At 69.5% G+C, this 55,435-nt stretch carries 55 protein-coding genes and 1 tRNA gene (1 of these 56 cut by a window edge); 33 read left to right on the plus strand and 23 right to left on the minus strand.

Annotated features, from left to right (window positions below; genetic code table 11):
* Window positions 1–144: 144 nt before the first annotated feature.
* Window positions 145–582 carry a GNAT family N-acetyltransferase gene (locus tag ACFWIW_RS31760; protein ID WP_378371852.1) on the plus strand — a complete coding sequence of 146 codons (438 nt, stop codon included), beginning with the start codon at window positions 145–147 and terminating at the stop codon, window positions 580–582.
* A 43-nt stretch (window positions 583–625) separates the two neighbouring features.
* Here the strand turns inward: ACFWIW_RS31760 and eda are convergent, their stop codons facing one another.
* Together eda and edd are read right to left on the minus strand one after the other, a co-directional pair.
* On the minus strand, window positions 626–1,246 hold the full coding sequence (gene eda / locus ACFWIW_RS31765; protein WP_016332712.1) for a bifunctional 4-hydroxy-2-oxoglutarate aldolase/2-dehydro-3-deoxy-phosphogluconate aldolase: 621 nt from the start codon (window positions 1,244–1,246) through the stop codon (window positions 626–628).
* Window positions 1,243–3,132: a phosphogluconate dehydratase gene (gene edd / locus ACFWIW_RS31770; RefSeq protein WP_378371853.1), complete on the minus strand. Its 1,890-nt coding sequence runs from the start codon at window positions 3,130–3,132 to the stop codon at window positions 1,243–1,245. The genes eda and edd overlap by 4 nt, the downstream gene beginning before the upstream one ends.
* A gap of 264 nt (window positions 3,133–3,396) precedes the next feature.
* Here edd and ACFWIW_RS31775 point away from each other — a divergent pair, with 264 nt between their 5' ends.
* From ACFWIW_RS31775 to ACFWIW_RS31795, 5 genes are all read left to right on the plus strand, one after another.
* Window positions 3,397–3,684 (plus strand): hypothetical protein, encoded by a 288-nt coding sequence (locus tag ACFWIW_RS31775; RefSeq protein ID WP_016332714.1) that lies wholly within the window; start codon window positions 3,397–3,399, stop codon window positions 3,682–3,684.
* A complete protein-coding gene (locus ACFWIW_RS31780; RefSeq protein ID WP_378371854.1) occupies window positions 3,681–4,511 on the plus strand; it encodes a hypothetical protein in 831 nt (276 codons plus the stop codon). The genes ACFWIW_RS31775 and ACFWIW_RS31780 overlap by 4 nt, the downstream gene beginning before the upstream one ends.
* A gap of 51 nt (window positions 4,512–4,562) precedes the next feature.
* Entirely contained in the window at window positions 4,563–6,479 is a 1,917-nt protein-coding gene (locus tag ACFWIW_RS31785; RefSeq protein ID WP_378371855.1) for a fumarate reductase/succinate dehydrogenase flavoprotein subunit, read from the plus strand.
* Window positions 6,476–7,228, plus strand: coding sequence for a succinate dehydrogenase/fumarate reductase iron-sulfur subunit (locus ACFWIW_RS31790; protein ID WP_005164720.1), 753 nt, complete (start codon window positions 6,476–6,478; stop codon window positions 7,226–7,228). Before ACFWIW_RS31785 ends, ACFWIW_RS31790 begins: the two co-directional genes overlap by 4 nt.
* Window positions 7,229–7,542: 314 nt before the next feature.
* Window positions 7,543–7,614 (plus strand) — tRNA-Glu (locus ACFWIW_RS31795).
* Between the two features lie 147 nt (window positions 7,615–7,761).
* Here the strand turns inward: ACFWIW_RS31795 and ACFWIW_RS31800 are convergent.
* From ACFWIW_RS31800 to ACFWIW_RS31820, 5 genes are all read right to left on the minus strand, one after another.
* A complete protein-coding gene (locus ACFWIW_RS31800; RefSeq protein ID WP_378371856.1) occupies window positions 7,762–8,205 on the minus strand; it encodes a class I SAM-dependent methyltransferase in 444 nt (147 codons plus the stop codon).
* A gap of 121 nt (window positions 8,206–8,326) precedes the next feature.
* Window positions 8,327–9,232 carry an amino acid ABC transporter permease gene (locus ACFWIW_RS31805; RefSeq protein WP_378371857.1) on the minus strand — a complete coding sequence of 302 codons (906 nt, stop codon included), beginning with the start codon at window positions 9,230–9,232 and terminating at the stop codon, window positions 8,327–8,329.
* Window positions 9,229–9,924, minus strand: coding sequence for an amino acid ABC transporter permease (locus ACFWIW_RS31810; RefSeq protein ID WP_378371858.1), 696 nt, complete (start codon window positions 9,922–9,924; stop codon window positions 9,229–9,231). Before ACFWIW_RS31810 ends, ACFWIW_RS31805 begins: the two co-directional genes overlap by 4 nt.
* 84 nt (window positions 9,925–10,008) lie before the next feature.
* Entirely contained in the window at window positions 10,009–10,866 is an 858-nt protein-coding gene (locus ACFWIW_RS31815) for a glutamate ABC transporter substrate-binding protein (protein ID WP_378371859.1), read from the minus strand.
* A 55-nt stretch (window positions 10,867–10,921) separates the two neighbouring features.
* On the minus strand, window positions 10,922–11,650 hold the full coding sequence (locus tag ACFWIW_RS31820; protein ID WP_173426348.1) for an amino acid ABC transporter ATP-binding protein: 729 nt from the start codon (window positions 11,648–11,650) through the stop codon (window positions 10,922–10,924).
* A gap of 382 nt (window positions 11,651–12,032) precedes the next feature.
* On the opposite strand from ACFWIW_RS31820, the gene ACFWIW_RS31825 reads away from it, so the two are divergent.
* A complete protein-coding gene (locus ACFWIW_RS31825) occupies window positions 12,033–12,722 on the plus strand; it encodes a response regulator transcription factor (RefSeq protein WP_240597994.1) in 690 nt (229 codons plus the stop codon).
* A 4-nt stretch (window positions 12,723–12,726) separates the two neighbouring features.
* Window positions 12,727–14,127, plus strand: coding sequence for a sensor histidine kinase (locus ACFWIW_RS31830; protein WP_378371860.1), 1,401 nt, complete (start codon window positions 12,727–12,729; stop codon window positions 14,125–14,127).
* Here ACFWIW_RS31830 and ACFWIW_RS31835 read toward each other — a convergent pair.
* On the minus strand, window positions 14,113–15,024 hold the full coding sequence (locus ACFWIW_RS31835) for a TAXI family TRAP transporter solute-binding subunit (protein ID WP_378371861.1): 912 nt from the start codon (window positions 15,022–15,024) through the stop codon (window positions 14,113–14,115). The genes ACFWIW_RS31830 and ACFWIW_RS31835 overlap by 15 nt on opposite strands.
* 16 nt (window positions 15,025–15,040) lie before the next feature.
* Between ACFWIW_RS31835 and miaB the strand changes: the two genes are divergently transcribed.
* Complete coding sequence (gene miaB / locus ACFWIW_RS31840) at window positions 15,041–16,555, plus strand: tRNA (N6-isopentenyl adenosine(37)-C2)-methylthiotransferase MiaB (protein WP_378371900.1); 1,515 nt, start codon at window positions 15,041–15,043, stop codon at window positions 16,553–16,555.
* Window positions 16,552–17,013, plus strand: a complete 462-nt coding sequence (locus tag ACFWIW_RS31845; RefSeq protein WP_378371862.1) for a hypothetical protein — start codon at window positions 16,552–16,554, stop codon at window positions 17,011–17,013. Before miaB ends, ACFWIW_RS31845 begins: the two co-directional genes overlap by 4 nt.
* Here the strand turns inward: ACFWIW_RS31845 and ACFWIW_RS31850 are convergent.
* Together ACFWIW_RS31850 and ACFWIW_RS31855 are read right to left on the minus strand one after the other, a co-directional pair.
* Window positions 17,010–17,462 carry a hypothetical protein gene (locus ACFWIW_RS31850; RefSeq protein ID WP_378371863.1) on the minus strand — a complete coding sequence of 151 codons (453 nt, stop codon included), beginning with the start codon at window positions 17,460–17,462 and terminating at the stop codon, window positions 17,010–17,012. The genes ACFWIW_RS31845 and ACFWIW_RS31850 overlap by 4 nt on opposite strands.
* Before the next feature lie 144 nt (window positions 17,463–17,606).
* Window positions 17,607–18,920 carry a DUF349 domain-containing protein gene (locus ACFWIW_RS31855; protein WP_378371864.1) on the minus strand — a complete coding sequence of 438 codons (1,314 nt, stop codon included), beginning with the start codon at window positions 18,918–18,920 and terminating at the stop codon, window positions 17,607–17,609.
* 235 nt (window positions 18,921–19,155) lie between these two features.
* Between ACFWIW_RS31855 and ACFWIW_RS31860 the strand changes: the two genes are divergently transcribed.
* From ACFWIW_RS31860 to dapF, 3 genes are read left to right on the plus strand one after another with little or no spacing between them, the layout of a single operon-like run.
* A complete protein-coding gene (locus tag ACFWIW_RS31860; protein WP_378371865.1) occupies window positions 19,156–19,845 on the plus strand; it encodes a class III extradiol dioxygenase subunit B-like domain-containing protein in 690 nt (229 codons plus the stop codon).
* Window positions 19,842–20,744 (plus strand): tRNA (adenosine(37)-N6)-dimethylallyltransferase MiaA, encoded by a 903-nt coding sequence (gene miaA, locus ACFWIW_RS31865; protein WP_378371866.1) that lies wholly within the window; start codon window positions 19,842–19,844, stop codon window positions 20,742–20,744. The genes ACFWIW_RS31860 and miaA overlap by 4 nt, the downstream gene beginning before the upstream one ends.
* A gap of 10 nt (window positions 20,745–20,754) precedes the next feature.
* Window positions 20,755–21,579, plus strand: coding sequence for a diaminopimelate epimerase (gene dapF, locus ACFWIW_RS31870; protein ID WP_378371867.1), 825 nt, complete (start codon window positions 20,755–20,757; stop codon window positions 21,577–21,579).
* Here the strand turns inward: dapF and ACFWIW_RS31875 are convergent.
* A complete protein-coding gene (locus tag ACFWIW_RS31875) occupies window positions 21,576–22,820 on the minus strand; it encodes an MFS transporter (protein ID WP_378371868.1) in 1,245 nt (414 codons plus the stop codon). The two genes, dapF and ACFWIW_RS31875, sit on opposite strands and share 4 nt — an antisense overlap.
* A 61-nt stretch (window positions 22,821–22,881) precedes the next feature.
* On the opposite strand from ACFWIW_RS31875, the gene ACFWIW_RS31880 reads away from it, so the two are divergent.
* The 3 genes from ACFWIW_RS31880 (at window position 22,882) to ACFWIW_RS31890 (ending at window position 26,021) form a co-directional block, all read left to right on the plus strand.
* A complete protein-coding gene (locus ACFWIW_RS31880) occupies window positions 22,882–23,379 on the plus strand; it encodes a transcriptional regulator (protein WP_240597985.1) in 498 nt (165 codons plus the stop codon).
* Window positions 23,380–23,422: 43 nt separating this feature from the next.
* Window positions 23,423–24,859 carry a GTPase HflX gene (hflX, locus tag ACFWIW_RS31885; protein ID WP_378371869.1) on the plus strand — a complete coding sequence of 479 codons (1,437 nt, stop codon included), beginning with the start codon at window positions 23,423–23,425 and terminating at the stop codon, window positions 24,857–24,859.
* 148 nt (window positions 24,860–25,007) lie between these two features.
* Entirely contained in the window at window positions 25,008–26,021 is a 1,014-nt protein-coding gene (locus tag ACFWIW_RS31890; protein WP_378371870.1) for a hypothetical protein, read from the plus strand.
* A 76-nt stretch (window positions 26,022–26,097) separates the two neighbouring features.
* Here ACFWIW_RS31890 and lexA read toward each other — a convergent pair whose 3' ends face one another.
* Window positions 26,098–26,814: a transcriptional repressor LexA gene (lexA, locus tag ACFWIW_RS31895; protein ID WP_037343289.1), complete on the minus strand. Its 717-nt coding sequence runs from the start codon at window positions 26,812–26,814 to the stop codon at window positions 26,098–26,100.
* A gap of 317 nt (window positions 26,815–27,131) precedes the next feature.
* Between lexA and ACFWIW_RS31900 the strand changes: the two genes are divergently transcribed.
* From ACFWIW_RS31900 to ACFWIW_RS31915, 4 genes are all read left to right on the plus strand, one after another.
* A complete protein-coding gene (locus ACFWIW_RS31900; protein WP_378371871.1) occupies window positions 27,132–27,626 on the plus strand; it encodes a LysM peptidoglycan-binding domain-containing protein in 495 nt (164 codons plus the stop codon).
* 300 nt (window positions 27,627–27,926) lie between these two features.
* The gene (gene nrdR, locus ACFWIW_RS31905) at window positions 27,927–28,415 is read left to right on the plus strand and encodes a transcriptional regulator NrdR (protein WP_240597980.1); all 489 of its coding nucleotides are present in this window, start codon (window positions 27,927–27,929) and stop codon (window positions 28,413–28,415) included.
* 34 nt (window positions 28,416–28,449) lie between these two features.
* Window positions 28,450–31,266, plus strand: a complete 2,817-nt coding sequence (locus ACFWIW_RS31910; protein ID WP_378371872.1) for a vitamin B12-dependent ribonucleotide reductase — start codon at window positions 28,450–28,452, stop codon at window positions 31,264–31,266.
* An 80-nt stretch (window positions 31,267–31,346) separates the two neighbouring features.
* A complete protein-coding gene (locus ACFWIW_RS31915; protein ID WP_378371873.1) occupies window positions 31,347–31,997 on the plus strand; it encodes a hypothetical protein in 651 nt (216 codons plus the stop codon).
* On the opposite strand, the gene ACFWIW_RS31920 is transcribed toward ACFWIW_RS31915, so the two are convergent.
* From ACFWIW_RS31920 to ACFWIW_RS31930, 3 genes are read right to left on the minus strand one after another with little or no spacing between them, the layout of a single operon-like run.
* Entirely contained in the window at window positions 31,985–32,341 is a 357-nt protein-coding gene (locus tag ACFWIW_RS31920) for a DoxX family protein (RefSeq protein ID WP_378371874.1), read from the minus strand. The genes ACFWIW_RS31915 and ACFWIW_RS31920 overlap by 13 nt on opposite strands.
* A gap of 39 nt (window positions 32,342–32,380) precedes the next feature.
* The gene (locus tag ACFWIW_RS31925; protein WP_378371875.1) at window positions 32,381–33,430 is read right to left on the minus strand and encodes a DUF2293 domain-containing protein; all 1,050 of its coding nucleotides are present in this window, start codon (window positions 33,428–33,430) and stop codon (window positions 32,381–32,383) included.
* A gap of 18 nt (window positions 33,431–33,448) precedes the next feature.
* A complete protein-coding gene (locus ACFWIW_RS31930; RefSeq protein WP_378371876.1) occupies window positions 33,449–34,048 on the minus strand; it encodes a CGNR zinc finger domain-containing protein in 600 nt (199 codons plus the stop codon).
* Window positions 34,049–34,103: 55 nt separating this feature from the next.
* Between ACFWIW_RS31930 and ACFWIW_RS31935 the strand changes: the two genes are divergently transcribed.
* Window positions 34,104–34,502: an SRPBCC domain-containing protein gene (locus ACFWIW_RS31935; RefSeq protein WP_378371877.1), complete on the plus strand. Its 399-nt coding sequence runs from the start codon at window positions 34,104–34,106 to the stop codon at window positions 34,500–34,502.
* Here ACFWIW_RS31935 and ACFWIW_RS31940 read toward each other — a convergent pair whose 3' ends face one another.
* Window positions 34,503–35,087: a TetR/AcrR family transcriptional regulator gene (locus ACFWIW_RS31940; protein ID WP_378371878.1), complete on the minus strand. Its 585-nt coding sequence runs from the start codon at window positions 35,085–35,087 to the stop codon at window positions 34,503–34,505.
* Window positions 35,088–35,181: 94 nt separating this feature from the next.
* On the opposite strand from ACFWIW_RS31940, the gene ACFWIW_RS31945 reads away from it, so the two are divergent.
* Window positions 35,182–35,829, plus strand: coding sequence for an FMN-dependent NADH-azoreductase (locus ACFWIW_RS31945; RefSeq protein ID WP_378371879.1), 648 nt, complete (start codon window positions 35,182–35,184; stop codon window positions 35,827–35,829).
* Window positions 35,829–36,143: a DMT family transporter gene (locus ACFWIW_RS31950; protein WP_378371880.1), complete on the plus strand. Its 315-nt coding sequence runs from the start codon at window positions 35,829–35,831 to the stop codon at window positions 36,141–36,143. The genes ACFWIW_RS31945 and ACFWIW_RS31950 overlap by 1 nt, the downstream gene beginning before the upstream one ends.
* Before the next feature lie 49 nt (window positions 36,144–36,192).
* Here the strand turns inward: ACFWIW_RS31950 and ACFWIW_RS31955 are convergent, their stop codons facing one another.
* Window positions 36,193–38,199, minus strand: coding sequence for a prolyl oligopeptidase family protein (locus ACFWIW_RS31955; RefSeq protein WP_378371881.1), 2,007 nt, complete (start codon window positions 38,197–38,199; stop codon window positions 36,193–36,195).
* An 85-nt stretch (window positions 38,200–38,284) separates the two neighbouring features.
* On the opposite strand from ACFWIW_RS31955, the gene ACFWIW_RS31960 reads away from it, so the two are divergent.
* The 3 genes from ACFWIW_RS31960 to ACFWIW_RS31970 are packed head-to-tail and all read left to right on the plus strand — an operon-like array spanning window position 38,285 to window position 40,163.
* Window positions 38,285–39,205 carry a neutral zinc metallopeptidase gene (locus ACFWIW_RS31960; protein ID WP_378371882.1) on the plus strand — a complete coding sequence of 307 codons (921 nt, stop codon included), beginning with the start codon at window positions 38,285–38,287 and terminating at the stop codon, window positions 39,203–39,205.
* Complete coding sequence (locus ACFWIW_RS31965) at window positions 39,202–39,684, plus strand: hypothetical protein (protein WP_378371883.1); 483 nt, start codon at window positions 39,202–39,204, stop codon at window positions 39,682–39,684. The genes ACFWIW_RS31960 and ACFWIW_RS31965 overlap by 4 nt, the downstream gene beginning before the upstream one ends.
* Window positions 39,685–39,731: 47 nt before the next feature.
* Window positions 39,732–40,163 carry a CBS domain-containing protein gene (locus ACFWIW_RS31970; protein WP_037304170.1) on the plus strand — a complete coding sequence of 144 codons (432 nt, stop codon included), beginning with the start codon at window positions 39,732–39,734 and terminating at the stop codon, window positions 40,161–40,163.
* Between the two features lie 60 nt (window positions 40,164–40,223).
* Here the strand turns inward: ACFWIW_RS31970 and ACFWIW_RS31975 are convergent, their stop codons facing one another.
* Entirely contained in the window at window positions 40,224–41,789 is a 1,566-nt protein-coding gene (locus ACFWIW_RS31975) for a DUF4139 domain-containing protein (RefSeq protein ID WP_378371884.1), read from the minus strand.
* Between the two features lie 82 nt (window positions 41,790–41,871).
* Here ACFWIW_RS31975 and ACFWIW_RS31980 point away from each other — a divergent pair, with 82 nt between their 5' ends.
* The 3 genes from ACFWIW_RS31980 to ACFWIW_RS31990 all read left to right on the plus strand — a co-directional run bounded on the left by ACFWIW_RS31980 (window position 41,872) and on the right by ACFWIW_RS31990 (window position 45,980).
* A complete protein-coding gene (locus ACFWIW_RS31980; RefSeq protein ID WP_378371885.1) occupies window positions 41,872–43,683 on the plus strand; it encodes a Xaa-Pro dipeptidyl-peptidase in 1,812 nt (603 codons plus the stop codon).
* 228 nt (window positions 43,684–43,911) lie between these two features.
* Window positions 43,912–44,766, plus strand: coding sequence for a M23 family metallopeptidase (locus tag ACFWIW_RS31985; protein ID WP_378371886.1), 855 nt, complete (start codon window positions 43,912–43,914; stop codon window positions 44,764–44,766).
* A gap of 149 nt (window positions 44,767–44,915) precedes the next feature.
* Entirely contained in the window at window positions 44,916–45,980 is a 1,065-nt protein-coding gene (locus tag ACFWIW_RS31990) for a DUF4192 domain-containing protein (RefSeq protein ID WP_378371887.1), read from the plus strand.
* Here the strand turns inward: ACFWIW_RS31990 and galE are convergent.
* The 3 genes from galE to ACFWIW_RS32005 all read right to left on the minus strand — a co-directional run bounded on the left by galE (window position 45,955) and on the right by ACFWIW_RS32005 (window position 49,064).
* A complete protein-coding gene (galE, locus tag ACFWIW_RS31995; RefSeq protein WP_378371901.1) occupies window positions 45,955–46,908 on the minus strand; it encodes a UDP-glucose 4-epimerase GalE in 954 nt (317 codons plus the stop codon). The two genes, ACFWIW_RS31990 and galE, sit on opposite strands and share 26 nt — an antisense overlap.
* A 258-nt stretch (window positions 46,909–47,166) precedes the next feature.
* Window positions 47,167–48,348, minus strand: a complete 1,182-nt coding sequence (gene galK, locus ACFWIW_RS32000; protein ID WP_378371888.1) for a galactokinase — start codon at window positions 48,346–48,348, stop codon at window positions 47,167–47,169.
* Window positions 48,345–49,064 carry a metal-dependent transcriptional regulator gene (locus ACFWIW_RS32005; protein WP_016332755.1) on the minus strand — a complete coding sequence of 240 codons (720 nt, stop codon included), beginning with the start codon at window positions 49,062–49,064 and terminating at the stop codon, window positions 48,345–48,347. The genes galK and ACFWIW_RS32005 overlap by 4 nt, the downstream gene beginning before the upstream one ends.
* Window positions 49,065–49,172: 108 nt before the next feature.
* On the opposite strand from ACFWIW_RS32005, the gene ACFWIW_RS32010 reads away from it, so the two are divergent.
* The 3 genes from ACFWIW_RS32010 to ACFWIW_RS32020 all read left to right on the plus strand — a co-directional run bounded on the left by ACFWIW_RS32010 (window position 49,173) and on the right by ACFWIW_RS32020 (window position 54,121).
* On the plus strand, window positions 49,173–50,021 hold the full coding sequence (locus ACFWIW_RS32010; protein WP_378371889.1) for a sulfurtransferase: 849 nt from the start codon (window positions 49,173–49,175) through the stop codon (window positions 50,019–50,021).
* A 56-nt stretch (window positions 50,022–50,077) separates the two neighbouring features.
* Complete coding sequence (locus ACFWIW_RS32015) at window positions 50,078–51,250, plus strand: acetoin utilization protein AcuC (RefSeq protein WP_378371890.1); 1,173 nt, start codon at window positions 50,078–50,080, stop codon at window positions 51,248–51,250.
* Window positions 51,251–51,427: 177 nt separating this feature from the next.
* Window positions 51,428–54,121 (plus strand): GNAT family N-acetyltransferase, encoded by a 2,694-nt coding sequence (locus tag ACFWIW_RS32020; protein ID WP_378371891.1) that lies wholly within the window; start codon window positions 51,428–51,430, stop codon window positions 54,119–54,121.
* On the opposite strand, the gene ACFWIW_RS32025 is transcribed toward ACFWIW_RS32020, so the two are convergent.
* On the minus strand, window positions 54,114–54,551 hold the full coding sequence (locus ACFWIW_RS32025) for an SgcJ/EcaC family oxidoreductase (RefSeq protein ID WP_378371892.1): 438 nt from the start codon (window positions 54,549–54,551) through the stop codon (window positions 54,114–54,116). The genes ACFWIW_RS32020 and ACFWIW_RS32025 overlap by 8 nt on opposite strands.
* A 65-nt stretch (window positions 54,552–54,616) precedes the next feature.
* Between ACFWIW_RS32025 and ACFWIW_RS32030 the strand changes: the two genes are divergently transcribed.
* Window positions 54,617–55,219 carry a TetR/AcrR family transcriptional regulator gene (locus ACFWIW_RS32030; protein WP_378371893.1) on the plus strand — a complete coding sequence of 201 codons (603 nt, stop codon included), beginning with the start codon at window positions 54,617–54,619 and terminating at the stop codon, window positions 55,217–55,219.
* Here the strand turns inward: ACFWIW_RS32030 and ACFWIW_RS32035 are convergent.
* Window positions 55,171–55,435: the 3' portion of an alpha/beta hydrolase family protein gene (locus tag ACFWIW_RS32035; RefSeq protein ID WP_378371894.1), read on the minus strand. 833 nt of this gene lie beyond the right edge of the window; only the last 265 of its 1,098 coding nucleotides appear in the window; its start codon lies beyond the right edge, outside the window; its stop codon occupies window positions 55,171–55,173. The two genes, ACFWIW_RS32030 and ACFWIW_RS32035, sit on opposite strands and share 49 nt — an antisense overlap.

Genomic DNA, 55,435 nt, shown 5'->3' on the forward strand with positions numbered 1-55,435 from the left:
ACCTTCAATGTTGCGAAAGTGGCTTTCGCAACGTCCTCCCCGGCAAGCCGCGCGCAGCGAGTGGCAGCCTGCTTTACCGCGTGAGTGGCCACTCGCGGGACACCGGCGAAACCCTAGGCTCGGGTGATCACCGGGAGGACGGACATGATCACCATCGAGCCCTTGAAGCCCGAAGACCGCGAAGCCTGGGAACACCTGTTCCGCGCGTACATCGCCTTCTACGAACGTGTTGCGCCCCAAGAGGTCTATGACCGAGCTTGGCGCGAGTTCCAGGCGGGGGAGCGGATGCACGCGCTCGGTGCCCACGTGGACGGCGAGCTCGTCGGGATCACGCATTTCCTGGTGCATCCCAGCACTTCCGCGCTCACCGACGTCTGTTATCTGCAGGATCTGTTCACCGCGCCGGAAGCCCGCGGCAAAGGGGTCGCGCGGGCGCTGATCGAGGCCGTCGCGGACTGGGCGCGCGACCGCGATTGCGGCAGGGTCTACTGGCACACCAAGGAATCCAACGCGACCGCGCGCCGCCTGTACGACCGGGTCGCGGTCAACCGGGGCTTCATCCAGTACCAGTTGCCCCTGTGAAAACAGTGAGGGCCGCCCGTCACCCGAGTGGCCCTCACCAAGTTCAGAGTTTCGAAGCCTCCGCCGCGAACGCCTCGATCTTCCCGAAGTCCTTGGCGGCCAAGGCATCCTTCGGCGTCAGCCACGAACCGCCGATGCAGCCCACATTGGACAGTGCGAGATAGTCCGGTGCGGTCTTCACGGTGATGCCGCCGGTCGGGCAGAACTTCAGCCCGGGCAGCGGCCCGCCGATCGACTTGAGGTACGCGACGCCGCCGCTGGCCTCGGCGGGGAAGAACTTCAGCGCGGTCAGCCCGCGTTCGGCCAGCCGCATCGCCTCCGAAACCGTGCTCGCGCCCGGCAGGAACGGCAGACCGGTGTCGAACGCGGCGTCCAGCACGGCGTCCGTGCAGCCCGGGGTCACCAGGAACTTCGCGCCGGCGTCGGCCGCCTGCTTGGCGTGTTCGGGCGCGGTGACGGTCCCGGCGCCGATGACGATCTCCGGGACCTCCGCGGCGATCCGCTCGATGGAGGCGAGTGCCGCCGGGGTGCGCAGGGTCAGCTCGATCACGCCGATCCCGCCCGCGAGCAGGGCCCGCGCGGTGGGCACGGCGTCGGCGGCGTCGTCGAGCACGACGACGGGCATCACGGGGGACAGGCCGAGCAGGTCGGCGCCGGTGGTCACTGGGTTACCTCCACAGGGGTCAACGTGTGCGCCGGAGCGCCGAAGTGTTCCGGCGTGAGCGGTCCGAACACGCTCGCGCCCTGATCGGCGGGGCCGACCGCGCGGCGCAGCGCCGCGAACAGCTCCCGGCCGGTGCCGGTCCAGGATGCCTCCGAAGGTGGGGAGTCCACCAGTTCACGACGGGCGAGTTCTTCGTCACCCACGAGGACGTCGAGCGTCCCGGCCTTGGCGTCGAGGCGGACGACGTCGCCGTCGGCGATCCGCGCGATCGGGCCGCCCACGGCGGCTTCCGGGGTCACCTGGATCGCCGCCGGGATCTTGCCGGACGCGCCCGACATGCGGCCGTCGGTGAGCAACGCCACCTGGTACCCGCGGTCCATCAGCACCCCGAGCGCCGGGGTGAGCCCGTGCAGCTCCGGCATGCCGTTGGCCTGGGGACCCTGCTGCCGGATGACGACGACGACGTCGCGGTCCAGCTCGCCGGCCTCGAAAGCGTCCTTGAAGGACTTCTGGTCGGTGAACACCCGCGCCGGCGCCTGCACGATCCGGTGCTCCGGCGCCACCGCCGACACCTTGATCACCGCGCGGCCGAGGTTGCCCGCGACCATCCGCAGCCCGCCGTCGGCGGCGAACGGCCGCCACACCGGCCGCAGGACGTCCTCGTCGAGGCTGCGCGTCGGCACGTCGCGCCAGACCAGTTCGCCCTCGGAAAGGATCGGCTCCTGCCGGTAGCGGTGCAGGCCCGGTCCGGCGACGGTCTGGACGTCCTCGTGCAGCAGGCCCGCGTCGAGCAGCGTACCGACCAGGAACTGGATGCCCCCGGCGGCGTGGAAGTGGTTGATGTCGGCGCTGCCGTTCGGGTACACGCGGGCCAGCAGGGGGATGACCGACGACAGATCGGAGAAGTCGTCCCAGGTCAGCTGGATGCCCGCGGCGGCGGCGATCGCGACGAGGTGCATCGTGTGGTTGGTCGAGCCGCCCGTGGCGAGCAGCGCGATGACACCGTTGACGACGGCCTTCTCGTCGAGCACGCGCGAGATCGGCGTGTACTCCTCGCCGCGCGAGAGCTTCACGACGCGGCGTCCGGCCTCTTCGGTGAGTGCCTTCCGCAGCGGCGAGTTCGGCTGCACGAAGCTGGCGCCCGGCAGGTGCAGGCCCATCACCTCGACGACCATCTGGTTCGAGTTGGCGGTGCCGTAGAAGGTGCACGTGCCCGCCGAGTGGTACGAAGCCGCTTCGGCGTCCAGCAGGTCTTCGCGGGTCGCCTTGCCCTCGGCGTAGAGCTGGCGCACGCGCGCCTTCTCCTTGTTCGGCAGGCCCGAGTTCATCGGCCCGGCGGGCACCAGGATCGCCGGGAGATGCCCGAAGGACAGCGCCCCGATCAGCAGACCGGGCACGATCTTGTCGCAGACGCCGAGCAGCAGCGCCGCGTCGAACATGTCGTGGGACAGCGCGATCGCGGTCGACATCGCGATCACCTCGCGGCTGAACAGCGACAGCTCCATGCCCGGGCGGCCCTGGGTGACGCCGTCGCACATCGCGGGCACACCGCCGGCGAACTGGGCGACGCCGCCCGCCTGGCGGACCGAGCCCTTCAGCATCGCCGGGTACTCCTGCATCGGCTGGTGGGCCGACAGCATGTCGTTGTAGGACGAGACGATCGCGACGCCCGGCGCCCGCGCGGCGCGCAGTGCCGCCTTGTCGACACCTTCCATCGCGGCGAAGCCGTGGGCGAGGTTGCTGCAGTCGAGGCCGCGCCGCACCGGCCCTTCTTCGTGGGCGGCGGCGACGCGCTCGAGGTACGCGGCGCGGGTTTCGGCGCTGCGGGCGGCGATGCGTTCGGTGACTTCGGCGATGATGGGGTGGACGTTCGGGGCGGTGCTCATTGTCCGGCTCCGGATCACTGGTCGTGGTGGTCCGCGGGACGGCAACGCTGACGTCGCTGGGTCGTGACAGTGGCCACAGTAACCCAGGGGAAAGCCCGAATCAAAATCGATACAGAAGATCGACTCGCGTGACCTCCGTCACGCCCCTAGGTTCTACTGTGCTACTTGTCACATTGCACAACGCGCGGCAGAGTCGGGATGGCGAGGAATCGCTTGCCCTCGAAGGCTCAAGCGGCCAACCGAACCGACCATCGGGAGGTACCGATGTCCACCACAGAGATCGCCGAGCTTCGGCGAGCCATCGGTCAGCTGAGGCAGTGCGTCGGCGCGCTGCGCTCCCGATACGGCGACGCCTCGGCGGTACGGCGCCTGGCGAACGACGTCGAGCGTCTCGACATCGACGCGACCGACCTCGACACGACCCCGAACGCGGTGCCCGCGCAGGCGAAGGCCGCCGACCGGGTCCAAGTTCCCGATACGCCCTACGACCCGGCGCTGTGGCAAGGCGCCGATGACGAAGGCGTCGGCGGCTACAAGCGCGACCAGCGGTGAGCGCCCCCGCCGGCAACGAGGCCGGACGGGGAACGGGGGTCCGCGCGCCGTCGCGGGCCCTCATCGTCGAGAAAACGCTGCGCACCGACCGATGGTGGCTGTCCCCGCTGCTGACCGTCCTCGGCCTCTCCGCCTTCATCATCTACGCGACGATCAGGTCCTTCGTGCGCACCGCGTACTGGGTGCCCGAGTACCACTACCTGACGCCGTTCTATTCGCCCTGTGTCTCGGAATCCTGCGTCGAAGGCTCCCGGCATTTCGGGGCCTGGTTCGGCGAACTGCCGGGTTTCATCCCGCTCGGCTTCCTGGTCCTGCCGTTCCTGCTGGGCTTCCGGCTGACCTGCTACTACTACCGCAAGGCCTACTACCGGGCCGTCTGGTTCTCGCCGCCCGCCTGCGCGGTCGCCGAACCGCACGCGAAGTACACCGGGGAGACCCGGCTGCCGCTGATCATCCAGAACGCCCACCGCTACTTCTTCTACGTGGCCGTGGTCGTCTCGCTGGTCAACACCTACGACGCGATCACCGCGTTCCACGGCAAGACCGGCGGGTTCGGTTTCGGGCTCGGCAACATCGTGCTGCTCGGCAACGTGATCCTGTTGTGGGCGTACACGTTGTCGTGCCACTCGTGCCGTCACGTGACCGGCGGCAGGCTCAAGCACTTCTCGAAACATCCGGTCCGCTACTGGATCTGGACGCAGGTGACGAAACTCAACACCCGCCACATGGCGCTGGCGTGGACGACGCTCGGCACGCTCGTGCTGACCGACCTCTACGTGATGCTCGTGGCGAGCGGTGCGATTTCGGATCTGCGGTTCATCAACTAGCGGTGCGGGAATCTCCCGTCCCCGGCGACAAGCTTTGAGGTGGCTCTTTTCATGACCGAGGTCGAACGGCTCAGCTACGACGTGGTGGTGATCGGTGCCGGCGGTGCCGGCCTCCGCGCGGTCATCGAAGCGCGTGAACGCGGTTTCAGCGTCGCGGTGGTGTGCAAATCGCTTTTCGGCAAGGCGCATACGGTGATGGCCGAAGGCGGCTGCGCGGCGTCGATGGGCAACGCGAACTCGAACGACAACTGGCAGGTGCACTTCCGCGACACCATGCGTGGCGGGAAGTTCCTCAACAACTGGCGCATGGCCGAACTCCACGCCAAGGAGGCGCCGGACCGGGTCTGGGAACTGGAGACCTACGGCGCGCTGTTCGACCGCACCGCCGACGGCCGGATCAGCCAGCGCAACTTCGGCGGGCACACGTACCCGCGGCTCGCGCACGTCGGCGACCGGACCGGGCTCGAACTGATCCGCACGATGCAGCAGAAAATCGTTTCGCTGCAACAAGAGGACTTCAAGGAGACCGGTGACTACGAGGCGAGGATCAAGGTCTTCGCCGAATGCACGATCACCGAGCTGCTGACCGAGGACGGCCGGATCTCCGGCGCGTTCGGGTATTGGCGCGAGAGCGGCCGGTTCATCCTGTTCGAGGCGCCGGCGGTGGTGCTGGCGACCGGCGGCATCGGGAAATCCTTCAAGGTCACCTCGAATTCGTGGGAGTACACCGGTGACGGGCACGCGCTGGCGCTGCGGGCCGGGGCGACGCTCATCAACATGGAATTCGTCCAGTTCCACCCGACGGGCATGGTCTGGCCGCCGAGTGTGAAGGGGATCCTGGTCACCGAAGGCGTTCGCGGTGACGGCGGGGTCCTCAAGAACACCGAGGACAAGCGGTTCATGTTCTCCTACGTCCCCGACGTGTTCAAGGGGCAGTACGCGGACAGCGAAGAGGAAGCCGACCGCTGGTACACCGACCAGGAGAAGAACCGCCGCACGCCGGATCTGCTGCCGCGTGACGAGGTCGCGCGCGCGATCAACTCCGAGGTCAAGGCGGGCCGGGGATCGCCGCACGGCGGGGTCTTCCTCGACATCGCCAGCAGGCTGCCCGCGGAGGAGATCCGCAAGCGGCTGCCGTCGATGTACCACCAGTTCAAGGAACTCGCCGACGTCGACATCACGAAGGAACCGATGGAGGTCGGGCCCACCTGTCACTACGTGATGGGCGGGATCGAGGTCGACCCGGACACCGCGTCGTCGAGCGTGCCGGGGCTGTTCGCCGCCGGCGAGTGCTCGGGCGGGATGCACGGCTCGAACCGGCTCGGTGGCAACTCCCTTTCGGATCTGCTCGTCTTCGGCCGTCGCGCGGGCCTCGGTGCCGCGTCCTACGTCGCGGAGCTGAAGGACCGTCCGAAGGTCAGTCAGTCCGATGTGGACGCCGCCGCGGCGATGGCGCTCGCGCCGTTCGACCCGCCGGGTGACGGCGTCGAGGAGAACCCGTACAGCCTGCACACCGAGCTGCAGCAGTCGATGAACGACCTCGTCGGCATCATCCGCAAGGCGGAGGAGATCGAGCGGGCGCTGGAGAAGCTCGGCGAACTGCGCGAGCGGATCAAGCGGGTCACCGTCGAGGGGCACCGGCAGTTCAACCCCGGCTGGCATCTCGCCGTCGACCTGCGGAACATGCTGATGGTCAGCGAATGCGTCGCCAGGGCCGCGCTCACCAGGACCGAGAGTCGGGGCGGGCACACGCGGGACGACCATCCGGGCATGGACGCCCAGTGGCGCAACAAACTCCTGGTCTGCTCGGCCACGCCGGGCGACAACCCGGTGGTGCCGGACATCGGCGTCGAGGTCAAGGCGCAGACACCGTTGCGGCAGGATCTGCTGGAGCTGTTCGAACTGTCCGAGCTGGGGAAGTACTACACCGACGAAGAACTGGCTTCGCACCCCGGGAGTCCGGCATGAGCTACAAGGCGAGTTTCCGGGTCTGGCGCGGCGACGCCGATTCGGGTGAGCTGCAGGACTACAGTGTCGAGGTCAACGAGGGCGAGGTCGTCCTCGACATCATCCACCGGTTGCAGGCCACCCAGGCCTCGGATCTGGCGGTGCGGTGGAACTGCAAGGCGGGCAAATGCGGTTCGTGCTCGGCGGAGATCAACGGCAAACCGCGGCTGCTGTGCATGACGCGGATGTCGACCTTCACCGAGGACGAGGTCATCACCGTGACGCCGATGCGGACGTTCCCGGTGATCCGCGACCTGGTGACCGACGTGTCGTTCAACTACACCAAGGCCCGCGAGATCCCGTCGTTCACGCCGCCCCCGGAGCTGAAGCCGGGGGAGTACCGGATGCAGCAGGTGGACGTCGAGCGCTCGCAGGAGTTCCGCAAGTGCATCGAGTGCTTCCTGTGCCAGAACACCTGCCACGTGGTGCGTGACCACGAGGAGAACAAGGAGGCCTTCGCCGGCCCGCGGTACCTGATGCGGATCGCCGAACTCGAAATGCATCCCCTCGACGTCGCCGACCGGCGTGACGAGGCGCAGGAGGAGCACGGCCTCGGGTACTGCAACATCACCAAGTGCTGCTCGGACGTGTGCCCGGAGGGTATCCACATCACCGACAACGCGCTGATCCCGATGAAGGAACGCGTCGCCGACCGGAAGTACGACCCCATCGTGTGGCTGGGGAACAAGCTTTTCCGGCGGGACAAGTAGCGCGGGCCTCGTGAGTGGCAAGGACGGTTCTAACCGTCCTTGCCACTCACGAGCTAAATCGGTTGCCGCCGCTCTCTTGTTTGCCGCACACTTACCGCACACCGACCGAGGAGGACGCATGACGCGACGTTGTTACGCCATGGCCCTTGGTATGGAAGAGAAACACGGCTCCCGGCCGATGTCTTAACGAGACGTCGCATACGTGGAGCCGCCCTTCGGGAAACCGAACCGGGCGGCTTTTTCTTTCGGTGACCCTGATTTCTGGAACGAAGCAGTCCGGTGCGCGGCGCGTGCCGGACTGTGTTCCAGGCCAAGGCGCGTTGGTCCAGCGGAAGGGATACCGGGTTTTCACCCCGGTGACGTGGGTTCGACTCCCACACGCGCTACGCCCCGGCACGGCGGGGAAACCTGTTCCGTCGTACCGGTGCGGTGGTGTGGGGTCCGTGTGTCCCATACCGCCAGACGCGCACGGTCCGGCGACCGGCCGGGATTCATAGCCCCGGCCAGCCTGGCTCGACACCAGGGTGCGCGACTCAGCCCGTCTTGCGGGCGCTGTGCACGTCGCCGCTCTCGTGGCGGCGCAGGACGAGGTCCTGGAAACCGTTGTCCCGCAGGCCTTCTTCCAGGTTGAGCCCGTTCGTGGCGACGACCACCAGCAGCCCGCCCGTCACCAGGCTCGCGGCGACGCGACCGAGATGGGCGGGGGAGTCCAGGAAGGCCAGGACGACGTCGAAGGCCCCCATCACCGGCAGCCGGGCGAGCTGGTGGACTTCGTAGGAGATCCCGACGGGGTCGCGTTCCTCTTCGCGTTGGGCGGCCGCGATCAACGTCTGGTCCGCGTCGACACCGACGACGCGGCGCGCACCCTCTTCCCGGAGCAGGCGCGGATAGCGGCCATCGCCGCACCCGACGACCAGGACCGCCCTGCCCGCCAGGTCCGGCAGCGCTTCGAGCAGCGTCGCGGCCTGGTCCGCCATACGGCCGACGCTAGCCGAGCGACCGCTGTCCCGACAGGACCAAGAGGCCTATCCCGAAGTACATGAAGGCCCCCTTCCTGTACCTAGGCGCAAGGAAGGGGGCCTTCATGTACTTACGGAGCTACAGTGCGCCACCGCTCGCGTCGTCGCGCTGCATGACCACGCTCGACGGTGCGGAGTGCACCGGCTTGGCCCCCTTCGGAGCCTTCTTCCGCCGCGCCAGCTTGTTCTCCAGCCACGACGCGAACCAGCTCAGGAGCAGGTTCAGCACGATGAAGATGATCGCGACGACGATCAGTGTCGGGATCGTGTTGCCGTAAAGCCCGGTGAGCGGTCCGGTGCTGCGGATCAGCTCGTTGAAGCCGATGGTCAGCTGACCGGCCAGCGCCGTGTCCTTGAGGATGACGACCAGCTGGCTCACCAGCGCGGGCAGCATCAGGGTGACCGCCTGCGGCAGCAGGACGGTCATCATGATCTGGGTCTTGCGCATGCCCAGCGCGGACGCGGCCTCACCTTGGCCCTTGGGCAGGGAGAGGATGCCCGCGCGGAACACCTCGGCCATGACCGAACCGTTGTAGAGCACCAGGCCCGTCACCGCGGCGAACAGCGGGCGGATCTCGGCGTCGATGTCGGTGTAGAACGCGTAGAACGCCGCGGCGAAGACCATCAGCAGCAGCACCGGGATCGCCCGGAAGAACTCGACGACCGCGCCGACCGGGACCCGGATCCACTTGTGGTCCGACAGCCGGCCGATGCCCAGCAGCGCGCCGATCGGCAGCGCGATCACGATCGACAGCGCCGCGGCCTTCAGGGTGTTGAGCAGACCGGGCACGATGAACTCGCTCCAGGTCGAGCCCTTGAGGAAGGGATCCCACAGGGCCCCCGCCCATTGGTTCTTCTCGTCGAAGCCCGCGTAGATGTAGTAGATGGCCAGCGCCAGGACGAGGACGAAAAGAACGCTGTAGAGCCAGTTCCGCGCCCGGGCCTTCGGGCCGGGAATGTCATAGAGGACGGTCTGCGCGCTCATCGCTTGACCTCGACCTTCTTGGCGACCCAGCCCAGCAGCAGGCCGAGGGGGAGGACCAGGATGACGAACCCGACGGCGAAGACCAGGAAGACCAGGAGCAGCGAGTCGGATTCGTTCTCGATCATGTCCGACATCAGCAGCGACGCTTCGGCCACACCGATGATCGAGGCGACCGTGGTGTTCTTCAACAGCGCGATCATGACGTTCGCCAGTGGCGCGATCACCGACCGGAACGCCTGCGGCAGCACGATCAACGTCAGCACCTGGACGAAGCCGAGCCCCAGCGCGCGGGCCGCTTCAGCCTGGCCGACCGGGACGGTGTTGATACCCGACCGCAGCGATTCACAGACGAATGTCGCGGTGTAGGCGACGAAGCCGAGGATCGCGAGCCGGAAGGCGTTGTCCTCCAACGACGTCGTCGACTCCGACGAGGCCAGGTTGAGTCCCAGGGTGGAGGACAATCCCAGCGACGTGAAGACGATGATCACCGTCAGCGGGGTGTTCCGGAAGATGTTGACGTAGGCGGTGCCGAACGCCCGCATGATCGGAACCGGGCTCACCCGCATCCCCACCAGGATGGTTCCCCAGATCAGGGACCCGATCGCGGAGAAGAAGGTGAGCTTGATCGTCATCCAGAAGGCGCCGAGCAAGTCGTAATTGGGATTGTCGAGGAAATCGAACAAGGTGCTCAACCCAGCCTCGGTATGGGAACGGTGCGCCGCGGTACACGGCGCACCGTTCGATTCCTTCAGTTCAGCGGCTCAGCGAGCCGGGGGTCAGGAGATGGCCGGGGGCTCGGGGATCTTGTAGCCCGACGGGCCGACGTTCTTCTCCAGAGCGGCCTTCCACGAGCCGTCCTGCTGCATCTTCTTGATCGCGTTGTTGATCGCGGTGATGCTCTCGTTGTCGTCCTTCTTCAAGCCGACGCCGTACTTCTCGTCGGTGAAGCCCTTGCCGACCAGCTTCAGCTTGCCGGGCTGCTGCGCGGCGTAGCCGCCGAGGATGACGTCGTCGGTGGTCATCGCGTCGACGGTCTTGTTCAGCAGCGAGGTGACGCAGTCGGTGTACTTGCCGCGCTCTTCGAGCTGAACTTCCTTGGCGTACTTCTCCTTGACGTTCTGCGCCGGGGTCGAACCCTTGACCGAGCAGAGCTTCTTGTTACCGGTCAGCGACTCCGGGCCGGTGATGTCGGTGGAGTCGGCGCGCACCAGGAGGTCCTGGTGGGCGATGAAGTACGGGCCCGCGAAGGAGACCTCGTTCTTGCGCTTGTCGGTGATCGAGTAGGTGGCGACGATGAAGTCGACCTCACCCTTCTTGATCAGGTCTTCGCGCTGCGCGGACTGCGCTTCCTTCCAGGTGATCCCCGACTCTTCGACGCCGAGCTCCTTGGCGATGTACTTCGCCACGTCGACGTCGAAGCCGGCGTAGGTGCCGTCCGCCTGCTTCTGGCCGAGGCCGGGCTGGTCGAACTTGATGCCGATGACGAGCTTCTTGTCGTTCTTGGCCTTCGCCACGACGTTCTTGGCGCCGCTGGAGCCGCTGCCGGCGTCCGACCCGCCGCCGCCACAGGCGGAGAGGGCGAGCCCGGCCGCCACGACGGCCGCGCTCATTCGCAGAACTCGGTTCAACCGCATTGTTCTCAGTTTCCTTCCGAATCTTGTCCAGCCATACCGGCCGGCGGGGAAGACCTCAGTGGGTCAGGATCTTGCCGAGGAAGTCCTTGGCGCGATCCGTCTTCGGCTTGGTGAAGAACTCGTCCGGGGTGGAGTCCTCGACGATCTCGCCGTCGGACATGAACACCACCCGGTTCGCCGCGCGCCGCGCGAAGCCCATCTCGTGGGTGACGACGAGCATCGTCATCCCGTCCTTGGCGAGCGTGGTCATCACGTCGAGGACCTCCTGGACCATCTCCGGGTCCAGCGCCGAGGTCGGCTCGTCGAACAGCATCACCTTGGGGCGCATGGCCAGCGCGCGGGCGATCGCCACACGCTGCTGCTGCCCGCCGGAAAGCTGGGCGGGGTACTTGTCGGCCTGGTTGGCGATGCCGACACGTTCGAGCAGGTCCATCGCGGTCTTGCGGGCTTCGGCCGAGTTGACCTTGCGGACCTTCATCGGCGCGAGCATGACGTTCTCGACGATCGTCTTGTGCGCGAACAGGTTGAACGACTGGAACACCATGCCGACGTCGGCGCGCAGCGCGGCCAGCGCCTTTCCTTCGGCGGGCAGCGGAACACCGTCCACCGCGATCTCGCCGGAGTTGATGGGTTCCAGCCGGTTGATCGCCCGGCACAGCGTCGACTTGCCAGACCCGGACGGCCCGAGCACGACCACGACCTGCCCACGCGGCACCTCGAGGTTGATCTCCTTGAGCACGTGCAGGTCGCCGAAGTACTTGTTCACGGCGGCCGCCTTGATCATCGGCGCCGCCACCTCCGCGGTCATCTGGCCTCCAGGAGCGTTCGTTTGCAGGGGACTGCGGGGTCAGGCACCACGCGATGGCGGAAACCTACTCCCGTCGGACCGCTTGTAAAGGCGGCTTGACCAATACTTAGGGTTTCAAGTCCGTATCGTTCTCAAGCCACCGGACGGCCCGATCCGCCGCCGTCCGGCGCTGATCAGCCTAGACAAGGCAGGGGTATCCCGTAACCGGGGTCACAACAGATCTGTGACGCATCGTGACCATTACCGCGTGCGACGGGTCCCTCACCGGGCTGGGACGGGCGGCGCGAGGGGTGACTCACCCCATAGAGTCGTTCTTCAAGTCGTCGCGGTGCGGGGACGACGTGAAAGGGAAACGCGGGTGCGGGTACTGCTGGTGGAGGACGACGACCGGGTCGCGGGCGCCTTGACGCCCGCGCTGACCCGGCGCGGCCTGACGATCAAACGCCTTGCCTCCGGTGCCGGGGTGCTCGATCTGGTGCACGAGGTCGACGTCGTGCTGCTCGACCTCGGGCTCCCCGACATCGACGGGATCGTGCTGTGCCGCCGGATCCGCGCGGTCAGCGACGTCGCGGTGATCGTCGTTTCGGCGCGGGGCGAGGTCGACGACCGGATCCAGGGGTTGCGGTCCGGCGCCGACGACTATCTGGTGAAGCCCTACGACGTCGACGAGCTGGTCGCCCGCGTCGAGGCCGTGCGGCGTCGCCGCGGCGAGCGGCCCGCCGCGCCCGAACCGCCGGGAGTCATCCAGGCGGGTGATGTCTCGGTCGATATCGGGCGCCATGAGGTGCAGGTCGACGGGCAGCCGGTTTCGTTGTCCCGCAAGGAATTCCAGGTGCTCGCGCTAGTGGTCTCGGCCCGTGGCGCGGTCTGCGCCCGCGACCATGTGCTGAACGAGGTCTGGGGGCACCGCGGCCCGGCGGAGAGCCGGTCGCTCGACGTCCACGTCGCCACCCTGCGGACCAAACTGGGCAGGCCCGCGCTGATCGAGACCGTCCGCGGCGTCGGGTACCGCCTCGGCGGCGCCTACGGCCCGGCCGAAGAGGGCTGAGCCGGTGCGCGTCCGGCTCCAGGCGATCGTGCTGACGCTGGTCGCGGCGCTCGTGTTCGGCCTCGGCATCCCGCTCTCGCTCAGCGTGGCGGCCAGTGCGCAGCTCGACCTCTTCCTCGACCGGCTCACCGACACCTCCCGGTTCGCGTCGCTGGCCCAGCGCCCGCTGGTGGAGAACCGGCCGGACCTGATCGAGGACGAACTCCGCCGCTACACCGAGGTCTACGGGGTGCCGGTGGCGATCGTCGACCAGGACGGCGAATCCGTCGCCAGAGGGCCGGGGGATACGCCCGGGATCGATCTCAAGGACCCCGTCATCGCGTCGCATCTGCAGCAGGCGCTGGCGGGACGCCGTTCCGAACCGGGGCCGCTGCTGCTGCCGTGGTCCACCGGGCCGCTGGTGCTGGCCGAGCCGATCCTGATCGACGGCGAGGTGCGGGGAGCGGTGATCACCGTTTCTTCGACGAGCAAGGCCCGCACCGAACTGCTCTGGTGGTGGCTGCTCATCGCGGCGGGGGCGGTGCTGGCGTTCGGGCTCGCGCTGCTCATCGCGGTGCCGGTGGTGCGCTGGATCCTGCGCCCGGTCCGGCGGCTCGACGACGCCACCGGCGAGCTGGTCGCCGCCGTGGTCAGCGGCCGCGAGGTCAAACGGGTGGGGGAGACGGGCGGGCCGCCGGAGCTGCGGCAGCTCGAACGCTCCTTCGACCGGATGGCCGCCAGCGTCGACGAAGCACTGTCGGCGCAGCGCGCGTTCGTCGCCGACGCCTCCCATCAGTTGCGGAACCCGTTGACCGCGTTGAAGATCCGGCTCGGCAACCTCGACGGGCACGTCGATGACGACCTGGCCGCGGCGGATCTCGAAGCCGCCCTCGTCGACGCGCGACGGCTCAACCAGATCCTCGACGAGCTCCTTTCGCTGGCCCGGGCCGAAGCCTCGGGCGGCGAACTGGTGCCCGTCGGTCTCGACGAGATGGTGAGGGCCCGGGTCGCCGACTGGACCGTCGTCGGCGCGGCACGTGACATCACCCTGGTCGCGTCCGGGCTGGGCGGCGGGCTGAGGGTGCTCACGCCCGCGCGCGGCCTCGAAGTGGTCCTCGACGCGCTGCTGGACAACGCGCTCAAGTTCACCGAGCCGGGCACCGAGGTGCGGGTGGACGTCACCACCGCGGACGGGAAGGTGGACATCGCCGTCCGCGACCACGGCCCCGGCCTGCGCGAAGACGAGCTGGACCGCGCGGCGGACCGGTTCTGGCGCAGCACGGCGCACCAGAACGTGCCCGGCTCCGGCCTCGGCCTGGCGATCGTCACCGAGATCCTGGCCCGATCGGACGGTTCGCTGCGGCTCGGTTCACCCGAAGGCGGCGGCCTGCGGGTGACCGTGACCCTGCCCTTAATCCTTGAGTGACCGGAAGTAGCGCAACGCACCCGGATGCAGCGGCAGGGGAGCGGTCTCGATGGCGGGGTGGACGTCGATCGACAACGCCGCCCCGGCCGCCTTGACCAGCTGGTCCCGCGCGTCGAACAGCCCGCGCACCAGCGCCTCGGCGACGTCGTCGCGCATCGACGTGGGCACCACCAGGAAGTTCGGCAGCACGAGCGTGGTCACCGGCGACGGCAGGTTGTAGGCGGTCACCGGGATGGTCGCCGTCCGGTACACCGGGCTGGTTGCCCGCAGCGCGTCCGCGAGATCGGTGATGTCGAGCAGCCGCAGCCCGACCGTGTGCACCTTCTCGGTGATCGACGGCGTCGGCAGGCCACCCGACCAGATGACGGCGTCGATCTGCCGGTTCTCCAGCGCGGGCAGTGCCTCGGGGAGGCCGAGGTTGCGCCGGTCGATCGCGCCGGTCAGCCCCGACGCCTTCAGCAGCTGGTTCGAGACGAACTCGACGCCCGAATCCGGCGAGCCGATCGCGACCTTGTGCCCCCGCAGCTGGGCGAACGACTTGATCGGGGAGTCGGCCCGCACGATGACGTGCAGGTAGTCGTCGTGCACGCGGGCCAGCGCGGCCAGCCCGGCGGTGTCGTCGGCGGCCACGTCGGCGGCGACGAACGCGACGTCGGCCTTCCCCGCGCGCACCCGTCCGACGTTGTCCGGCGAGCCCTGGGTCTCCTGGATGACGGGCCGTTCGGTGTCGAGCTGCGCGGCCCACGCGTCGGCCAGGGCCTCGGCCAGCTTGTCGTAGACGCCCCCGTTGAGCCCCGCCGCGATCCGCACCTTCGTCCCGGACAGATCGGGGCCGCACCCGGCGACCAGGGCACAGACCACGGCGATCACCACCGCGAGCACCCCTGGTCTCCTCATGAGGGTCGATCGTGCCATGGAACCCCGCCCGCGTACCCTCGAAGGCGAGATGAGCGCGCGCACTTACCAGATCCGCACCTTCGGCTGCCAGATGAACGTGCATGACTCCGAACGTCTTGCCGGGCAGCTCGAGGACGCCGGCTACGTTCCGGGTGACGGCGAGGCCACACCCGACCTGATCGTGTTCAACACCTGCGCGGTGCGGGAGAACGCGGACAACAAGCTGTACGGCACCCTCGGCCATCTGCGCCCGCAGAAGACCGCGAAGCCGGACATGCAGATCGCCGTCGGCGGCTGCCTCGCGCAGAAGGACCGCGGCGAGATCGTCAAGCGCGCGCCCTGGGTCGACGTCGTCTTCGGCACGCACAACATCGGTTCGCTGCCGACGCTGCTGGAGCGCGCGCGGCACAACGCCGAGGCCGAGGTCGAGATCCTCGAATCGCTCGAGACCTTCCCTTCGACGCTCCCGGCGAAGCGCGATTCGGCGTACGCGGGCTGGGTGTCGATTTCGGTCGGCTGCAACAACACCTGCACCTTCTGCATCGTCCCGGCGCTGCGCGGCAAGGAACGCGACCGCCGTCCCGGCGAGATCCTGGCCGAGGTCGAGGCGCTCGTCGCCGAAGGCGTGCTCGAAGTGACGCTGCTCGGCCAGAACGTCAACTCGTACGGCGTCGAATTCGGCGACCGGCTCGCGTTCGGGAAGCTGCTGCGTGCCTGCGGTTCGGTGGACGGGCTGGAGCGCGTCCGGTTCACCTCGCCGCATCCGGCGGCGTTCACCGAGGACGTCATCGACGCGATGGCCGAGACGCCGAACGTGTGCCACCAGCTGCACATGCCGCTGCAGTCCGGTTCGGACCGGGTGCTGCGCGAGATGAAGCGGTCCTACCGTTCCGCGCGCTACCTCAAGCTCCTCGACCGCGTGCGCGAGTCCATGCCCGACGCCGCGATCACCACCGACATCATCGTCGGCTTCCCCGGCGAGACCGAGGAAGACTTCCAGGCGACGCTCGACGTCGTCGCGCAGGCGCGGTTCTCCAGCGCGTTCACCTTCCAGTACTCGATCCGGCCGGGTACGCCCGCCGCCGAGATGGACGGGCAGCTGCCGAAGGAGGTCGTGCAGGAGCGCTACGAGCGGCTCGTGAAACTGCAGAACGACATCTCCTGGGACGAGAACAAGAAGATCGTCGGACGGCGGGTCGAGCTGCTGGTCGCCTCCGGTGAGGGCCGCAAGGACACCGAGACGCAGCGCATGAGCGGCCGCGCCCGAGACGGCAGGCTCGTCCACTTCACGCCCACTGGGCCGCAGGTGGACCGCCTGGTACGCCCGGGCGACGTCGTCGAGACCGTGGTGACGTACGGCGCTCCGCACCACCTCGTCGCCGACGGCGATCTGCTGTCGCACCGCCGCACCAAGGCGGGCGACAACTCCGAGGCCGGGCGGCGGCCGAAGACCAACGGCGTGACGCTGGGCCTGCCGGGCTTCGGCGCTCCGGCCGTCACGCCGGAACCGGTGAGCGGGTGTGCGCTGTGACCGAACCGAAGATCGACGAACTCGCCGCCGAGATCGACGAGGTCGGCGAACGCGCGGCCAAGACGATCGAACTGGGCAGGCGCGGGTTCTCCATCGCCGTGCTGGTGTTCGTGCTGCTGATCGCCCAGCTGCTGCCCTGGGTCGGCGAGCACGCCGGCTGGGAGGTGCTGCTCGGCCGGGGCGGCGGGATCCCGCAGCTGTTCGCCGCGACCTCCACCGGTATCGGGGTGTTCGTCGGCGCCGTCACGCTGGTGACCCGCCGCTGGTGGCTGGCCTGGGTCTGCGCCGCGGGCGGCTGGTTCGCCTCCGTCGACGGGATGCTCGCGATCTGGTCCCAGCAGTCCTCGAACGCGACCGGCGCGGCCGGTGGCGGTCCGGGCTTCGGGCTGATCGTCGCCTGGATCGCCACCGTCGCGCTGGCCATCTACTGGATGCGTGCGGCTTTCTCGCGGAGCTAGCCGACGCGCAAGGTGAGGTTGCTGGACGTGTACGCGCTCGCGTAGAGCGTCGTTTCGGGGTGGTAGGCCCTCAGCGTGACCACCGCGCTGAGCGAGAAGCTCAGCTTCAGCGAGAACGTCGAGTTGGGCCGGCAGGTCGTGTCGGCGATGTTCACCCACACGCTGCCCTGAAGCTGCTGCACGATGATCGCTTCGAGGCTGTCCGTCCCGTCAGCGCCTTCCAGGGCCTGCAGGGTCCCCTTGAGGGTGACCTTTTCGTTGACCTTGACCTGCTTCTTGCTGAGTGACGCGTCGAGTTTGACCTTCTTCTTGCCCGCTTCGGCGGAGACCGGGGCCGGTGCCGGGGCCGCCGTCGCCGACGCGGCCGGGGCGAGCCCGGCCACCAGAGCACAACTGATCGCCAGGGCGGCGAACGCCCGGCGTACTGGGGGAATCAGTGTCTGGTTCATGATCGAAGTCGACCACGGTTGAGCGCGGAGAGCGCTCGAATACGCGCGAACGTGGGACGCGTCCCTCCACCGTGGAGTGAAGCGCGTGAAGGCCCCCTTCCCTCGGCTGACCCGAGGGAAGGGAGCCTTCACGCGCTTTGAGACCTAGCGGTCCGCGATGGCCGCTTCCGCCGCCTCGAGCCACTCACGCCACTGCGCGGCCTGCTCGTCCGCCTTCTTCGCGCGCCGCTCGTCGCCCGCCGCACGCGCCTTCGCCGCCTGCGACTCGAACTGCTCGACCCGCTCGCGGAACTGCGCCGCCCTGGCCTGCGCCTCCGGGTCGGTCCGCCGCCACTTGCTGTCCTCGGCCGCCTTGATCGCGTCCTGCACGGCCTTCAGCCGCCCGTCCAGCTCACGGATGCGCTCGCGCGGGACCTTGCCGATCTCGTCCCACTGGTCCTGGATGCGCCGCATGTGCTGCTTCGCCGCCTCCAGGTTCGCGGCGGGATCGATCTTCTCGGCCTCGACGAGGAGCTCTTCCTTCTGCTGCGCGTTGGTCGCGAACTCGGCGTCCCGCTCGGAGAACACCGCGGACCGCCGGGCGAAGAACTTGTCCTGCGCGGCGCGGAAGCGCTGCCAGAGCGCCTCGTCGCTGTCCTTGGGCGCGCGACCGGCGGCCTTCCACTCGGTCATCAGGTCCTTGTAGCGACCCGCCGTCTCGCCCCAGTCCGACGACTCCGAGAGCGATTCGGCCTCGGCGATCAGCTCTTCCTTGCGGTGCTTGGCTCCCGCGCGCTGCTTGTCGAGCTCGGCGAAATGCGAGCCGCGGCGGCGATTGAACGCCTCACGGGCCTTGGAGAACCGCTTCCACAGCTCGTCGTCGGTCTTGCGGTCGACGCCCTTGACGGTCTTCCACTCGTCCAGGATCGCGCGCAGCCGGTCGCCTGCCGCCTTCCACTGGGTCGACTCGGCGGCGAGCTTCTCGGCCTCGTCGGCGAGGGCCTGCTTGCGGACGACGGCGGCCGCTCGGGCTTCCTCGCGCTCCTGCTTGGCCGCGGCCAGCGCCTTCTCGGCGTGGGAGATGACCTGCTCGATGCGGCCGCTCAACGCGGCGATGTCGCCGACGACGGCGGCTTCGGCGAGGCCGTCGCGCAGCTGCGTGGCCGTCGCCAGCGCGTGCTTCGGATCGCCGGCGCCGGACTCCAGCCGGGTCTCCAGCAGCTCGACCTCGGTGCGCAGGTCGTCGAAGCGGCGCGCGTAGTGGAGCAGACCCTCGTCCGGGCTCCCGGCCTGCCAGACACCGACCGCGCGTTCGCCGTCGGGTGTGGTGACGTAGACCGTTCCTTCTTCGTCGACCCTGCCCCAAGCGGACGGGCTGGGCTCGGCGGGCGGCACGGGGGGTGCGGGATGCCCGCCACCGAGCGCGTGCGGTACCGGGTGCGGTGCCGGGGTACCGGTGGACGTGTTCTCCTGGGCCATCGCAGGCTCCTTATCGCCTGTACGCCCGCTGGCGCGGGCGCCCCGCCTAGCGGCGGGGCCGGGTAATGCGTTGCCGTCTTGCTTCGGGGGCATCAACCCCTTGCGGCATTCAAGCAGCTCAGCGTCCACCGTGGAACCGGATGAACCACCAGAGGGCAGTGATCCTACTTCCGGAGGACCCTCCGTGTCGGTCGGTTGCCGGTCGTGGATGGCGGGGAAGGTAACGTCGGCGGCCGTGATCCACCGTGTCGCCATGCTCCCGCAACCCCCGCTGCTCATTCCCGAACTGGCCGCCGGAGCGGCGGACGAGTGCGCCGAGCTGCGCGAAGCCTGCCTCGCCGCGGCGAGGCGCCTGACCAGCGCTTCGCCGGACTGGGTCGTCATCGGCGCGGCCGCCGGCGCGCCCGAAGTACCGGAACACGCGAGCGGCTCGTTCCGCGGTTTCGGCGTCGACCTCGGAGTCTCACTCAGCCGGGTGACGGCGCCCGAAACCGAGTTGCCGTTGCCCGCGCTCGTCGCCGGCTGGCTTCGTGAGCAGGGCGGCGCGTCGTCCGTCCGCGTCCACCTCGTCGATCCCGCCACTCCCGCCGACCAGTGCGAACAGTTCGCCCGTGCGGTGGGCGACCACCCGGCCGTGCTCGTTCTCGGTGACGGTTCGAGCAGGCACGGCCCCCGTTCCCCCGGCGGTGAGGACGCGCGCGCCGAGGGTTTCGACGCCGGGATCCGTGACGCGCTGGCCAAGGCCGACACGGGGGCGCTGGCCGCGCTCGACCCAGCCTTGGCCGCCGAACTCGGGGCCGGCGGCCGCGCGCCCTGGCAGGTCCTCGCCGGTCTTGCGGCGGACGGGGACTGGACCGGCGACGTCCTCTACTCGGCCGCGCCGTTCGGCGTCGGCTACCACGTCGCGGTCTGGGAACGCGCGTGATCCGGCCGGTCGCGGTCGTCGGGCCCACGGCGACCGGGAAGACCGCGCTGGCGGTCGAACTCGCCCTCACCCTCGGGGGCGAGGTGGTCAACGCCGACGCCCTGCAGCTCTACCGCGGGATGGACATCGGGACGGCCAAGGCGACCGTCGAGGAGCGGCGAGGCGTGCCGCATCACCTGCTGGACGTCCTCGACGTCACCGCGACGGCGTCCGTCGCCGCGTACCAGCGCGACGCACGTCGGCGCATCGAAGAACTCCTCGGCGCCGGACGCGTGCCGATCCTCACCGGCGGGTCGGGTCTCTACGTCCAAGCCGTGCTCGACGACCTCAAGTTCCCGGGCACCGATCCGGACGTGCGCGCCCGGCTGACCGCCGAAGCCGACGAAATCGGGGTCGCCGCGATGCACGCCCGGCTCACGGAACTGGACCCCGTCGCCGCCACGGCCATCCTGCCGACGAACAGCCGCCGGATCGTGCGCGCGCTGGAGGTCATCGAGATCACCGGCGAACCGTTCTCGGCGAACCTGCCGAAATCGGGTCCCGCGCGCTACGACACCGTCCTGATCGGCATCGACCGCGAACCGGCGGAACTCGATGTCCGCGTCGACCGTCGCGTGGAGCTCATGTTCGAAGCCGGACTGGTCGACGAGGTCCGGACGTTGCTGGGCCGGGGACTCCGTGACGGGCTCACCGCGTCGAGGGCGCTGGGCTACCAACAGGTGATCGCCGCCATCGACGGTGACGGCGACTTCCAGGCCGCGTCCGAGGCCACCGCGCAGGCCACCCGGAGGTTCGTGCGGAGACAACGTTCCTGGTTCCGGCGGGACAAGCGCATCCGCTGGTTCGACGGCGGTTCGGAGCGGCTGGCCGAACGCGTCCTCGAAGCGGTGGCCCAGTAATCTTGGGACCATGGGCGGCATCGAATTCCTCAAGGGACACGGCACACAGAACGATTTCGTGCTGCTTCCCGACCCCGACGGCCGCCTCGAGCTGACCGAAGCGCGGGTGGCCGCGTTGTGCGACCGTCAGCGTGGTCTCGGTGCCGACGGCGTGCTGCGTGTCGTGCGCTCGGCCGCCCTTGGGGCCGAGTCCGAGGGCGAATGGTTCATGGACTACCGCAACGCCGACGGATCCATCGCGGAGATGTGCGGCAACGGCGTCCGGGTCTTCGTCCGTCACCTCGTCGATTCCGGGCTCGTGTCCGAACGCGGCTTCGTCATCGGCACCCGCGCTGGTGACCGGCCGGTGCGGATGCACGCCGACGGATCGGTGACCGTGCAGATGGGACCGGCGACGATCACCGGCACCTCGGTCACCGTGGTCGCGGGCAAGCCGTTCTCCGGGGTCGCGGTGAACGTCGGCAATCCGCACCTGGTGTCGGTCGTCGACGACGACGTCGATGTGCTCGACCTGCGCGACCAGCCCGACTTCGACTCCGACGTGTTCCCCGACGGCGTGAACCTCGAGTTCATCAACCTGCTGGGCGACGACGCGCTGAAGATGCGTGTCCACGAACGCGGCGTCGGCGAAACGCGGTCCTGCGGCACCGGCACGGTCGCCGCGGTCGCCGCAGCCCTGCACCTCGCGGGCACCGACACCGGCGAGGCGACCGTCGACATCCCCGGTGGCCGCGTGGTGGTCGAGGTGCGCCGCGGCGGGTCCACGCTGACCGGCCCGGCGGAGATCGTCGCGCGCGGGGAACTCGACGAAACCTGGTGGGACGGGCTCGGCTAGCCGACCGCGATCGGCTCCTTGGGAAGGTCGCGAAGCTTCCGGATCGGCGAGAAGACCACCCACAGCACCGCGGCCGCCTCACCGGCCGCGGCGAACCACAGGGTCCCCCGGATCCCGATCGCCTCACCCAGTACGCCGCCGACCAGCCCGCCCAGCGGCAGCATGCCCCACACCACGAAACGCACGCTGGCGTTCATGCGGCCGAGCAGCCGGTCCGGGCAGACGGCCTGCCGGTAGGACACCTGCGCGACGTTGTAGACGATGATCCCGAACCCCGCGATCGCCAGCGCCGCGGGGAACAGCACGATCCGCCAGCCCGGCGCGGCGAGCGGCAGCAGCAAATGGAACGGCCAGGTCAGCAAGGGGACGAACCAGATCGAACGGGCTTGCCCGATCCGCCGGGTGATACGCCCGGCCAGGATCGCCCCGAGGATCCCGCCAACGCCACCGGTCGCCAGCACGACGCCGATGATCGCCGGTGACAGGCCGAGTTCCCGGTTCAGGAACAGGATCTGCACGGTGGTGAAGGCGCCGTTGGCCAGGTTGGCCGTCGCGGTGCAGGCGACGATCGAGCGCAGGGCCGCGTCGGTGAACACGAACCGCAGTCCTTCGACGATCTGGGGGAGCAGCTTCGCGTCTTCATGCCGCTCGGGAACTTCTTCGACGGTGCGGATCCGCAACAGGCACAGCGCGGAGGTCAGGAAGCCCACCCCGGTCATCAGCACGGCGTTGGCCGCGCCCGCCAGCTGCACGAGCCCGCCGCCGACACCCGGTCCGGTCAGGAACGCGACCGACTGGCTCGCCTGGAGTTTCGCGTTGCCTTCGAGCAGGTGCTCGCGGCCGACCAGCGACGGCAGGTACGACTGGTAGGCGACGTCGAAGAACACCGTCGCGACCCCGACGAGCGTGGCGACCACGATCAGCTGCGTCAGCGACAGGACCCCCGCCCACCAGGCGAGCGGAACGGTGAACAGCAGCGCCGCGCGGACGAAATCGGCCCGCAGCATCAGCACCCGCCGCCGCATCCGGTCGACCCATACCCCGGCCGGCAGCCCGATGATCAGGAACGCGACGGTCTCGGCAGCGGTCAGCAGCCCCATCTGGAACGGCGTCGCGGCCAGCACGGTGGCCGCGAGCAGGGGAATCACCGTGTGACCGGCGAAAGCACCCATCTGGCTGGCCGTGTCACCAGCCCAGAGCCGCCGGAAGTCCGCGTGGAAGAAGAGGGAGTCTCTGCGCACGAGGCCACCTTGGCGTGAGTGATTGGAAACTGTCAATCACTTTCGGCTCTAGGCTGTCCCGGTGCCCACTCCACGACGCGCCGCCACCGAGGCCGAGATCGCCGCGATGGCGTCCGGAATAAGGCTGCGCATCATCCGGTTGACTTATTCCGAGGCGCTGACCAACAAGGAACTCGCCGAACGGCTCGATCGCGACCCGGCGACGACGCTGCACCATGTGCGCAAGCTCGTCGACACAGGGTTCCTCGAAGCGCTCCCGCCGCGACGCGGCACGCGCGGTGCGAAAGAAATTCCGTATCGCTCGACCGGGTTGTCGTGGCATCTTGATTCCCGCGACAGGGGGATCGATCAGGCGATCTTCGAGGCGTATCTGGCCGAGATCGCCGAGGTGGGATTCGACGAGGTGCAGCAGACGCGCCTGGTCGTCCAGGTGCCGGACGAGCAGATCGCCGAGTTCGAAACACGGCTGATGGAGCTCGTCGACGACTTCATCTCCCGGCCGGCCGACCCGGAAGCGAAACGCACGGCCATCTACCTGTCGAAGTATCCCAGCAGGTAATGAATTCGGTCCCGCCGCCGAAACGTGGGACCATGGAGGCACGATGACGGAACTGACACACAACGATCTGAACGACGACATGGACCCATCGACCGGCGAACTGGAGCTCGAGGACCGCGCCTCGCTCCGCCGGGTAGCGGGCCTGTCCACCGAACTCGCGGATGTCACCGAGGTCGAATACCGGCAGTTGCGCCTGGAGCGCGTCGTTCTGGTCGGTGTGTGGACCGAGGGCAGCGCCCTCCAGTCCGAGGCCTCGCTCGCCGAGCTCGCGCGACTGGCCGAAACGGCGGGCTCCGAGGTGCTGGAAGGCCTGGTGCAGCGGCGGATCCGCCCGGATCCCGCCACCTACATCGGCTCGGGCAAGGTCAAGGAACTGCGGGACATCGTGGCGGCCACCGGTGCCGACACGGTGATCTGCGACGGTGAGCTTTCGCCCGGCCAGCTGCGTCAGCTGGAGGAGAAGGTCAAGGTGAAGGTCATCGACCGCACCGCCCTGATCCTCGACATCTTCGCGCAGCACGCCCGCTCCAAGGAGGGCAAGGCGCAGGTCGAGCTGGCTCAGCTGCAGTACCTGATCCCGCGGCTCCGCGGGTGGGGTGCGGCGCTGTCCCGGCAGGCCGGTGGCCGGGCGGGCGGCGCCAACGGTGGTGTGGGTCTGCGTGGTCCGGGTGAGACGAAGCTCGAAACCGATCGGCGGCGGATCAGCAAGCGCGTGTCGAAGCTGCGCCGCGAGATCGCCGCGATGGACACCATCCGCGAGACCAAACGCGGTCGCCGGGTGGCCAACGAGGTGCCGAGCGTCGCGATCGTCGGCTACACCAACGCCGGCAAGTCGAGCCTGCTCAACGCGCTGACCGGCGCCGGGGTGCTGGTCGAGGACGCGCTGTTCGCCACGCTGGATCCGACGACCCGGCGGGCGCAGACCCCCGACGGCCGCACCTACACGCTGACCGACACCGTCGGTTTCGTCCGGCACCTGCCGCACCAGCTGGTGGACGCGTTCCGGTCGACGCTGGAGGAGGCGGCGAGCGCCGACCTGCTCGTGCACGTCGTCGACGGTTCCGACCCGACGCCGGAAGAGCAGGTCAACGCGGTGCGCGAAGTGCTCGCCGAGATCACGAAGCGCCGTTCCGAGCCGCTCCCGCCGGAGCTGCTGGTGATCAACAAGGCCGACGCCGCCGACGAGGTGTCGCTGGCCCGGTTGCGGCACCAGCTGGCCGGTTCGGTGCAGGTGTCCGCGCGGACCGGCACCGGCATCACGGAGCTGGCCGAGGTGATCGCGGAGCGGCTGCCGAGGCCGGAGGTCGTGGTCGAGGTGCTGATCCCGTACTCGCGGGGCGAACTCGTTTCCCGCGCCCACGCCGACGGCGAGGTGCTGGAGGAGGAGCACGTCGAGACCGGTACGCGGCTGGTCGTCCGCGGCAGGCCCGAGCTGGCCGCAGCGCTGAGCGACTTCCAGACGGACGGCTCGGCCCTGTAGGAAGTGCCAAAAGACTCGTGAGTGGTAAGGACGGTTCTAACCGTCCTTACCACTCACGAGTCTTTTCGGCGTCCGCACCGAACTGCGCGCCGTCCCGGACGTCTCCGTAGTGTGGGGCTTCAGGGGTTCCACGGGTACGGAGGTGGCTGTGCGGGGGATTGTCGCGGCGACGGTCGCGCTGGCGGCGTTCATCGGCGGGACGGCTCCCGCCCTGGCGCAGGAGGTCCCGGCACCGCAGCCGGTGTGCAAGAACAGCGAGTCACGGCTCAGCGAGCTTTCCGGCCTGGTTTCCGACGGCGAGCACCTGTACGCCCTCAACGACGGCGGGACCAAGACGCAGGTCTTCGTCCTCGGCCGCGACTGCAAGGTCCAGAAGGTCATCTCGGCCGCCACGGACCCGTACGACCCCGAGGACCTCGCCCGTACCGCGGACGGCACCTTCTGGCTTTCCGACACCGGCGACAACCGCAAGAAGCGGGACACGGTCGCGCTGATCTCGCTGACACCGCAAGGGAAAGCGACGCTGCACCGGCTCACGTACCCCGACGGGCAGCACGACGTCGAGGCGCTGATCATGGACCGTTCGGGGACGCCGTACCTGATCACCAAGGACCTATTCGGCAGCTCCAAGGTCTACCGGCCGACAGGACCGCTCGCCAGTCCCGGCCCGACTCCGCTGGAGAACGTGGGGTCCTTGCAGATCAAGGAAACCTCGACTCCGGGCGGTCCCGCCGGATCCATCGGTTCGATGACCGTCACCGGCGCGGCCTCGATGGCCGACGGTTCGGTGGTCGCGTTGCGCACCTACACCGACGCCTACCTCTACGCCGTCACCGACGGAGACCTCAAGAGCGCGCTGCAGCGCGAGCCAGTGCGGGTGCCCCTGCCGAACGAGAAACAGGGGGAGGCGATCGCCTTCGATCCGGACGGGACGCTGCTGTCCGGCGGGGAGGGCGTCGGCGAGCAGATCCGGGCGGTGAAGGGCGCGGCCGCGCTCGCCGTGGACGCGGCGAAATCCGAGGGCAGCACGTCGGGCGGGACATCCGCGGCCGGTGGCACGGGCCAGGGGTCCGACTTCCCGTACGCGCAGGTCGGTATCGCCGCGGTCGTCGTGATCGGCGGCCTTCTCCTGGTCGGAAGGCTGCGAAAGCGGCGCGCCTGACCGAGTGAGGCTGCCGAAGCCGCCGAGCCTGACCCGGGTCGGGTGACCCGGGATCCCGGCGTGCTCCGGCTCCGGGCTACAGCCTGCGAAGAACGGCGACGACCTTGCCGAGGATCGTGGCGTCGTCACCCGGGATGGGCTCGTACGCCTCGTTGTGCGGCATCAGCCAGATGTGGCCGTCCTTGCGTTTGAACGTCTTGACCGTCGCTTCGCCGTCGATCATCGCCGCCACGATCTCGCCCGGGTCGGCTGTGGGCTGCTGGCGCACGACGACCCAGTCGCCATCGGTGATGGCGGCGTCGACCATCGAGTCACCGGTGACGCTGAGCAGGAACAGTTCGCCCTCGCCGACGATCTCCCTCGGCAGCGGGAAGACGTCTTCGATCGCCTGCTCCGCCAGCACCGGTCCACCGGCCGCGATCCGGCCGACGAGCGGTACGTACGCGGCCTTCGCGGCCGACTGCGGCTGCTCGACGTCGATGCCCATCGGGTTGTCGTCCGTCGTGGCGAGCACACCCACCGCACGCGGGCGGTTCGGGTCGCGTCGCAGATAACCCTTGCGCTGCAGGGCCTGCAACTGGTGCGACACCGACGAGGTGGAGGTCAGCCCGACCGCCTCGCCGATCTCCCGCACACTCGGCGGGTAGCCGAACCGGCTCACCCACAGTTTGATCACGTCGAGCACCTGCTGCTGCCGCACGGTCAGGGTCTCGTCCACCTCGTAGACCTCGGGCAAGGCGCGCACCTTGCCCGAGCCCCTAGGCGCGTTCCCCGCCTTGCTCTCCTTAGCCACCGTCTCGCTCCTTCATCTCCTGCGTCGCCTCCCAGTACGTCCGGTCGCCCGGACCGACTTCGCGTGTCTTCGCCGGTGGCGGACGATCTTCCCGCCCACGGCACCGGCGGCGTCCGCGCAGCAGACGCCCTGGTCAACGACGTTAGCCCGCCGGGACGACGATTTCAAACATCTGTTCGATGGACACGCCGTGTCGCTCGATTTTTGTCGGTGGGAGGTGGTACACATTCGCACGGGCGTTCGATAGAACGCGTGTTCGATCTTGATGCCGGGTCCCGGCCCGGCGGCGAGCGCAGCAGGACTGCGAGGAGGTTCCGATGTCGATTCTGGCCGATCGAGGACTGGTGCGGCCCAGCTCCCCAGGGCCCGTTCCGGCAGGGGCGACCCGGCCCGTGCGGGTGGTGCGGGGCAGGCGTGCCGAGCCCTTGCGTCCGCCCACCAGGGCGCGGGTCGTGGCGGGCCGGCGCCCCGGCGTCGCCACCGTCGCCCCGGCGTGCCCGGCGCCGCGGCGGCTCCCGCTCAGGTGGCCGTCGCTCGCCGGGATGGCCTTGCTCGTCGCCGGGGTCGTCACCGGATTGGGTCTGTTCTTGGCCGGTGTTCCCGGCGCCGCGGTACCCGAACGGACCACCACGGTGTCCGTTTCCGCGGGCGAGACGCTGACGGATATCGCGGCGCGATTCGCGCCAGGCAGTGACACCGGCGCGGTCGTCGCCAAGATCAAGGAGCTCAACTCCCTGGAAAACGCCGTTCTCGTGCCCGGGTTGCCGCTCACGGTGCCCGTCGCGGCCGAGGTCGCGGAAGGTGGGAGGTGATCCCGAAGGGCGTTCTCACCCGTCGTGGGTGAGCTCCTCTTTCGTGTCCGATCGGCCCGGCCGTTGCGCTTGCGTGCGTCCGACCAGCGATCTAGTCTCCACCGCTATATGTAGTAGTTACATGGCTGTAGTTGGTCCATAGCTTGGGGTAGACTCGGTACCAGTTGTCCACAGCTGGCCGGTGTTCACCCACCGGATGTCCACAGATCGATCCACATGTCGATCTTTTCCGTCGTTGCGTGGCGACGGGGCGGGCGTCCACTCGGGGCCGTCCGGCGCGGAGGGGAAGGTGATCGGCGGATGAGGTGCCCGTTCTGCCGGCATGCGGACTCTCGGGTCGTCGACTCCCGAGAGGTGGATGAGGGTCAGGCGATCCGGCGGAGGCGCTCCTGCGCCGCTTGCGGCCGGCGCTTCACCACTTCGGAGACGATGGTGCTCGCCGTCGTCAAACGATCCGGGGTCACCGAGCAGTTCAGCCGGGACAAGGTGGTCCGGGGGGTGCGACGCGCCTGCCAGGGCAGGCCGGTCGACGACGACGCGTTGCAGCAGCTCGCGCAGCGGGTCGAGGAATCGATCCGGTCGGCGGGGCTGGCGGAGATCCCGAGTCACGAGGTCGGCCTGGCGATCCTGGGCCCCCTGCGCGAACTCGACGGCGTCGCCTATCTCCGGTTCGCCAGTGTCTACCGCTCCTTCTCCTCGGTCGAGGACTTCGAGAAGGAGATCTCGGACCTCCGCGAGGCCATGGCTGCCACACCGGACGAGAGCGATCGAGACGCGAAAGACGGCTGATGCCGCCTCCCGCGTGGGAGTGAGGGAAAGACCCATGACCGAGACCGTGGGAACAGGCAACCCGGCCACAGCGCGGGCGAACGGGAAGAAGAAGCAGGCGGGCGGGCTCACCGTGCGCCGCGTCTTCACCACCGAGGGCGTCCACCCGTACGACCAGGTCACCTGGGAGAACCGGGACGTCGTGATGACGAACTGGCGCGACGGCACGGTCAACTTCGAGCAGCGCGGTGTCGAGTTCCCCGGCTTCTGGTCGGTCAACGCGACGAACATCGTCACGAGCAAGTACTTCCGCGGCGCCGTGGGCACACCTCAGCGCGAGCAGAGCCTGAAGCAGCTGATCGACCGCGTCGTCCGCTCCTACGTGAACGCCGGCCGCGAACACGGCTACTTCGCGAGCCCCGCCGACGCCGAGATCTTCGAACACGAGCTGACCTGGATGCTGCTGCACCAGGTGTTCAGCTTCAACTCGCCGGTGTGGTTCAACGTCGGCACGACGTCGAAGCAGCAGGTCAGCGCGTGCTTCATCCTCGCGGTCGACGACACCATGGAGTCGATCCTCAACTGGTACCGCGAGGAGGGCCTGATCTTCAAGGGCGGCTCCGGTGCCGGCCTGAACCTCTCCCGCATCCGGTCCTCGCGTGAGCTGCTGTCCTCCGGCGGCACCGCGTCGGGTCCGGTCTCGTTCATGCGTGGTGCCGACGCCTCCGCGGGCACCATCAAGTCCGGTGGCGCCACCCGGCGCGCGGCGAAGATGGTCGTGCTCGACGTCGACCACCCGGACGTCGAAGAGTTCGTGCAGACCAAGGCCCGCGAAGAGGAGAAGATCAAGGTCCTCCGCGACGCCGGGTTCGACATGGACCTCTCCGGCTCGGACATCGCCTCCGTCCAGTACCAGAACGCGAACAACTCGGTCCGCGTCTCCGACGAGTTCATGCAGGCCGTCGAGACCGAGGGCGACTTCGGCCTGCGGTCCCGGACCACCGGCGAGGTCATCGACCGGGTCGACGCCAAGAAGCTGTTCCGCACCATCGCGCAGGCCGCGTGGGAGTGCGCCGACCCGGGCCTGCAGTACGACGACACGATCAACGACTGGCACACCTGCCCCGAATCGGGCCGGATCACCGCGTCCAACCCGTGCTCGGAGTACATGCACCTGGACAACTCCAGCTGCAACCTCGCCTCGCTGAACCTGCTCAAGTTCGCCACCGAGGACGGCGGTTTCGACGCGCCGCTGTTCGCGAAGGCCGTCGAGCTGGTCATCACCGCGATGGACATCTCGATCTGCTTCGCCGACTTCCCGACCGAGGCGATCGGCGACACCACCCGCAAGTTCCGCCAGCTGGGCATCGGGTACGCGAACCTCGGCGCGCTGCTGATGGCGCTCGGCCACGCGTACGACTCCGACGGCGGCCGCGCGCTCGCCGCCGCGATCACGTCGCTCATGACCGGCGTCTCGTACCGGCGTTCCGCGGAACTCGCCGCGGTCGTCGGGCCGTACGAGGGCTACGCGCGCAACGCCGAGGCGCACCAGCGGGTCATGCGCAAGCACGCCGCCGCCAACGAACTCGTGCGGACCTACCACTCGAACGACGCCGCGGTCCGCGCGCTCGCGACCCAGGAATGGAAGCACGGCATCGAACTGGGCGAGAAGAGCGGCTGGCGTAACGCGCAGGCCTCCGTGCTCGCGCCCACCGGCACCATCGGCTTCATGATGGACTGCGACACGACCGGCATCGAGCCGGACTTCTCGCTGGTCAAGTTCAAGAAGCTGGTCGGCGGCGGCTCGATGCAGATCGTCAACCAGACGGTCCCGCGCGCGCTGGCCGCGCTCGGCTACCAGGGCGAGCAGATCGAAGCGATCGTCGAGTACATCGCCCAGCACGGCCACGTCGTCGACGCCCCCGGCCTGCGCCAGGAGCACTACGAAGTGTTCGACTGCGCGGTGGGGGAGCGGTCCATCGCGCCGATGGGACACGTCCGGATGATGGCCGCGGTGCAGCCGTTCCTGTCGGGCGCGATCTCCAAGACGGTCAACATGCCGGAGTCGGCGACCGTCGAGGAGGTCGAGGAGATCTACTTCCAGGGCTGGAAGTACGGCCTCAAGGCACTCGCGATCTACCGCGACAACTGCAAGGTCGGCCAACCGCTGTCCACCGGCAAGAAGGAGAAGGCCGAGCCCGAGGCCGAAAAGGTCGTCGAGTACCGGCCGGTCCGCAAGCGCCTGCCGAAGAAGCGCCCGAGCCAGACGGTGTCGTTCACCGTCGGTGGCGCCGAGGGGTACCTGCACGCCGGTTCGTATCCGGACGACGGTCTCGGCGAGATCTTCGTGAAGCTCGGCAAGCAGGGATCGACCCTCTCCGGCGTGATGGACGCGTTCTCGATGTCGATCTCCGTCGGCCTGCAGCACGGGATCCCGCTGGAGTTCTACGTTTCGAAGTTCTCCAACCTGCGCTTCGAGCCCGCCGGCATGACCGACGACCCGGACATCCGGATCGCCACCAGCGTCATGGACTACCTGTTCCGCAGGCTGGCGCTGGACTACCTGCCGTACGAGAAGCGTTCGCAGCTCGGCATCTTCACCGCCGACGAACGTTCGGCACAGGTCGAGGCGAACTACGGCACGGCACCCGCCGCGGAACCGGAGAACGTCGACATCGACGCCCTCCGGTCCACTGTGGACTCCTCGGCCGCGGAACCCGCCAAGGTCGCGCACTCGACGGCGGAACTGGTGGAGCTGAACCTCGGCACCGCGTCCGACGCGCCGCTCTGCATGACCTGCGGCACGAAGATGCGGCCCGCCGGTTCGTGCTACGCCTGTGAAGGGTGCGGCGCGACCTCCGGCTGCAGCTAGGTCATAACGAATGGCATGAAAGGGTCGTTCAGGACGATATGTGTCCTGAACGACCCTTTCATGACTCTGGAGGCGAATGCGTGACCATCGTTGATCCCTTCGGCACCCTCGGCCAAGCCCTGTGGATCTGCGGCGGGCAATGGGCGGGGAAGTCCACCGTCTCCCGTCTGCTGGCACGCCGCCACGGCATCACCGTCTACCACTACGACTTCCACGACGCCCGCGCCCATCAGGACCGCCGTGTCGCGCACCGCGTCCGGAACGGTGCACCCGTCGAGGATCCCGACCCCGACACCGTATGGGTCGACCCCACACCCGAGCGGATGGCCGCCGACACGATCGCGGGGTTCCCGGTGCGGTTCGAATGGGCGCTGGACGATCTGCGCGCGCTGGTATCCGGGCGCCCGATCCTCGCCGAGGGCTGGGGGTTGCGCCCGGAACTGGTCGCGCCCCTCCTGGATTCGCCCCGGCGGATGATCGTGCTGGTGCCCACGGACGAGTTCCGCGAGCACCAGCTTCGCGTGCTGCCCCGGGCCGCCGCGGTGACGCACCGGGTCAGCGATCCCGAGCGCGCGCAGCGTAACCGGGTCGAGCGAGACCGGCTCGTCGCCGAGGATGCCGTCCGTAGCGCGGAGAAACTCGGTATCCGGGTGGTGTGGGTCGACGGCTCGAAGGACGCCGAGGCGATCGCGGATGTCGTCGCCGGGCACTTCGGCCCTTATTTGGCCTGAGCGAGATCGAGGACGAAGGTCGCCGCCGCCAGCGCGAGGAATCCGCCGGGGAAGGCGATGTTGTGGAACACGCGGGCGCGCACGTGGGTGATGACGGCGCCGAGGTAGAACAACACGAGCCCGGCGGCCGCCGCGGTCCCGAGGTAAGGCACCCCGAGCAGGCCGAGCAGCAGCCCGGCCGCGCCCGCGGCCTTCAGCGAGGCCAAGGGCGGGATCCAGGACTGAGGCACCTTGACCTCGGCGGAGTTCTCGAGAACGAACGGGATCCGCGCGAAGTCGGCGGCGGCGATCCCGGCGTTGATCACGATCGTCAAGATGGCCAGGGTGAGATATGCGGTGAACATGCCCACTGGACGAGGCCCGCGCCCGGAACGTGACAGCGGTCAGGATCGCCAGCGGTCGAGCACCGCGTCGATGGCCGGCCGGATGCGATCGCGGGCGGCCTGGCGTTCCACGCCCGCCATGAGGAGGTCGTCGTACTCGGTGTCCAGATGCCGGATCGAGGCGACGACGGCGAGGAACACCGCTCGTTCGGCCAGTTCCCGCCCGGCGGCGGACCGGCCCACCCGGCCGCTGCCGCGCAGGCCCGCGTGTTCGGCGATGGCGCGCGCCCGCTGCGGCGGGCAGCCGGGGAACATCTCGGTGATCGCGGTGTGGAACCGGGCGGTGAACTCGACGTCTTCGTGGGCGCGGCGTTCGCGGTCGCGCCCACGGCGGCGCTCCCGGACGTCCTCGTCGGCGAGGCATTGCTCCTCGGCGTCGCGCAATGCCGATTCTTCGACGAGGATCCCTTGCCGCTCATGACGTTTCCGCGACCGGTTGAACTTGGTGACGACGGCGGAAAGCCGGCTCGCCTTCTTCGCCCGGCGGGTCAGGGTGGCGTCGCCGGACGGCAGGAAGACCAGGTGGCCGAGGTCGGCGCAGTCGAGGCAATGCGGCTTTTCGCTCTCCAGGAACAGGAGGTCGCCGGTGCCGCCGCAGTCGGCGCATGTCCAGTCCTGGAGTGCCACCGAGACGATGAGGTCGGGCGCTTTCCGTTGCCTGGCCTCGACTTGCGCGCGTTTGGCATCGGACAGCCCCGGCATGATCCAGTGCGTCCGGAACAGCGGTTCGAGATCGGCTAGATCGCCGGAGGTCACTCGGAGGGCGGCCCGGTCCCGGGTCGCGCCGACGTGCTCGATCTCCGTCCCTTCGAGGCCGTTCGCCGCGACCCAGCGTCGCAGGGCACCGAGCGCGAAGGTCAGCTTCTCCGGGGTCACCGGCAGCGCTGCCGACAGGACGGGGATCCGGCCGCGTCGCCAGGCGTCGACGACGTTCTCCGAGAGCCAGCCGATGCCGGTGAGGATGCCGAGCGCGGTCACCGACTTCTTTTTGGCCAGCAGCTTTTCCGCCGTCTCTACGACGCGTTGTTCCAGTTTCGCTTCACCCTGCATCGCCGGGAATCCTAGCGATCACGCGGTTTCGGCGCGGGCCCGGTACGCCCGGATCTTGGCGCGGTTGCCACAGCGTTCCATCGAGCACCAGCGGCGGTTGCCCGACCGCGAGGTGTCGAAGAACAGCAGGTGGCAGTCGCTCGCGGAGCATTCGCGGACGCGGCCGGAGCGTTCGCCCGCGACCAGGCCGATGGCGTCGCGGGCGACGGCGCCGAGGAGTTGCTTCCCGGTGACGGGCGGCGCCCAGGCGAGCCGCCGTGTCTCCGGGTCGACGAGTGGTCTCGGGGTGGCTTCGGTCGCGCTGTTCAGCACGGCGAGGTCGTCTTCCGACGGTGCTTCGCCCCGGGCGAGCGCGGGTGCGACACGGTAGAGCGTGTCCCGCAGTTCCTTGAGCGCGGCGAGTTCGGCGGGCCGGATCCGGACGTCGGTCAGGGGAGCGGTCAGTGCCAGCCGGGAGCCGGTGAACCAGTCGGCGAGGGCGGATGGCGTATGCGCGATTTCGTAGCGCTCGTACGGGCCGGGGCCGCCGGTCAGCATGAGTTCGAGGCTGAGGCTGCCCGGATCGAACCGGTACCGCTCACCCTGGGTGTTGACGAGAAGCCTTGTTCCCGGAGTCATGTAACCACTATAGTCGGTTTCGGAAACCAGGTAAGACGGTTACGGCGGAGGCGTGATGATCGGCAAGACGAAGGACGCGGGCTGGGAGATCGGCGTGTCCAAGACGATGGCGTATCCGCTGGACCAGGTTTGGGAGTACCTCTCGGGTCCGGGCCTGGCGGCCTGGCTGGGCGACGTGCGGCTGGAGCCGGAGAAGGGCGCGCCGTACGAGACGGCCGAGGGCACCGTCGGCGAGGTCCGCGGCTACCGGGAACGCGAGAAGATCCGCCTCACCTGGCGCCCGAAGGGCTGGGATCACGAGAGCACGGTCCAGGTGGGCCTTCGTCCCGCCGGGCCGGGCAAGACGACCGTGGTCTTCCATCAGGAACGGCTCACCGGCCCGGAAGAGCGCGCCGCGCAGCGCGAGCACTGGCGGGCCGTGATGAAGCTGGTCGCCGACGGCCTCGCCGGCTGATCAGGAGAGGGTGCGCCGGGCGAGCCCGGCCAGGGCGTCGGTGATCCGTTCGGCGCTCAGGCCGAGCTCGCCCGTTTGATGCAGGAACACCTCGGCGGCGAGCGGCGCCAGCAGGATGTCGGCGAGCGCGTCCGGATCCCGGGCGTTCGCCTGTTCGGCGAGATGACGGACATGGGTGCGCCACAGCCGGTACGGTCCGGTCGTGAACCGCGAGTGTCCGACCTCGGTGCCGAGGACGAGATGCGCGTGCCGGGCGAGCAGCCCGATCATCGCCGCGTAGAACGCGGCCAGCCGCTCGGCGGGCGGCGCGCCGGGCCCCAGCGGGGGAGGGCCGGTGAGCAGCCGCTCCTGGAGTTCCCGCTCGTGTTCGTCCAGCAAGGCCACGGCGATCGCCGAGCGGTCCGGGTAGCGGCGGTACAGCGTCGCGCGGCCGACCCCGGCCGCTTTGGCGATGTCCTCCATGGTGACGTCCGCGGCCGGACGTGCGGCGAAGAGCTCTTCAGCGGCCTTCAGGATCTTCGCGCGGTTACGCGCGGCATCCGAGCGTTCCCGTCCCGGGGCGTTCGCGAGCAGATCTTCCGGCATGGTCCGCAGCCTAGGGAATATCCGGACGCAGCGTCCACTTGTACCCGGCGAAGCAAGTGGACGCCGTGTCCACTTCCTGGTCCGGGAGGCCCCGATGAGCCACCTTCTCCACCTCGACTCCAGTGCCCGCAGTGCGTCGTTCTCCCGTGAACTGAGCGCACGGTTCGCCGAGGTCTGGCGTGCCGCGAACCCGGGCGCGGGTTACACCTACCGCGACGTGGCCGCCGACCCGGTGCCACCGATCGGCCAGGCCTGGACCGAGATCTGCGACGCCCTCCTCCAGGCCGGGATCACCGATCCGGACGGCTACGCCTCCGTGGTGAAGACGCCGGAGCAGCGCGAGGCATGGGCTGTCGTCGAGCCGCTGCTGGCCGAACTGCTCGCCGCCGACGTCGTGCTGATCGGGGCGCCGATGTACAACTTCTCGATCCCCGCGACGCTCAAGCTGTGGATCGACCAGGTGACGTTCCCGAAGATGTCCTTGGCGGGCAAGGCTTTCGTGGTCGCGGGAGCACGTGGCGGCAGCTATCTGCCGGGTACGCCGCGCGAGCCGGTCGACCACCACGAGCGTTACCTGCGCGACTTCTTCGCCGGGCACTACGACGTCCGGGGCGTCACGTTCCTGCACTCCGAACTGACGAACGCCCTGGTCGACCCGCGGCTGAGCCCGCGCGATCCCGACCGGATCGCGTCGCGGGAGCAGGCGCTCCTCGGCGCCGAAAAGGCCGGAAGGGAAGCCTGATGGGCTGGGGGATCCTGCTCTTGGCGGGAGTCGTCGAGGTCGCCTGGTCGCAGAGCATCAAACCGACCGAGAACTTCAGCCGGTTCTGGCCGACCGTGCTGTGCTTCGTGCTCGGCGTCGCCGCGGTGTACCTGCTGTCGAAGGCGATGGACTCGATCCCGGTGGGGACCGCGTACGCCGTCTTCACCGGCATCGGCGCGGTCGGCGCGATCGTGTTCGGCATCGTGATCCACAAGGATCCGGTCGGTTTCGGCCGGTTCGCGGCGATGGCGCTGATCGTGGGCGGGGTGGTGCTCGCCAAGGTGGCCGAGTAGCCGGAGGGGGCGTTCAGGACGAAATCCTGAACGCCCCCTCCGTGACCCGTCAGGCGAGCTTCTCCCACAGGAATTCGAACATCAGCGCCCATTTGAACGCCAGCTGCTCGTTGTCGGCCGCCGCGCCGTGCCCGCCCTCGATGTTCTCGTGGTACCGCACGTCGTGTCCCTGCTCCACCATCCGCGCGACCATCTTGCGCGCGTGCGCGGGATGCACCCGGTCGTCCCGGGTGGAGGTGACGAACAGGACCGGCGGGTATCCGCCGTCACCGCGGACGTTCTGGTACGGCGAGTACTTGCCGATGAAGTCCCATTCCGCCGGGTCGTCGGGGTCGCCGTACTCGGCCATCCACGACGCGCCCGCGAGGAGCTTGTGATACCGCTTCATGTCGAGCAGCGGCACCTGGCTCACGATCGCGCCGAACAGGTGCGGGTAGCGCGTCAGCATGACACCCATCAGCAGCCCGCCGTTGCTGCCGCCCTGGATGCCGAGCCGGGACGGCTCGCTGATCCCGCGCTCGACGAGGTCGGCGGCGACGGCCGAGAAGTCCTCATAGACCTTGTAGCGCTTGGCTTTCGTCACCGAAGTGTGCCAATCCGGCCCGTATTCGCCGCCGCCGCGGATGTTCGCGACGACGTAGGTGCCACCCCGCGCGAGCCAGCCGCGGCCGATGACACCGCTGTAGCCAGGGGTCAACGAGACCTCGAAGCCGCCATAACCGGTCAGCAGCGTCGGCCCGCCTTCGGCGCCGGAGGGGCGGACGACGAAGTACGGGATCTTCGTTCCGTCTTCGGACGTCGCGAAGTACTGCGAGACCGTCATGCCGTCGCTGTCGAAGAAGGACGGAGCGCGCTTGAGCACCTCGACGTCACCGCCGACGTGCCCGTAGCTCAGCGTCGACGGCTGGGTGTAACCGCTGGAGTCGAGCAGGTATTCGTCGCTGACGTCGGGGTCGGTGCCGGTGATCTGCGCGGTGCCCAGTTCCGGGGCGCCGGCGAGCGGCCGGGAGGCCCAGCCTTCGGACGGCGTGAGCACGCGCAGTTCCGTCCGGACGTCGGACAGCGTCGAGAGCAGCAGATGGTCGTGCGTCCACACCCAGTACTCCAGCGACGTATGCGCGTCCGGGGTGAAGAGGGTCGTGAAGGTGCGCTCGCCCGCCATGAACGCGTCGAAGCCGGAGGCGAGCAGGGTGCCGGAAGGGTACGTCGTGCCGTCGACGGTCCAGTCCGAACGAAGGCGGATCAGCAGCCACTCGCGGTGCGAAGACGTCTGCGCGTCTTCGGGGACCTCGATGCGGTCGAGACCGGCGGCCGTCCGGACATACCTTTCCGTGCGGTAGAAGTCGATCGACCGGTAGACGAAGTCGCGTTCCCAGCCTTCGGTCGGGTCGTGGTGCGCGGAGACCGAGACGTCGTCCGGTTTGCCCTCGAAGACCATCGCCGCCTCTTCGAGCGGTGTGCCGCGCCGCCATTCCTTCGCCAGCCTCGGATAGCCCGAGCTGGTCAGCGTCCCCGGACCGAAATCGGTGCCGATGTAGACGCGGTCATGGTCGATCCAGCCGATCCTGGTCTTGGCTTCGGGGACGAAGAACCCGTCTTCGACGAAACGGCGCTCGTCGAGGTCGAACTCGCGGACCACGGTCGCGTCGGCGCCGCCGCGCGACAGCTCGACCAAAGCGCGGTGATACCCCGGACGGAGGACGGCCGCGCCCTGCCACACCCAGTTTTCGCCGTCGGCCTCGGCCAGGGCGTCGACGTCGAGCAGGAGCTCCCACTCCGGCGTGTCGAGCCGGTACTGCGCCAGGGTGGTGCGGCGCCACAGGCCGCGCGGGTTGGCCGAGTCCTGCCAGAAGTTGTACAGATACTCGCCGCGACGGCGGACGTACGGGATCCTGTCGTCGGCGTCGAGGACCTCGCGGACCTCGTCACGGATCCCGGCGAACCGCTCACCGGTGGACAGTTCCGCCAGCGCCTCGGCGTTGCGGGCGCGCACCCACTCCAGCGCTTCCTCGCCGGTCACGTCTTCCAGCCACAGGTACGGGTCCTCGTCACTCATGCACACAGTCTCGCCGGGCGCTCGGTCCCGGCGCCACCAGGTGTGGGATTCCGTATGCTGTGGGCTCGCACGTTTGGGGGACACCATGACCGGCACCGACGAGGTACCCAGACCGTTCGCGCCCGCGCCGCCTCGCCGCAACCCGGGGGCCGCCGTGGTCGGCCTGCTCATCGTCGCCGCGCTGACCACCACCGGGATGGCGATCGCGGGCGGACCGCGGCAGATCGACGGTCAAGCCCTCCCGGTGTCCGGCGCGTACACCTCCGAAGGGGCCAAAGCTCCCGCCGGGAACGCGAAACCCGCGCCCAAGGAGGTGCGGGAACTGGAGACGAACCCGCTGCTGGCGGAGGGGATCGCGCTCGGCGCCGTCACCTGCCGCCTGCCCGCGATCAGCCGCGATCCCGAGAAATTGGAGACGTACTACAAGACCTTCGTGTCCTGTCTCGCCGAATCCTGGAAACCCGCTTTGGACCAGGCGAACGAGCCCGCGCTGCCGGCCACCGTGCAGGTGACGCTGCCCGAGACCAGCGCGTGCGGGAAGGCGCCCAGCGCGGACGAGGCCGTCGCCTACTACTGCGGCGGCGACACCACGATCTACGCGCCGACCCAGTGGATGCTGGGCGACGCGGGCCTCGAACGGTCTCGTCACCTCGCGACGATGGCCCACGAGTACGGACACCACGTCCAGCGCTCCAGCGGGATCCTGTCGGCGGCCGCGGAGAAGATGTCGTCGCCGGGGGAGGACAGCCCGGCCGACAAGGAACTGGTCCGCCGTATCGAACTGCAGGCGAACTGCTTCGGCGCGCTCGCCCTCGCGGCCGCCGCCGGTCGCGGTTCGATCAGCAGGTCGCTGGCCAACGCGGCACTCGACGACTACGGCCGCGCCGACGACAGCGACACCCACGGCAGCCGTCGTAACCAGCTGAAATGGGCGAAGGCCGGGTTCTCCGGGAAGACGACGTCGGCGTGCAACACCTGGGCGGCGCCCGCCTCGGACGTCAAATGACCGACGAGGTGATGGCCGAGATCAACACCGGCCTCCAGCTGCACATCTCCGGCGACCGCGACGGCGCGCGCGAGAAGTTCGCGGCGTTGTGGGAACGGATCGGCGAAGACGGCGACCCGCTGCACCGGTGCGCGCTCGCGCATTACATGGCAGACGTCCGCGACGATCCGGCCGAGGAACTCGCCTGGGATCTCCGCGCGCTCGCCGCGGCCGACTCCCTCACCGACGAACGTGCGAAGGAGTACCACGCGACGCTCGCCGTGCGCGGCTTCTACCCGTCGCTGCACCTGAACCTCGCCGAGGATTACCGCAAACTCGGTGATCACGAGTCCGCGAAGACACACTGGGAGCTCGGGCGGGGGACCCTCGGCGCGCTCGGCGACGACCCTTACGGCCTCGGGATCATCGAGGCGTACGAAGCGCTCGCCTCCCGGCTTGGTATCGAACCGGACTCTGCGGACTTTCGCGCAGGGCGGTGAGGCCATAACCTGGAGTGACTCAGGTCACCCATCCGGGAGGAGCGCGTATGCGGATTTCCGATCTGTTGCGGAACAAGGGGGCGGCCGTCGCGACCGTCTCGCCGGAGACGAACGTCACCGAACTGCTCGAGAGACTGGCGGAGCACAACGTCGGTGCCCTGGTGGTCGTCGACGCCGAGGGCGGGATCGTCGGGATCGTCTCCGAACGGGACGTCGTGCGACGGCTCAACGAGCGCGGACCCCAGCTGCTCGACGGATCGGTGTCCGCGATCATGACGAAGATGGTCGCGAGCTGCACCCCCGAGGACTCGGTGGACCAGCTGTCGGTCCTGATGACCGAACGCCGTATCCGGCATGTCCCGGTCGTGGTGGACGGCAGGCTCGCGGGGATCGTGAGCATCGGTGACGTCGTGAAGACCCGGATGGAACAGCTGGAGAAGAGTCAGGAACAGCTGGAGGCGTACATCTCGCAGGGCTGAACTGCTCGTGAGTGGTAAGGACGGTTCTAACCGTCCTTACCACTCACGAGGCGCGTGGGGTCACTCCCGCCAGCCTGACAGCTCGACACCCTTCGCGACGTCCACCCGGTACCCGAGCGTCACGACGCCCTTCGCGCCCGAAGCGAGCGTCAGCCGCCAGGTGAACTCGCCCAGTTCGGTCCGCTCCACCGGCTCCGGTGTGGTGCGCACGTCCCGGACGGTGATCGCGTCGTCCCGGGAGACCGGCGCCTGGTCCAGCACGGTCACGTCGGCTTCGCGCGGGCTGTGGTTGACGATCGTCGTGGTGTACGCGGCTTCCCGCTTGCGGACGCCGGACAGCGTCGCCTTGCCCGCCGTGCGGTGCGTGAGCTCCCGTTCGATCCGGATCCGGTCGTCCACGCCGAGGGCGAGTTCGAGTTCCTCACCCGGCGCCCAGACCTCCAGCCGCGTGGTGCCGACGAACTCCGTCTCGTGGAACACCGACGCCTTCCCCGGCCGCAGCGTGTGCTCCGAAGTGTTGACCACGGTCGCCCGCAGGAACGCCTCCGGGGACACCGCCGGAGCGGTGATGTAGCCCAGTTTCGCCGTCAGCTCCAGTTGCGCGAGCGTCGTGCGGTGCCCCTGCGCTCCCGACGGCACCGCCACCGGGCGTCCCGGCCGGTAGGTGACCGCGGTGGTGCCCTGTTCGACGGACGCGGTCCGCGCGGCCATCCCCGGCCCGGCCGGGGCGGGCATGCCCGCGGCCTCCGGCATCCCGCCACCCGCGGGGGACGCGCCACCGTACGCCGCACGCGCCATCAACGGCTGGACCGGACGCACGCGGTCGAGGAACCAGGGTTCGAGTTCCGGTACCTCGACGGTGTTCGCTGGCCGCGCGGTCGACAGGGCCAGCTCGCATTCCGGCCAGTCCTCGCCGGTGTGCTGGGTGATCCGCCCGTACCAGGTCAGTGAGACGTCCTCGCCGCGGACACGCACGTCGTAACCCGGCTCCCAGCTCGCGTTCGCGACCATGTAGGACAGTTCGAGGCCGATCTCCGCGCCGTCCTCCTGGGGCTCCAGCTCCACCGTGACCGTCGCGCTGTCCACTTCGGACATCCCTTGTTTCGTCTCGATCTCGCGGTCGAGCGCCTTGAGGTCGTCACGGAGCCGGGCGAGGCGGATGCCGAGTTCGCGGCGCTTTCCCAGCGCCTCGGCCAGTTGGATGCCGAGCGCGTCGGTGACTTCGGCGACCCGCGGCGGCTCGGCCGTGCCCGCCGCGAGCGCCTTCGCGAAACTCTTGCCGCTGCGAGTGGCCAGGCCGGTCAGCAGATCGACCTTCGCCGTCTCGGCGGAGACCGCGTCCGCGACCTCGTCGATCACCGCCTGATCGGCCCTTCGCCGTTCGGTCAGCGCGCGCAGGGAAGTGTCCGCGGGCGCGGGATGGCGCTCGACGGCGACGTCGACCCCGGCGATGACCGCGGGGCCGGAACCGGTGACGCGGACCGAATCGGTGTCCAGGTTCCACGGCAGGCCCGCGAAGGCGAAACGCGTTTCCCCGTCGAGGGCCGCCGAAGCCCGCCTCGTGATCCGGGCGTGGTGCGGGTAGACGGTGACGGCGACGATCGGTGCTTCCAGGGTGCTCGGCATGCCTCCGACGTTAGTCTCTTGACTCTCGTTCGGGTGGCCGGAAACCTCAGCCGGGTCCTGCCCGCCCGCAATTGGGGGTCCTGTGAGAGTCGCCAGGCTCGCTGCCCTGTTCACCGCCGTCCTGGTCCTGCCGGCGACGGCGTTGCCAGCCCACGCCGACGCGCCGCCAACGCCGGTCTTCAAGGACGGCCAAGCCCAGCCGGTGTTCGACCCGGCGGACGTCATCCGGGAGAACGTCTGGGTCACCGCGCCGGTCGACAGCGACCACGACGGCAAGGACGACCTCGTGCACGCGGAGGTCGTGCGGCCCCGCGCGACGCAGCAGGGCATGAAGGTCCCGGTCGTCTACCAGGCCAGCCCGTACTACGCGGGCGGCAACGACGTCGCGAACCACAACGTCGACGTGGAGCTGTACGTGCCCGGCGCGAAGCGCGCCCCGGCCGGCCCGCGGATCGCCACGAAGACCGTCGGCCCGAACGCGGCACCGATCAGCTGGCGCTACCAGGACTACTTCACCGCTCGCGGGTTCGCCGTGGTGTACGGGGAGTCGCTCGGCAGCGGCCAGTCCACCGGCTGCCCCAGCAGCGGCGACGTCAACGAGACCATCGGCGCGAAGTCCATTGTGGACTGGCTGAACGGCCGCACGACGGCACGGGACGCGGCGGGCAAGGCCGCGGTCGCGGACTGGAGCACCGGCAAGACCGGCATGATGGGCGTGTCCTACAACGGGACGCTGCCCAACGCGGTGGCCAGTACCGGCGTCGAAGGGCTGGAGACGATCGTCCCGATCGCGGCGATCTCCAGCTGGTACGAGTACTACCGCAACGACGGCGCCGTCGTCGCGGCCGGCGGATTCCAGGGCGAGGACGCGGACGTGCTCGCGGACTACGTCTACACGCGCCAGGATCGCGCCGTCTGCCGTCCGCTGATCGACGGCATCACGGTCGACCAGGACCGGGTGACCGGTGACTACAGCCCCTTCTGGGACGTGCGGAACTACCGCAACGACGTGAACAAGGTGCGCGCCTCGGTGCTCGTGGTGCACGGCCTCGGCGACTGGAACGTCAAGACCGACCAGGGCACCCGCTGGTACGAAATGCTCAAGGCGCGCGGTGTCGAGCACAAGATCTGGCTGCACCAGGCCGGGCACGCCGACCCGTACAGCCTCCGCCGCGACGTCTGGCTCGCCACGCTGAACAAGTGGATGTCGCACTACCTCTACGGCATCGACAACGGCATCGAACGGGAGCCGAAGGCCACCATCCAGCGCGAGGACAAGTCGTGGGTGGACGAGCCGGAGTGGCCGCTGCCCGGCACACAGGACGTCAAGCTCTACCCGTGGCCCGGCGGCTCTTCGAAGGGCAAGCTCGACACGCGCAACCCCGTTCCGGGCAAGGCGGCCGTCGAGACGCTGGCGGACGACGCGGGCAAGACGATCGAACAGCTGGCGGCCGCCGCGTCGTCGGGCAACCGCCTGCTGTACTCGACCACCGCGGCGAAACAGCCCGTGCGGCTTTCCGGAACCGTGAAGACCGACCTGTCGCTGTCCTTCGACAAGCCGGCCGCGAACGTGACCGCGGTGCTCCTCGACCGCGCCCCGGACGGGACGGCGAAGGTGATCACGCGGGGCTGGACCGATCCGCAGAACCGGCGCGACCCCGCCCGCACGGATCCGATCACCCCTGGTGAGAACTACAAGGTCGAGGTGGAACTGGTCGCCAAGGACTACCTGCTCGCGGCCGGGCACAAGATCGAGTTCCTGGTGGCCTCCAGCGATCACGACTACACGCTCCGGCCGAAGCCGGGCGCCGGTGTCTCGGTCGAGCTGAACCGCACTTCGCTGGTGCTGCCCGTGGCGGGCGGCAAGCCGGCGCTGCGTGCCGCCTTCGGCTGAGCGGGGCCGCCGTCCGTGAAGGCCTCCTTCCCTACCTTCAAGGTAAGGAAGGAGGCCTTCACTACGTCACCGATGCGGCCATCACGACCGACGACGGGCGTCGTCGCGGGACGGGGCACCCGGCGTTCCGGCCGGAAAACCCCGACCCGACCTCGGGCTTGTACGGAAAATGTATTTCCCCCGGCTTTGCTCCGTCCTGTCCGGCTTCCCCACCTGATGGAGGTCTCCATGTCCAGGTTGCGCCGTTTCGCAGTGCTCGCCGCGGCCGCCGTTCTCCCCGCGCTCGGCCTGACCCTCGCCGGCACGACGCAGGCGTCGGCCGCCCCGAACTTCCAGGTCCCCTTCAAATGCGGCGTCACGGTCACGGCGGCGACGTTCAGCGGGCACAGCCCGGCGAACTCGGTCGACTTCCAGAAGTCGGGGATCACCGGGATGCCGGTGCTGGCGTCGGCGGGCGGCACCGTCACGCGCGTCGCCAACGAAGGCAGCACGAGCTACGGGCGCTGGGTCGAGATCGACCACGGTGGCGGCTGGCGTACCCGGTACGCCCACCTTTCGACCCAGTCCGTGTCGGTCGGCCAGGCCGTCAGCCTCGGCAAGCAGATCGGCACGGCCGGCGCGACCGGCGGGGTGACCGGCCCCCACCTGCACTTCGAAGAGCGGCTCAACGGCGTGGTGCAGAAGGCGGTGCTGAACGGGGTCGCGGTGCCGTATTACGGCCACACGAACTTCACCAGCAAGAACTCGTGCAGCGGCAACCCGTACGAGGCCACCGAGGTGTGCGGTAGCGGCTTCTCTGTCGTCGACTCGCAGGGGCTCGCGAACGGTTCGGGAACCGCGTACCTGCTGTACAACGCTTCGACCAAGGCCAACTGCGTCACCACGCTGAAGGCCGTTTCGCTCGGCACCGCTTCGCCGGTTTCGGCGTTCCTCGAGGTGCAGGGCTCGGCTCGCGTGACCGACTCCGGCAGCTTCACCTACTACGCCGGACCGGTGAAGAAGACGGCCGCCTCGACCTGCGTCAAGTGGGGCGGTTCGGTCGGATCGAACGCCTACGAGAGCCCGTTCGAGCACTGCGACTGATCCCGCGGGGCCGGGCACTGTAGATCACGCAGGCGACAGGATCGGCCTCCCGCGATCGGTCCGGCGGCGGTTGTCCACAACGGTCCCGGCTGTCCACAGATGTGTCCTGCCCCCACCCAGCGGCCCCATTCCCGCCGCAGGGTGGGGGCATGACCACTTCCACCCCGACCGGCAGGACCAAGGTCGATCTGACGGATCCGGCGGACCTGCTCGTCGCGATCCCGTACCTCCTCGGATTCCACCCCGAGGACTCCGTCGTCGTCTTCGGCCTGCGCGGCCCGGGACGGATGAAACAAGGCCTCGTCATGCGCGTGGACCTGCCGCCGCCGGGCCTGGAACAAGACCAGGCACGTGACCTGGCGGTCAGGCTCGCCGTGACCGGCCACACCGGTGCCACCGTCGCGGTGGTCGGCGGTGGCACCGCGAACAAGGCGGGACGGCCACCGCGCCGCCGGTTCATCCGGCGGCTGGAAGCCTCGCTGGCCGAATACGAGATCTCGCTGACGCATGCGGTGTGGGCGCCGCGAATCGCCGCTGACGTGCACTGGGGCTGCTACCGGGAAAGGACCTGTGGCGGGCGCCTGCCGGATCCTCGGGACTCGGTGGCCGCCGCGATCGTCACCGGTGCCGGGCAGGTCACCCACGCGAGCCGGGACGAGCTCGAGCGGCTCTTCGACCCCGTCGCGCCGGAGACGCTCGCCAGACGGGCCGATCTCCTCACCAGGATGGCCGATCCGCCTTGGCGAGGGGAAGATCCCGTCCCGGCCGGAGTCGCCGAGGTGAACGCCGCCCTCACCCGCGCCGACGGCGGCGACCGGTCGATCACCGACGACCAGGCCGTCCGGCTGGCCTGGGCGCTGTCCCTGGTCGAGGTCCGCGGCGCCTGCCTGCTCACCGCCGTCCCCTCGGACTCGTCGCTCGCCCGCGCGGCGGAGGACCTCTGGCTCACGTTGGCCCGGGAACTCCCGGCCCCCGAAGCGGCCGACGCGCTCGTCCTGAAGGCGCACGCAGCCTATGTCCGAGGTGACCTGGCGACCGCCGGGATGGCCTTGGCCAGGGCCGGCGAGGCCGACCCCGGGCACGAGCTGGCGGCGCTGCTGAGCACGGCCCTCAACGCGATGGTGCCGCCGTCCGAACTGGTCAGGGTGGTCCTGCGGCAGCAAGCCGAAGGACCACCGGAGATCGCACTCAGGCGTTCCGGCGGGACCGGGTGAACGCCCACGCGTCGGCCACGATGCCGTCGAGGTCGGTGCGCTCGGGCTTCCACCCGAGCTCGTCACCGGCCCGCTCGCTGGACGCCACCAGCACCGACGGGTCGCCCGCGCGGCGCGGCGCGACCGCGGCGGGGATCTCGTGACCGGTGGTGCGGCGGCACGCCTCGATCACCTCGAGCACCGAGAAACCGGTGCCGCTGCCGAGGTTGTAGATGCGGTGCTCGCCGTCGGCAGCGTGACGCAGGGCCAGCAGGTGCGCGTCGGCGAGGTCGACCACGTGGATGTAGTCGCGGATGGCGGTGCCGTCCGCGGTCGGGTAGTCGTCACCGAAGATCTGGATCCGCTCGCGGTCCCCGGTGGCGACCTGGAGCACGAGGGGGATCAGGTGGGTTTCAGTGGTGTGCCGCTCGCCGAAGGAGCCGTACGCGCCGGCGACGTTGAAGTAGCGCAGACTGACCGCGGCGATGCCGTGGGCGCGCGAGAACGACGTGATCGCGTGGTCGATGGCCAGCTTCGTCGCGCCGTAGGTGTTGGTCGGCTGGGTCGGGGCCGTCTCCGGGATGGGGGAGGACTCGGGTTCGCCGTAGGTGGCCGCGGTGGAGGAGAACACCAGCCGCTTCGTGCCGTGGTCGCGCATCGCCTCGAGCAGGCGGAGCGAGGTCAGGACGTTGCCTTCCCAGTACTTCGCCGGATCCGTCATCGATTCGCCGACCAGCGACTTGGCGGCGAAGTGGAGCACACCGTCGAAGCCGTCGCCGAGCAGGCGCCCGGCGACCTCGGCGGCGTCGCCTTCGACGAAGGTGGCGTCCGGGTGCACCGCGTCGGCGTGCCCGGTGGAGAGGTCGTCGACCACAGTGACGTCGTGCCCGGCCTCGATGAGCCGGGCCGCGCAGACGCTGCCCACATAACCGGCTCCGCCCGTCACCATCAGTTTCAGGGTCTTGGTCGGTTCGTCGGTCACGTTCGCGCCTTTCTGCTGCGGATGCGGTCGCGGCCCAGTGTCCTCGCCCCCGGGCACGGTGCGCGCCCGGGGGTGCGGGTGTGGGCTACGGAATCCGGCCTCGGCGTGTCCGGTCTTCGATCACGCGAGTCACGTCCCCGATCACGCGTGTCCCGTGCCTGGACACGCGAATCACGCAAAAGCGGCCTTCACAGCAGGCCTCCGCGTCATGGGGCCGGCTTCTCTCTAAAGCTCGTCGCGGCCGGCGCCACGCGACGGCACGGCGGTGAACAGCCTGGGATGACGCAGATCCGCCGCCTCGTACGCGGCCTTCACCGCTCGGCCCACGGCGTCCACATCGGACTCGCGGACCAGTGCGATCGCCGAACCGCCGAAGCCGCCGCCGGTCATCCGCGCGCCGAGCGCCCCGGCTTCGCGGGCCGAATCGACGGCGAGGTCGAGCTCGCGGGTGGAGATCCGGTAGTCGTCGCGCATGCTCACGTGCGAGGCGTCCAGCTGAGGGCCGATCTCGGTGATCCGGCCCGCGCGCAGCAGGTCCACGGTGTCGAGGACGCGCTGGTTCTCCGTCACGACGTGGCGCACCAGAGGCACGAGCTCGTCCGGCAGCTTGGCGAGCGCGGTGTCCAGCCCGTCGACGCCGATGTCCCTCAGTGCCTTCACCTCGAGCAGTTCCGCGGCACGCTCGCAGCCCCTGCGGCGTTCGCCGTAGCCGCCCTCGGCGTGCGAATGCTTCGTGCGGCTGTCCATGATCAGGATCCGGACGCCGGATTCTTCGAGCGGGAACGGCACCTGTTCCATCTCGCCGGAGCGGACGTCGAGGAACAGCACGTTCGATTCCGTGCAGCACAGGGAAGCGGTCTGGTCGAGCAGGCCGGTCGGCGCCCCGACGAAGTCGTTCTCCGAACGCTGCACCCAGCGCGCCACCTCGTGCAGGGTCGGCGAACCCGCGCCGGTCCCCGGGGTGCTGCCCGCCAGCCCCAGGAGGGCGAGCGCGACGGCGCATTCGAGCGCGTGGGAGGAGGACAGGCCCGCCCCCGAGGGCACGTCCCCCGCGATCGCCACGTCCGCGCCACCGGTGAGGCCCTGGTCCCGCAGGACCCACGCGACCCCGGCCGGGTACGCGGCCCACCCCTCGACCGAACCGGGCCGCAGCTCGGCGATGGTGAGCGGGCCGGATTCCTGCACCCGGCCGTCCGAGCCGAGGGTGGCCACGGTCAGCACACCGTCCTCGCGCGGCGTCGCCGCGGCGGCGAGCCGGTGCGGGAGGGCGAACGGCAGCACGAAACCGTCGTTGTAGTCGGTGTGCTCACCGATCAGGTTCACCCGGCCCGGTGCGGACCAGACGCCGGCCGGAGCCCGGCCGTGGAGGGCCTGGAAGGTCTCCGCGGCGTCGGACGCGGCGCTCACCTGGCCTGCGCCAGCACGGCGTGCAGCGCCGAGACGGGCACCTGCGCGGTGCTGCTCCCGCCGGTGACCTCGATGGTCCCGCCGGGCGCCGTCTTGCCGACCTTGACCCGGCTGCCGGGCACGATGCCGACCGACTTGAGCTCCGTCATCAGCGTCTCGTCCAGCTGCACGTGCTCGGCGATGCGGCGGATCTCGACCTCGCCGCCACCCATGCGGGCGAACTCGTCGAGCCGCACGAGGTCGGCTTCCGCGGGCGGGGCGGGATCGCCGTCGCCGAGCTTGTCCAGCCCCGGGATCGGGTTGCCGTAGGGCGACGTGGTGGGGTGGTCGAGCAGTTTGACCAGCTTGCGCTCGACGGCCTCGCTCATCACGTGTTCCCAGCGGCAGGCCTCGTTGTGGACGTGCTCCCATTCCAGGCCGATGACGTCGACCAGGAGGCGCTCGGCCAGCCGGTGCTTGCGCATGACCGCGATGGCGAGCTCGCGCCCGTGCTCGGTCAGCTGCAGGTGCCTGTCGTCCGCGACCACGACCAGTCCGTCGCGCTCCATCCTGGCGACGGTCTGGCTCACGGTCGGGCCGCTCTGCTGCAGCCGCTCCGCGATCCGGGCCCGCAGCGGGACGACACCTTCTTCTTCGAGCTCGTAGATGGTACGCAAGTACATCTCTGTGGTGTCGATGAGATCGTTCACGCTGTCCCCTTCGTCCGCGTTGCTCATCGTAGTCGCTGGCACCGACAGCGACGCAGGCGTGGGGAGAACAAGCACCGAGCCGGGAAAAGTCCCCCAAGCTGGGCATGGAGCCGCGAGTCACGGGAAGATGGGCCCATGCGCCCCATGATCACCACCAGCGAACTCGCGGAGCAGCTCTCCGGGCCGGATTCCGCACGCTCCGTAGTCCTCGATGTCCGCTGGCGGCTCGCCGGGCCGCCGGGCGCCGATTCCTACCGTGAGGCGCATCTCCCCGGCGCGGTGTACGTCGATCTCGACACGGCGCTCGCCGGGGAGCCTGGCGAGGGCGGCCGTCACCCGCTGCCCGAACCGGAGACGCTGCAGCGGCACCTGCGGGCCGCCGGGGTCCGTGCCGGTCACCCGGTCGTGGTCTACGACGATTCCGACGGTTCGGTCGCGGCCCGGGCGTGGTGGCTGCTGCGCTGGGCCGGGCACGCCGAGGTGGCGGTACTGGACGGCGGGTTCGCCGCCTGGGTCGACGAGGAACGCCCGGTCACCGACGAGGTTCCTTCACCCGAGGAGGGCGACGTCGTCGTGAAGCCCGGCGGCATGCCGGTGCTCGACGCGGCCGGAGCCGCCACGCTCGCCAGGGACGGGCTGCTCTTCGACGCGCGGGCGCGGCCGAGGTACGCGGGGGAGACCGAGCCGATCGACCCGCGCGCCGGGCATATCCCCGGCGCGGTCAACGCGCCCTTCTCCGGGCACGTCGGGGAGGACGGCCGCTGGCGCGACGCTTCGGAACTGGCCGAGCGCTTCGAAGGTCTCGGCTTGGCCCCGGAGACCCCGGTCGGTGTCTACTGTGGATCGGGCGTCACCGCCTCGTCCGTGGTGCTCGCACTGGAGGTCGCCGGTCACCCCGCGCCCGCCGCGCTGTACGCGGGTTCGTGGTCGCACTGGTCCCGCGATCCGGAGCGCCCGGTGGCGACCGGGGATCTGCCCGGCTGACCCGCGGGCGGTCCGGAGCGACGCGCGAGCCGCGTCCGGGCACTAGAGTTCCGGCCATGCGAGCACCGGCCGTCGTATGGGACTCCTCGCTGCTGGGTTACGACCTCGGCGGCGAGCATCCGTTCAATCCGGTGCGGCTCGAACTGACCATCCGGCTCGCCACCGAACTCGGCGTGCTCGACGGGGTCGAGCTGCTGATCCCCGGCCCGGCGGGCGAGGACGAATTGCGCCGCGTGCACCTCGGCGAGTACATCGAGGCCGTCCGGCAGGCGCCGATGACCGGTGCCGACTTCGCGCACGGGCTCGGCACCGAGGACAACCCGGTCTTCAGCGGGATGCACGAGGCGTCCGCGCTGGTCGTCGGCTCGACGCTGCTGGCCGCGCGGAAGATCGCCGAAGGCGAGGCGACCCGGGCGGTGAACATCGCCGGCGGGCTGCACCACGCGATGCCGGGCAAGGCGTCGGGCTTCTGCGTCTACAACGACTGCTCGGTGGCGATCTCGTGGTTGCTGGACCACGGCTTCGAGCGCGTCGCGTACGTCGACACCGACGTCCACCACGGCGACGGCGTGCAGACGTCGTTCTACGACGACCCGCGGGTGCTGACCGTTTCCCTGCACCAGCACCCGTTCACGTTGTGGCCGGGCACGGGCTACTCGGCGGAGATCGGCAAGGGTGGGGCCGAGGGCACCGCGGTCAACCTGCCGCTGCCGCCCGGCACCCGTGACGGCGGCTGGCTGCGGGCGTTCGAGGCGGTGGTGCCGTCGCTGCTGGAGCAGTTCCGGCCGCAGATCCTCGTCACCCAATGCGGCGTCGACTCGCACGAGGAAGACCCGCTGGCGGATCTCTCGCTCTCCGTGGACGGCCATCGCGCCATCTACCGACGGCTGCGCGAGCTGGCCGAGACGCATACCGGCGGCCGTTGGCTGGCCGTGGGCGGCGGTGGCTACCAGCTGATCAGGGTGGTGCCGCGGTCCTGGACCCATCTGCTCGCCACCGTGCTCGACCGCGACGTCGACCCGGCGACGTCGCTGCCGCCGAATTGGGTCGCGTCGATCTCCAGGGCGGCGCCGAAGGCCGAAATCCCGCCTGGCATGTCCGACGGCCGCGACACCGCCTTCGTCCCGTGGGGGGACGGGGAGGACGAGCCGGTCGACATCGCCATCCGCGACACCCGCCGCGCGATCTTCCCCCTGCACGGCCTCGATCCGGACGATCCGAGGGACTGAACATGGTCAGTGTCTCTCGAAGCGCGCTTTCGGTTTTCCGTAGCCGGGACGCGGCGGCTGTTCACTCACCCGGCCGGGCCGGCGGCCCGCCTCCGGAAAACCGAGGCCTCCGGCCGAAGAGAAACGCGCGCGCGTGTCCGAACCCAACCCATCACCTTCAGTTCGGGAGACACGCTCATGGTCAGTGAGGACACCAAGCGCGACCCCTACGACTACCCGCGTGAGTGGGAGGCCGACGTCCTGCTCTCCGACGGCGGCACGGTGCACCTGCGCCCGGTGATCCCGAGCGACGCCGACGGCCTGGTCGCCTTCCACGGCCGGTTGTCCGAACGCACCCGGTACTTCCGGTACTTCGGCGCCTATCCGCGGATCCCGCAGCGCGACCTCGAACGGTTCTCCGTCGTCGACCACCACGACAGGGTCGCGTTCGTCGCGCTGCTGGGCGACGACATCGTCGCGGTCGGCCGGTACGAGCGGCTCGAGCACGGGCCGTCGGCCGAGGTCGCGTTCGTCGTCGACGACGCACACCAGGGCCGCGGGCTCGGGTCGATCCTGCTGGAGCATCTGGCCGCGGCCGCCTCGGAATCCGGGCTGCGCCGCTTCGTCGCCGAGGTGCTCGCCGAGAACGCGGGCATGGTCCGCGTGTTCCGTGACGCGGGCTACCAGGTCAGCCGCGAGATCGAAGAAGGCGTGCTGCACCTGGAGTTCGACATCGACCCGACCGAGGAGTCGCTCGCGGTCGCCCGCTCCCGGGAGCAGGCCGCCGAGGCCCGCAGCGTGCACAACCTGCTGCATCCGAAGTCGGTCGCGGTGATCGGCGCGTCCACCGATCCGACGAAGATCGGCTACGTCGCCCTCACCAACCTGCTCAGCGCCGACTTCGCCGGCACGGTCTACCCGGTCAACCCGGAGCACAAGTCCGTCCGCGGTGTCCGTGCCTATCCGTCCGTCGTGGACATTCCCGAGGACGTCGACCTCGCGCTGGTCGCCGTTCCCGCCGAGGCCGTCGAGTCCGTTTTGGACGGTGCGCTGGCGAAGGGGGTCAAGACCCTCCTGATCGTCTCCGGCGGGTTCGCCGAGGCCGGGCCGCACGGGCTGCACGCCGAACTGAGGCTGGTCGGGGAGGCCAGGGCGCACGGCATGCGCGTCGTCGGCCCGAACGCGCTGGGCGTGCTCAACACCGACGCCTCGGTCCGGCTCAACGCCACCCTCGCGCCCCGCCTGCCCGCGCGCGGCCGCACCGGGTTCTTCTGCCAGTCCGGCGCGCTGGGCACCGCGATCCTCGCCGACGCCGAAGCGCGCGGCCTCGGCCTTTCCACCTTCGTCTCGGCGGGGAACCGGGCCGACGTCTCCGGCAACGACCTGCTCCAGTACTGGGAGACCGATCCGGCGACCGACCTCGTCCTGCTGTACCTGGAATCGTTCGGCAACCCGCGCAAGTTCGCGCGGCTCGCGCGGCGGCTGGCGCGGACGAAACCGGTGGTGGCGGTGAAATCCGGCAGGCACGCCGTCCGCCCGCAGCTCGCCGCGACGTCGGCGGAGGTCGACGAATCCAGTGTCCAGGCCCTGTTCGAGCAGGCGGGCGTCGTCCGCGTGGACACGCTCGCTCAGCTCTTCGACACCGCGCTGGTCTTCGCCCATCAGCCGCTGCCCGCCGGGCCGCGGATCGCCATCGTCGGCAACTCCAGCGCCATCGGGTTGCTCGCCGCCGACACGGCGCGGGCGCACGGCCTCCGGCTGACCGCCGACCCGGTCGACGTCGGGCCGCAGGCGAGCCCGGAGGAATTCGCCGCCGCCGTGCGCGAAGCACTCAACTCGCCGGAGACCGACGCGCTCGTCGTGGTCTTCGTGCCGCCCTTGGCGATCCCGGGGACCGCGTATGCCCGCGCGCTGCGGGAGGCCGTCGTCGAGATGGACAAGAACAAGCCGATCGTGTCGACCTTCCTGGCCGTCGAGGGCGTGCCGGACGAGCTGGCCGTGCTGTCGGAGGACGGCGTGCCGACGCGGGGTTCGGTCCCGTCGTACCCGAGCCCGGAGCGCGCGGTGAACGCCCTCGCGCGTGTCGTGCGGTACGCCGCCTGGCGCCAGCGGCCACAAGGCAACCTGGTGCGGCCCGCCGGACTGCACGCCGAGCAGGCGCAGGTGATCGTCGGCGAGCTCCTGGCGGCCGAGGACGGCAAGACGACGCTGCTCTCCGACGACGACGTTGTCCGGCTGTTGGGCTGCTACGGCATCGACGTCGTCCCGTTCCAGGTCGTGACGTCCGCCGACGAAGCGGTGAAAGCGGCCGAGGACCTCGGCTTCCCGGTCACCCTCAAGGCCGTCGACGAACGGTTGCGCGGCAGGCCGGACCTCGCCGGGGTGCGGCTCGATCTGTCCTCTGTGGACGGTGTGCGCCGGGCGTACCTCGATCTGCGGGAGATCTCCGGCGACGACGAGGTCTACGTCCAGCGGATGGCGCCCAAGGGCCTGTCCTGCGTGATCGGGCTGCAGGACGACCCTTCGTTCGGCACGCTCGTGTCGTTCGGGCTCTCCGGTCTGGTCAGCACGCTGCTGGGGGACCGGGCCTATCGCGCCGTCCCGCTGACCGACGTCGACGCCGCCACCCTGCTGCGCGAACCGCGGACGTCGCCGCTGCTCACCGGCTACCGCGGCGACGAACCGGCGGATCTGGCCGCGCTCCAGGACATCGTGCTGCGCGTCGCGGCGCTCGCCGAGGACAACCCCGAGGTCCGGTCGATGACGCTCGACCCGATCCTGGCCTCCCCGGACGGCGCCTTCGTGGCCAACGCCCGGATCGTGCTGGGCCCGCCACCGTCGCGTCCCGACACCGGGCCGCGCCGGCTGCGCCCGATCAACGCCCCTACTTGAGTTCGGCCGCGTCCCACTCCTGGGGCGAGCGGGCCGCGAGGTCCGCGTCGTGGCCGGTGAACGCCGCGATATCGCCCCGGATCGTGTTGTGGAACGCGACGACCCGCTCGTCGTGGACGACCATCGTCTGCACCGCTCGCGCTTCCCCGGCGAGGGGACCGGCCGGGATGGTCAGCACGGTCGCGGTGTGCACGAGGTCGAATCCGCCACCGAGCGGGCGGCTCGACACCGGGCGGATCCGGAGCGTGCTGCCCCGGTAGATGGTGTCGAAGATGTTCTGGCTCTCGCGCGCGATCGTCGCGCGGCCGCGCTGGATCCGGCCGACGACGTCGACGAAGTCCGCGTCCTCGGCGAAGTTCGCGGCCCACGCCTGGCCGTCGCCCGCGTTCCAGGCTCGTTCCATCGCGGTGATGATCTCCTCGGTGGTCATCGCTATCCTCTCTTGTAACAGCGATCCATTGCTTAGAACAACGTTCCAACTTTCGAGGAGCATACATGTCGGCGGACCTTCCCGGCATCGTCCGGTTGCGCGATCGCCGTGAGGCGCTGACGCTGCGCACGATCCTGACGGCGGCCCGCGGCCTGTTCGCCGAGCGTGGGTACGCGCGGACCCCGATCCGCCTCATCGCCCAGGAAGCCGGGGTCTCCCCGCAGACCATCTACGCCCATTTCGGTTCGAAGGCCGGCGTCCTCGGCGGTCTCGTCGACCTCCTCGACGACGAGGCCGGGATTCCCGACGTCGTCGCCGAGGCGCGGCGGACCGAGGATCCGGTCGCGCTGCTCGGTCTGCTGGCCACGGTCGCCCGCCAGGTCCGGGAACGCTGCGGCGACATCGTCGCGATGCTGAGCTCCGGTGCCGCCGTCGATCCGGATATCGCCGCGACACAGGCGGAGGGCGCGCGGCGGAACCGGCTCGGCGTCGAGATGGTCATGGACCGTGTCCGGAAGACCGGTCGCCTGGCGCCGAGGGCCACGGACATCGCCGTCGCGCTGATGAGCGCCGACGTCCACACCAGCCTCGTCACCGAGGCCGGGTGGAGTCACGACGACTACGAAGCCTGGCTCAAGGACACCTTGGTCGCGTCGCTGCTTCGGTGACGCAGGTTCTCGGCGAAGAACTCGGAGAGCCGAGCGCGCTGGACGGCGACGCTCTGTGCCGGGTCGATGGTGCCGACGAACGCGGCTGGAGCGTTGCCCAGCTGAGGCAGGAGGGTCTGGTAGTCGGTGAAGCTGAAGTGCTCACCGTCCGGCAGGCGCGTTTCCCCGGTCCAGCCGCGCTGATTGCGCTGGAACTCCTGCCAGGACGCGTCCGAC

It is taken from the genome of Amycolatopsis sp. NPDC058340, from assembly GCF_042723975.1.
Classification (GTDB): domain Bacteria; phylum Actinomycetota; class Actinomycetes; order Mycobacteriales; family Pseudonocardiaceae; genus Amycolatopsis.

Bases quoted from the DNA above. Each gene is read 5' to 3' on its own strand.
- ACFWIW_RS31760 (WP_378371852.1), top strand. From the start codon at position 145: ATGATCACCATCGAGCCCTTGAAGCCCGAAGACCGCGAAGCCTGGGAA.
- edd (WP_378371853.1), bottom strand. From the start codon at position 3,132: ATGAGCACCGCCCCGAACGTCCACCCCATCATCGCCGAAGTCACCGAA.
- ACFWIW_RS31775 (WP_016332714.1), top strand. From the start codon at position 3,397: ATGTCCACCACAGAGATCGCCGAGCTTCGGCGAGCCATCGGTCAGCTG.
- ACFWIW_RS31785 (WP_378371855.1), top strand. From the start codon at position 4,563: ATGACCGAGGTCGAACGGCTCAGCTACGACGTGGTGGTGATCGGTGCC.
- ACFWIW_RS31790 (WP_005164720.1), top strand. From the start codon at position 6,476: ATGAGCTACAAGGCGAGTTTCCGGGTCTGGCGCGGCGACGCCGATTCG.
- ACFWIW_RS31800 (WP_378371856.1), bottom strand. From the start codon at position 8,205: ATGGCGGACCAGGCCGCGACGCTGCTCGAAGCGCTGCCGGACCTGGCG.
- ACFWIW_RS31805 (WP_378371857.1), bottom strand. From the start codon at position 9,232: ATGAGCGCGCAGACCGTCCTCTATGACATTCCCGGCCCGAAGGCCCGG.
- ACFWIW_RS31815 (WP_378371859.1), bottom strand. From the start codon at position 10,866: ATGCGGTTGAACCGAGTTCTGCGAATGAGCGCGGCCGTCGTGGCGGCC.
- ACFWIW_RS31820 (WP_173426348.1), bottom strand. From the start codon at position 11,650: ATGATCAAGGCGGCCGCCGTGAACAAGTACTTCGGCGACCTGCACGTG.
- ACFWIW_RS31835 (WP_378371861.1), bottom strand. From the start codon at position 15,024: ATGAGGAGACCAGGGGTGCTCGCGGTGGTGATCGCCGTGGTCTGTGCC.
- miaB (WP_378371900.1), top strand. From the start codon at position 15,041: ATGGAACCCCGCCCGCGTACCCTCGAAGGCGAGATGAGCGCGCGCACT.
- ACFWIW_RS31850 (WP_378371863.1), bottom strand. From the start codon at position 17,462: ATGAACCAGACACTGATTCCCCCAGTACGCCGGGCGTTCGCCGCCCTG.
- ACFWIW_RS31855 (WP_378371864.1), bottom strand. From the start codon at position 18,920: ATGGCCCAGGAGAACACGTCCACCGGTACCCCGGCACCGCACCCGGTA.
- dapF (WP_378371867.1), top strand. From the start codon at position 20,755: ATGGGCGGCATCGAATTCCTCAAGGGACACGGCACACAGAACGATTTC.
- hflX (WP_378371869.1), top strand. From the start codon at position 23,423: ATGACGGAACTGACACACAACGATCTGAACGACGACATGGACCCATCG.
- ACFWIW_RS31900 (WP_378371871.1), top strand. From the start codon at position 27,132: ATGTCGATTCTGGCCGATCGAGGACTGGTGCGGCCCAGCTCCCCAGGG.
- nrdR (WP_240597980.1), top strand. From the start codon at position 27,927: ATGAGGTGCCCGTTCTGCCGGCATGCGGACTCTCGGGTCGTCGACTCC.
- ACFWIW_RS31910 (WP_378371872.1), top strand. From the start codon at position 28,450: ATGACCGAGACCGTGGGAACAGGCAACCCGGCCACAGCGCGGGCGAAC.
- ACFWIW_RS31920 (WP_378371874.1), bottom strand. From the start codon at position 32,341: ATGTTCACCGCATATCTCACCCTGGCCATCTTGACGATCGTGATCAAC.
- ACFWIW_RS31925 (WP_378371875.1), bottom strand. From the start codon at position 33,430: ATGCAGGGTGAAGCGAAACTGGAACAACGCGTCGTAGAGACGGCGGAA.
- ACFWIW_RS31930 (WP_378371876.1), bottom strand. From the start codon at position 34,048: ATGACTCCGGGAACAAGGCTTCTCGTCAACACCCAGGGTGAGCGGTAC.
- ACFWIW_RS31935 (WP_378371877.1), top strand. From the start codon at position 34,104: ATGATCGGCAAGACGAAGGACGCGGGCTGGGAGATCGGCGTGTCCAAG.
- ACFWIW_RS31940 (WP_378371878.1), bottom strand. From the start codon at position 35,087: ATGCCGGAAGATCTGCTCGCGAACGCCCCGGGACGGGAACGCTCGGAT.
- ACFWIW_RS31945 (WP_378371879.1), top strand. From the start codon at position 35,182: ATGAGCCACCTTCTCCACCTCGACTCCAGTGCCCGCAGTGCGTCGTTC.
- ACFWIW_RS31950 (WP_378371880.1), top strand. From the start codon at position 35,829: ATGGGCTGGGGGATCCTGCTCTTGGCGGGAGTCGTCGAGGTCGCCTGG.
- ACFWIW_RS31955 (WP_378371881.1), bottom strand. From the start codon at position 38,199: ATGAGTGACGAGGACCCGTACCTGTGGCTGGAAGACGTGACCGGCGAG.
- ACFWIW_RS31960 (WP_378371882.1), top strand. From the start codon at position 38,285: ATGACCGGCACCGACGAGGTACCCAGACCGTTCGCGCCCGCGCCGCCT.
- ACFWIW_RS31965 (WP_378371883.1), top strand. From the start codon at position 39,202: ATGACCGACGAGGTGATGGCCGAGATCAACACCGGCCTCCAGCTGCAC.
- ACFWIW_RS31970 (WP_037304170.1), top strand. From the start codon at position 39,732: ATGCGGATTTCCGATCTGTTGCGGAACAAGGGGGCGGCCGTCGCGACC.
- ACFWIW_RS31975 (WP_378371884.1), bottom strand. From the start codon at position 41,789: ATGCCGAGCACCCTGGAAGCACCGATCGTCGCCGTCACCGTCTACCCG.
- ACFWIW_RS31985 (WP_378371886.1), top strand. From the start codon at position 43,912: ATGTCCAGGTTGCGCCGTTTCGCAGTGCTCGCCGCGGCCGCCGTTCTC.
- ACFWIW_RS31990 (WP_378371887.1), top strand. From the start codon at position 44,916: ATGACCACTTCCACCCCGACCGGCAGGACCAAGGTCGATCTGACGGAT.
- galE (WP_378371901.1), bottom strand. From the start codon at position 46,908: ATGGTGACGGGCGGAGCCGGTTATGTGGGCAGCGTCTGCGCGGCCCGG.
- ACFWIW_RS32005 (WP_016332755.1), bottom strand. From the start codon at position 49,064: ATGAGCAACGCGGACGAAGGGGACAGCGTGAACGATCTCATCGACACC.
- ACFWIW_RS32010 (WP_378371889.1), top strand. From the start codon at position 49,173: ATGCGCCCCATGATCACCACCAGCGAACTCGCGGAGCAGCTCTCCGGG.
- ACFWIW_RS32015 (WP_378371890.1), top strand. From the start codon at position 50,078: ATGCGAGCACCGGCCGTCGTATGGGACTCCTCGCTGCTGGGTTACGAC.
- ACFWIW_RS32020 (WP_378371891.1), top strand. From the start codon at position 51,428: ATGGTCAGTGAGGACACCAAGCGCGACCCCTACGACTACCCGCGTGAG.
- ACFWIW_RS32025 (WP_378371892.1), bottom strand. From the start codon at position 54,551: ATGACCACCGAGGAGATCATCACCGCGATGGAACGAGCCTGGAACGCG.
- ACFWIW_RS32030 (WP_378371893.1), top strand. From the start codon at position 54,617: ATGTCGGCGGACCTTCCCGGCATCGTCCGGTTGCGCGATCGCCGTGAG.